Source organism: Streptomyces sp. NPDC031379, assembly GCF_055569615.1.
In genome coordinates this window covers 176,234-233,904 of sequence record NZ_JBVIIT010000011.1, presented here as the reverse complement: position 1 = coordinate 233,904, position 57,671 = coordinate 176,234, and the positions used below count along the sequence as shown (strand labels likewise).

Sequence of the window (57,671 nt, the reverse complement as noted above, 5' to 3'; positions counted from 1 at the left end):
CCTGGGGGACGCCGTACTCCCGGCCGACGCCGTGCTCCTCGGCCGGGGCGTCGCCGCCGTGCCGCTGGGAGGGGACGCGCCTGTCGTAGCCCGCGGAAGCGACATGCCCGTCGTAGCCCGCGGCAGGGACCTGGCCGCCGTACCCCTGTGCGGGGACCTGGCCGGCGTACGTCTCACCCGCACCCGCGTACGCGTGCGCGACCGGAGCCTGTGTGGACACGGCGGGTCGCTGGGCCGGTGTGCCGCACCCCGGGCAGGCCAGAGCGCCGTTGAGGTGCCGTTGGCACGGGTGGCAGTAGTCCATGACGCGGGAAGACTAAGGTCCGCGCGGGTCACGTTCCTAGCCACCCTTGTGAAGGTTTCGTAGGGGAGCGAAAGAATTCTCGAAAGCCGTGCCGAAACCGTTACCTGTTCGCCCCATTGACACCCCCGCCACCCCGTCCTTACTGTCACGCCAACATTTCGAACGTGTGACGAAATCTCGAACAGCTGAGAGGCAACTGCCGTGCGCATCACCGGAATCAGCACGCACGTGGTCGGCACGCCGTGGCGCAACCTGACCTACGTCCAGGTGCACACCGACGAGGGGATCACGGGAGTCGGCGAGACCCGGATGCTCGGGCACACCGACGCGCTGATCGGCTATCTGCGGGAAGCCGAGGCCAACCACATTCTCGGATCCGACCCGTTCGCTGTCGAGGACCTCGTGCGCCGCATGAAGTACGGCGACTACGGCCGCGCCGGCGAGATCGTCATGTCCGGCATCGCGGTCGTCGAGATGGCGTGCTGGGACATCAAGGGCAAGGCCCTCGGCGTGCCGGTCTGGCAGCTGCTCGGCGGCAAGGTCACCGACAGGGTGAAGGCCTACGCCAACGGGTGGTACACGACCGAGCGAACCCCGGAGGCCTACCACAAGGCCGCCCAGGGGGTCGTCGAGCGCGGCTACAAGGCACTGAAGATCGACCCGTTCGGCACCGGGCACTTCGAACTCGACCACCAGCAGACCCTGTACGCCGTCTCGCTGATCGAGGCCGTGCGCGACGCGATCGGCCCGGACGCCGAGCTGATGCTGGAGATGCACGGCCGGTTCTCGCCCTCGACCGCCGTACGGCTCGCCCGCGAGCTGGCGCCCTTCAAGCCCGCCTGGCTGGAGGAGCCCTGCCCGCCGGAGAACCTCAAGGCGCTGGAGAAGGTCGCCGCCAAGGTGGACATCCCGGTCGCCACCGGTGAGCGCATCCACGACCGGATCGAGTTCCGCGAGCTGTTCGAGAGCCAGGCCGTGGACATCATCCAGCCCGACGTCGGCCACATCGGCGGTATCTGGGAGACGCGGAAGCTGGCCGCGACCGCCGAGACCCACTACATGCTCGTCGCGCCGCACAACGTGGGCGGGTCGGTGCTGACCGCCGCCTCCCTCCAGGTCGGCTTCACCTCCCCGAACTTCAAGATCCTCGAGCACTTCAACGACTTCGCGGACGCGGAGATCAAGAAGGTGGTCAAGGGGGCTCCCGAGGTCGTCGACGGGTACTTCCACCTGTCCGACGCGCCGGGTCTCGGTGTCGAGCTGGACGTCGAGGCGGCGGCCGAGTTCCCGCAGCAGCAGGCCCGTTTCGACCTGTGGGCCGAGGGCTGGGAGCAGCGCAAGCCGAAGGCCGGCAAGTGAGTTCCCAGGTTCTGGTCGAGGCGCCGGGCGCGCACCGGATCGAGGCGCACACGCCTCGCGAACCCGGTCCCGGCGAGGCACTGGTGGCCGTGCACGCGGTCGGCATCTGCGGCAGCGACCGCGAGGTGTACCAGGGCAACCGGCCCGAGGGGTACGTGCGTTACCCGCTCACGCCCGGCCACGAGTGGTCGGGGACGGTCACGGCCGTCGGGGCCGGGGTGCCCGGGACGCTCGTCGGGCGCAAGGTCGTCGGCGAGGGCTTCCGCAACTGCCAGGTCTGCGACCGCTGCCACGCGGGCGAGACCACGTTGTGCACGGACGGCTACGAGGAGACCGGCTTCACCCAGCCGGGCGCCATGGCCGCCACGCTCACCCTGCCCGCGCGGCTGCTGCACGTCCTGGCGGACGACGCCGATCTCACCGCCGCCGCGCTGCTGGAGCCGGCCGCGTGCATCGCGGCCGCGGCGCTCAAGGCGGGCGCGCGGCCGGGAGAGCGGGTCGCGGTGGTCGGCACGGGCACGCTCGGGATGTTCGCCGTGCAGTTCCTGAAGGCCGTCTCCCCGGTGGAGCTGCTGGTGGTGGGCACGCGCACCGACCGGGAGGCGCTGTCCCGGCGATTCGGGGCGACCGACTTCCGCACCAGGGACCAGGAGCTGCCCGACGACTTCGACGTGGTGATCGAGACGGCCGGGTCCGCGTCCGCCGCGCGCACCGCCGCCTCGCTGCTCAGGCGCGGCGGACGCCTGGTCCTGACCGGCATCCCGGCGCCGGGCGCGGACGGGCTCGACCCGACCGACCTCGTCGTACGGCAGCTGGAGGTGCACACCGTCTTCGGGGCACCGCCGGACGCCTGGGCGCACACCGTGCAGGTGTTCGGCGCCGGGCTGCTGGACCCGCTGCCGCTGGTCACGCACGAGCTGCCGCTGGCCGAGTTCTCGCAGGCCATCGAACTGGTCGGGGCCGGCGACCCGAAGGTGGGCAAGGTGCTGCTGCGCCCCTAGCCGTACGCCGGTCGGGCGTGACCTGACGGCGCCCTGACCGGCGTACCACCACGGCACTTTTTTCGCGGTGCCACCCAGGCCGTCTTCCGCCCCGAGTGGCGAACCTCGTCCGATATCTCGAACACTCAGACTCCAAGGACAGCTTGTGACCGACGCTTCCGCCCCGGCAGTCCGCAGGCCCGGCGAGCAGGTGCTCGCCGCACTCGGCCTGGGCGCCCCCGCCCTCGACCCCGCCGACACCTCCGCCCACAGCTTCCCGGGCGGCGGCCGCTGGCGCACCGAGATCCCGTCGTGCGAGGGTCCCGAAGCGCTGGCGGTCGTGCTCAAGGAGGCCTCCCGCCTCGATGTGCCGATCCACCGGATCAGCCAGGGCAGCGGCGTGTGGATGCTCACCGACGCCGAGATCACCGAGATGGTCGAGGCCACCGCCGCCCGCGACATCGAGCTGTGCCTGTTCACCGGCCCGCGCGGCACCTGGGACATCGGTGGCTCGGTGCGGTCCGACTCGCGGGGGGCCGGACTGCGCGCACGGGGCCACGACGCGGTGGCGGGCTGTGTCGAAGACGCCGTCCGGGCGACCGAGCTGGGCGTCAAGTGCCTGCTGGTGGCCGACGAGGGCGTGCTGTGGACCCTGCACCGGGCCCGCGAGACCGGGATCATCCCGGCCGACACCACGCTCAAGGTCTCGGCGCTGATCGGCCCCGTCAACCCGGCCTCGTACGCGGTCTACGAGCGGCTCGGCGCCGACTCGGTCAACGTGCCCAGTGATCTGACGCTGGATCACCTCACGGAGATCCGCCGGGTGTCCGGCGCGCCCATGGACATGTACATCGAGGCCCCCGACGACCTCGGCGGCTATGTGCGGATGTACGAGGTCGCCGAGCTGATCCGGCGCGGCGCACCGCTCTACCTGAAGTTCGGGCTGTCCAAGGCGCCCGGCATCTACCCGTGGGGCACCCATCTGCGGGACGTGACCCTGGACACCGCCCGGGAGCGGGTGCGGCGCGGCCGGCTCGCCCTGGACCTGCTCGCCCGGCACGGCGCGGACGGCGACATGGCGCCGCTCGGCTCCCGGCTGCCCGGCCCGCTCAGCCGCTTCCCCAGCAACGCGTGACCCCTCTCAACGACGAGAAGACCAAGGACTGATCACCATGCGCAACCGCAGAGCCGCACTCGCCGCGATAGCCGGAGCCGCCTCGCTCGCCCTGACCCTGACCGCCTGCGGGCAGAGCGGCGAGGGCGGCAGCAAGGAGAAGCCGGGCGACGTCAAGGGCGCCACCATCGGCATCGCGATGCCGACCAAGTCCTCCGAGCGCTGGATCTCCGACGGCAAGAACGTCGTCAAGGACCTGGAGGCCAAGGGTTACAAGACGAAGCTGGTCTACGGCGAGGACGACCCCGAGCAGCAGGTCTCGCAGATCGAGAACCTGATCACGCAGGGCGTCAAGGGCCTGATCATCGCGGCCATCGACAACAAGTCCCTGAACAGCGTGCTCCAGCAGGCCGCGGACGCCGACATCCCGGTCATCTCCTACGACCGGCTGATCCTCGGCTCGAAGAACGTCGACTACTACGCCTCGTTCGACAACGAGAAGGTCGGCAAGCTCCAGGGCCAGTACATCGTGGACAAGCTCGGGCTGGGCAAGGGCAAGTCGGGCCCGTTCAACATCGAGCTGTTCGCCGGCTCCAACGACGACAACAACACCCGGTACTTCTTCAACGGCGCGATGAGCGTGCTGAAGCCGTACATGGACAAGAAGCAGCTCGTCGTCCGGTCCGGCCAGACCGCGCTCAACAAGGTCACCACCCTGCGCTGGGACGGCGCCACCGCCCAGCGGCGCATGGACGACATCCTCACCTCCTCGTACAAGAGCGAGCGGGTCGACGCCGTCCTCTCGCCGTACGACGGCATCTCCATCGGCATCCTGTCCGCGCTGAAGTCGGACGGCTACGGCTCCGGCAGCAAGCCGCTGCCGGTCATCACCGGCCAGGACGCCGAGCTGGCCTCCGTGAAGTCGATCATCAGCGGTCAGCAGACGCAGACCGTCTACAAGGACCTCCGCAAGCTGGCCGAGGTCGCCTCGACGATGGTCGACGACGTGCTGAAGGGCAAGAAGCCCGAGGTCAACGACAGCAAGTCGTACGACAACGGCTCCAAGGTCGTCCCCGCCTACCTGCTCCAGCCGGTCAGCGTCGACAGGACCAACTACGAGGACGTGCTCGTCAAGGGCGGTTACTACACGGCCGACCAGCTCAAGTAGTCCGCCGACCGTCCGACCCCACACTGATTGGAAGGCACGACCATGGCGGGACCCGTCCTGGAAATGCGCTCGATCGTCAAGACCTTTCCCGGTGTCAAAGCGCTCTCGGACGTCACACTGGCGGTGCGTCAGGGCGAGGTCCACGCCATCTGCGGCGAGAACGGCGCCGGCAAGTCCACCCTGATGAAGGTGCTCTCCGGCGTCCATCCGCATGGCAGCTACGAGGGCGAGATCCTCTTCGAGGGAGAGGTCTGCCGCTTCAAGGACATCCGGGCGAGCGAGCACCACGGCATCGTCATCATCCACCAGGAGCTGGCGCTGGTGCCGTACCTCTCCCTCGCGGAGAACATCTTCCTCGGCAACGAGCACGCCACGCGCGGGTTCATCAACTGGAACGACACCCTCAGGCATGCCGCCGAACTGCTGCGCCGGGTCGGCCTGACCGATCACCCGGAGACCCGCGTCGCCGACATCGGCGTGGGCAAGCAGCAGCTCGTGGAGATCGCGAAGGCGCTGTCGAAGAAGGTGAAGCTGCTCATCCTGGACGAGCCGACGGCGGCGCTGAACGACGAGGACAGCGGCAAACTCCTCGACCTGATCCTGGAGCTGAAGAAGCAGGGCATCACCTCGATCATCATCTCCCACAAGCTGGGCGAGATCCGCCGGGTCGCCGATTCGGTGACGATCATCCGCGACGGGCGCTCCATCGAGACGCTCGACGTGAAGGCCGCGGAGACGACCGAGGACCGGATCATCAGCGGCATGGTCGGCCGCGACCTCGACCACCGCTTCCCCGAGCGCACCCCGCACCAGGCGCAGGAGGGCGCGGCCCCGGCCCTGGAGATCCGTGGCTGGAGCGTGCACCACCCGATCGACCAGCAGCGCAAGGTGGTCGACGACGTGTCGCTCAAGGTGCGGCGCGGGGAGATCGTCGGCATCGCGGGCCTCATGGGCGCCGGCCGCACCGAACTCGCCATGAGCGTCTTCGGACGGTCCTACGGCCGGTACGCGGGCGGCACGGTCCTCAAGGACGGCACGGAGATCCGTACGAAGTCCGTCGCCGAGGCGATCGGGCACGGCATCGCCTATGTCACCGAGGACCGCAAGCACTACGGCCTCAATCTCATCGACACCATCAACCGCAACATCTCGCTGACCTCCCTCGGCAAGGTGGCCCGGCGCGGTGTGGTCGACGAGCACGAGGAGCGGCAGGTCGCCGAGCGGTTCCGCACGTCGATGAACATCAAGGCGCCGACCGTCTTCGAGCCGGTGGGCAAGCTCTCCGGCGGCAACCAGCAGAAGGTCGTCCTCAGCAAGTGGATCTTCGCGGGTCCGGACGTGCTGATTCTGGACGAGCCGACGCGCGGTATCGACGTCGGCGCCAAGTTCGAGATCTACACGGTCATCGACCAGCTGGCGGCCGAGGGCAAGGCGGTCGTCTTCATCTCCTCCGAGCTGCCGGAGCTGCTCGGCATGTGCGACCGCATCTACACGATGGCCGCCGGGCGGCTGACCGGCGAGTTCTCACGGGCCGAGGCATCACAGGAATCGCTGATGCGCCAGATGACGAAGGACAAAGAGGTAACCCGATGAGCACGGACGTGACCGCCAAGACCCCGGCCCCGGCGCCGCCCGGGAAGAGCGGCGACCAGGCCGTCGGCGGCCTGCTGCAGTTGATGCTGAACGGCCTGCGCAACAACATGCGGCAGTACGGCATGCTGATCGCGCTCGGCCTGATCGTGGTCCTGTTCTCGGTGTGGACCGACGGCGACCTGCTGCTGCCGCGCAACGTCTCCAACCTGGTGCTGCAGAACAGCCACATCCTGATCCTCGCGATCGGCATGATGCTGGTCATCATCGCGGGCCACATCGACCTGTCGGTCGGCTCGCTGACCGCGTTCATCGGCGCGTTCGCGGCGGTCCTGACCGTGGAGCACGGTGTGGCCTGGCCGGTCGCCCTGGTGCTGTGCCTGCTGGTGGGCGCGGTGGCCGGCGCGGTACAGGGATTCATGATCGCCTACTTCGGCATCCCCTCGTTCATCGTCACCCTCGCCGGGATGCTGATCTTCCGCGGTCTGACCGAGATCTTCCTGGAGGGCCAGACCCTCGGCCCGTTCCCGGGGGGACTGGAGAAGATGGGCAACGGCTTCCTGCCGGAGGCCGGTCCGAACACCAACTACCACAACATCACCCTGCTGCTGGGCATCGCCCTGATCGTCTTCACGGTCGTGCAGGAGTTCCGCGACAGGAAGCGCCAGCAGGAGTTCTCCCTCGAGGTGCTGCCGCGCAACATCTTCCTGCTCAAGCTCGTCGCCATCAGCGCCGCGATCCTCGTCGTCACGATGCTGCTCGCCAGCTACAAGGGCGCCCCGATCGTGCTGATCATCCTCGGCGCCCTGGTGGTCGGCTACGGCTACGTGATGCGCAACGCCGTCTTCGGCCGTCACATCTACGCGATCGGCGGCAACCTGCCGGCTGCGAAGCTGTCCGGCGTCAAGGACAAGAAGGTCACCTTCTACGTCTTCCTGAACATGGGCGTGCTCGCGGCCCTGGCGGGTCTGGTGGTCGCCGGCCGGCTGAACGCGGCCTCGCCGAAGGCGGGCCTCAACTTCGAACTCGAGGCCATCGCCTCGTCGTTCATCGGCGGTGCGTCGATGAGCGGCGGTGTCGGCACCGTCCTCGGCGCCATCATCGGCGGTCTCGTCCTCGGCGTGCTGAACAACGGCATGAACCTCCTCAGCGTCGGCACCGACTGGCAGCAGGTCATCAAGGGCATCGCCCTGCTGGTGGCGGTCGGGTTCGACGTGTGGAACAAGCGCAAGTCCGGTTCGTAAGTCAGCCCGGGCCCCGCCGGAGAGCCGGCGGGGCCCCTCCGTCACGGGAGCCGCACCCATGGAACTGAACAGACGCACGGTCATCGCAGGAGCAGCCGCGGCGAGCCTCGCCGCCACCACCCTCGGCACGACAGCGACATCAGCCACCGCCGCGGCGGGCGCCCGGGCCGGCACCGGTTCGGGGGCCAGGAAGCCGGTGAGGGAACCCTTCGGCGAACTCGCCGACGGCACCCGCATCCACCGCTGGTCCCTGGAGAACGGCGGCACCCGCCTGAAGGTCCTCTCCTACGGCGGCATCGTCCAGACCCTGGAGATCCCCGACCGCCACGGCCGCCACGCCAACGTCGTCGCGGGCTTCGGCGACATCGACGACTACGTGGCTGCCAGCCCGTACTTCGGCGCGTTGATCGGCCGCTACGGCAACCGCATCGGCAACGGGCGGTTCACCCTCGACGGCACGAGCCACCAACTGTCCGTCAACGACGGCGTCAACAGCCTGCACGGCGGCGCCAAGGGCTTCGACAAGCACGTGTGGGACGTGGAGCCGTTCGCCGAGGGCTCCGACGTCGGCCTGTGCCTGTACTACACGAGCGTCGACGGCGAGATGGGCTACCCGGGCACCCTCCGGACGAAGGTGACGTACACCCTCGACCGGCACGGCGCGTGGCGCATCGACTACGAGGCGACCACCGACAAGGCGACCGTCGTCAACCTCACCAGCCACGTCTACTGGAACCTGGCCGGCGAGGGCAGCGGCACGATCGAGGACCACGAACTCAGGATCGCCGCCTCCCGCTACACCCCGACCGACTCGGGCCTGATCCCCACCGGCGAGCTGGCCCCGGTCGCGGGCACGCCCTTCGACTTCCGCCGCGCCAAGCCGATCGGCCGGGACATCCGGGCCGGTCACGAGCAGCAGGTGCGGGCCAAGGGGTACGACCACAACTGGGTCCTGGACAAGGGCGGCACGGCCAGGCCCGAGCACATCGCGACCCTGCGCGACCCCCGCTCCGGCCGCACCCTCGAGATCGCCACCGACCAGCCGGGGCTGCAGTTCTACTCCGGCAACTTCCTCGACGGCACCCTCACCGGCACCGGGGGCCGCACCTACCGCCAGGGCGACGCGCTCTGCCTGGAGACGCAGCACTTCCCGGACTCGCCCAACCACGCCGATTTCCCCTCGACCGTGCTCCGGCCCGGCCAGACGTACCGGACGACGACGATCCACACGTTCGGGGCGTGAAGCGGCTCACACCGGCGGTGAGTTGAACGCCACTGCCGTCCCTTCCGTATCCAAGGGCGGCCCGTGCTCCCCCGCACGGGCCACCCTGAACGGAGGTTCCCTTGGCCGGCAACGTCACCTCGTTGTTCCGCGGCACCGCCGCGCACAGCCCTTCGATGGCGGCGCTGACGCGGGAGGGCGGCGACGGGACCGGCCCGGTGGACTTCTGCATCCCGTGCAACCCCTACTTCCCCACTCCGGCCATGTTCGAGGAGATGGCGGTCCGGTTGCGCGAGATCGTCACGTACTACCCCAGCAGCGCCGACACCATCACGGCGGAGCTGTGCGGCCTGCTGCAACTGCCGCCGCAGTGCGTGGCGATGGGCAACGGCTCCACCGAACTGATCACCTGGATCGACCACCTGCTGGTCCGCGAGTCCCTCGCCGTCCCCGTCCCCACCTTCGGCCGCTGGACCGACCAGCCGATGGAGACGGGCAAGCGGGTCGACATGTTCCCGCTCCAGGAGGCGAACGGCTTCGCCCTGGACCTGGCCCAGTACGCCGAGTTCATCCGGGCCCGGGGCACGCGGGTCGCGGTGATCTGCAACCCCAACAACCCCGACGGCGGCTACCTGCGCAAGCAGTCGGTGGTGCAGTTCATGGACGCCATGGCCGACCTCGACCTGGTGATCGTGGACGAGTCCTTCCTGGAGTTCGCCGACGCGGAGGCCGAACCGAGCGTCGTCCAGGAGGCCATGCTCCGTCCCAACGTGATCGTGCTCCGCAGCCTCGGCAAGAACTTCGGGCTGCACGGCATACGCTTCGGCTACCTGGTCGCCAACCCGGCGCTGGCGGGCAAGGTCCGCGCCATGCTGCCCAAGTGGAACCTCAACTCCTTCGCCGAGCACGTGGTGTTCATGCTGAAGGAGCACGGTGCCGAGTACGCGCAGAGCCTGCAGCAGGTCCGCCGTGACCGGCTGGAGATGGCCAGCCACCTCTCCGCGCTGCCCGGGCTCACGGTCTACCCCTCCCAGGGCAACTTCCTCTTCATCCGCCTCCCCGTCGGTGCCGAGGGCACGGTGGTCCGGGACCGGATGCTCACCGAGCACCGCATCCTGGTGCGCGAGTGCGGCAACAAGATCGGTTCCTCCAGTCGCTTCCTGAGACTCGTGGTGCGCCCCCAGGTCGACGTGCGTCGCCTGGTGTCCGGCCTGGAACAGGTGCTCTACGGGACCAGGAGGGGAGCCGCCGTACCCGAGCTGGGCACCGGGACCAGCTACAGCTCGGGTACGGCGGCCGTGGACCGGCTGATGAGCGAGACCAACGGGTCCGGTATGCAGGGGCTTGCCGCACAGGCCACCGCCGCTGCCGCTCCCGCCCCGGCCGCCGGCACCGGCATGCCGCTCCCCGCCGCCGTGCATCCCGGCGCCGGGATGCCGATGCCGGCGGCAGCCCAGCCGGCCCCCGTGCCGGCACCGGCCCCGATGCCCGCCCCGATGCCGGCAGCGATGCAGGTACCGATGCAGGCTCCGGTGCCCGCCCAGCAGCCGATGGCACCGGCACCCGCACCACAGCCGGTACCTCAGCAGCCGGCGCCCGCTCCCCTCCCCGCACCGGTGCCGGCTCCCGCGGCCGCCGTCGCGCCCACCCCGCCCGGCGTCCCGGCCCGCGGTGGCCTCACCGCGGCGCAGGTACGCGGCATGACGGCTCCGGCGCCCGCCACGGGCCTGCCCCCCGCCACGGGCCTGACCCCGGCCCCGGCAACGGGCTGGCCCAACGCGCAGAGCTGGCCCAACGCGGCGGGAATGGGACAGGCGGGCTAGCGGGGCCCCGTGGGCGGGATACGCGGACGCGCTGCACACACCGGCTCCGCTGTCTCAACCGCGCCTTGACGCACCGTCACTTTGCCGGACTGACAGGCTGCCGACAGGAACCGCCCCTACGGTGCCGTGCTCATGACAGAAACCTCAGATGCCCGCTCGATCGGGCGCCGTACCCTACTGATCGCCACCGGCACCACGGCCGCGGCGCTGGCCGTGGGAGCCGCGACCGCGCCACAGGCGCCGGCGGCCCCGCGCACGTCCGCCGCCGCGGCGGCCGTCTGCACCCTCACGAAGGAGATGACCGAGGGCCCCTACTACCTCGACGGAGCGCTCGTCCGCTCCGACGTCACCGAAGGCAAGGCAGGCATCCCCCTCAAGCTCGCCCTGACCGTCGTGGACTCGGCCTGCGCACCCCTGAGCAACGCTCTGGTGGAGATATGGCACGCCGACGCGCTCGGTGAGTACTCCGGCTACGTCGGCAACAACGGCCACAGCGAGCCGCACGACGGCACCTTCCTGCGCGGCGGCGTCCTCACCGACTCCCGCGGGACCGCCGGCATCACGACCGTCTACCCGGGCTGGTACCGGGGCCGCTGCGTGCACCTCCACGTGAAGGTCCACACGGACGTCACCCTGACCCCGGACGGCTCCTTCACCGGCGGCTCCACCCTCCACACCGGTCAGCTCTTCTTCGGCGAGACCGTCACGGCGGCGGTGGGCAGGCTCTCCCCGTACTCCACGAACAAGGTCACCCGCACCACCCTCTCCCAGGACTCCGTCTACGACGGCGGAGGCGCCGGTTCGGGTCTCCTCACCCTCACCGCCCTGGGCGGCTCCCCCGCGTCCGGCTACACCGGCACCCTCACCCTGGGCGTCGACGACCGACCCGACCGCGAAGAGGCGGGCGGCCCACAGCGCGTGGGCCGCCCGCCTGCGGCAGCGCCGCCGGAACGCGGTGCTAGGTCCGCGGGCACTCCTTCCATGCCAGGTGGTACACCGTGCTGATGTCCCCGTCCGTCGAGTCCATCGTCATGAAGCTGACCTTGCCCGGGGCCGACGTCCCGGCGTTCACCCTCAGTTCGGTGTTGATGTTGAAGTTGCGCAGGACCCCGCAGGGCGCCCAGACCAGCTGCGCCCAGTCCGTGCTGTCGGTGGCCTGCCAGTCGTCGTTGTAGGCGCCGCTGAAGGGGTGACTTCTGGGCACGGTGTTCGACGAGCCCTGGAAGTAGTACGAGGCCTTCTGCGTGGCGGACGCGCCGGGCTGGAGCGAGAGGAAGCCCCGGTAGTCCGCGCTGGCGACCGCGTAGGTGAAGCCCTGCGGTACGTGGACCACCAGATTGAGCTGGCAGTTCTTGCGGAAGGCCGTGGGGTCGGAGTTGCCGCCGGCCTGGGCCAGGTAGGCGCTGTACGTCACGGTGAAGGCCGTGTTGTCCGGGGACACGGCCACGGCGGCCGTACCCGCGGGACAGCCCGAGCCGTTCACCGTCGCCACATCGATGACGATCTTGTCCGGGGGCGGGTCGTCGAACACGGGCGACGAGGACTGAGCGGGTAGCGCGGTGGTGAGAAGAGCGGCGACGGCGCCGCTCAGGAGGAGCCCACCAGCCATGGTTTCTCCCTGTTGTCGAGTGGGGGGTGCGCCTCCGGTCCACCCGTTCACTTTTGAAGAAACTGTGCGCTATCTGTGAAGGAGGAAGGGAGGCGTGGGTAGCGTAGGGAGCCCCGCCCGGGCCGGGGAGAGTGAACTTCGGCCATTCACTTCGGGGTTTTCACTCCCCGTCCCCCGGCACCGCCCGGTCGCCGCGAAGCGCCTCCAGCATCGCCGTCGCGGTGGCGGTCGGGTCGTAGCCCTCGGCGACACCGGGCACCAGGACGATGTCGCCGTCGATGTGACGCGCGCGCAGCGGTGCGATCTCCTGGTACGCGTCCGAGTCCCACCAAGCCCGTGCCCGGTCGATCGACGGGAAGCCGATCACCACGACGTGTCCGGGCCAGGTGCCCTCCTTCACCTCGTGCGCGGCGCCGTGCACGAGGAACCGGCCGCCGTACGGCTCGAAGGTCGCGGTGATGCGCGCCATGTACTCGGCGATCTCCGGGTGCGGGGCGGCTTCCTGCAAATGGGCTATCGCGTAGGCGGTCATGGCATCCTTCCTGCCGCGGTCGGCTTGTGATGTCCACGATCCTGCCGCGGGCCCGGGCCGGGGTCGATGACCTGACAGGTAAGTGCCGCCGCACCGGCCGCAGACGCTAGGGGTTCTCCCAGGCCGCCGGTTCCGACGCCAGCGCCCGGACCGGCTCGGGCAGCGCGTCCGCCGCGAGGTCGGCGAGGGTGACGCCCTCCAGGATCCGGCGCACATTGGCGCGCAGGGCGATCCACAGGGGCAGCAGGGGCCGGGCGGTGCCGGTGTAGGCGAGGCCGGTCGGGCGTTCACCGCGTACGGAGACGATGGGGCCGTCGACCGCGCGGATCACGTCCGCGACCGTGATCGCCGCCGCGTCCCGGGCCAGCCGGTAGCCGCCGCCCCCGCCACGCCGGCTGTCGACGATCCCCGCACGGCGGAGGTCGCCCAGGATCCCTTCCAGGAACTTGTGGGGGATGTCCTGAACGGCGGCGACCTCCTCCGCCTTCACCGGGCCGTCACCCTGCCGTACGGCCAGCTCCAGAACCGCCCGTACCGCGTAATCCGCCCGTGCCGAGATCCTCATGTGTCCATTGTGGGGCGTACCTCCGTGGAGAATGACCGGACCCGCGCCCCGTAAGATCGCCCGGGAGGATCCACCTTGGCGCTCAGCAGACGTACCTTCAGTGCCCTGGCCGGCTCGAGTGCGCTCGGGCTCGCCCTGGGCGGCAGTGGCGGCCCCGGCGCGCCCTCGGCGTACGCGGCACGCAGTGTGCCGACCGGTCCCGCACCCGCCCCGCCGAGCGCCGACGGCCGGCGGCACACCATCGGGTACGACCGGTACTCCCTGCTCGTCGACGGCAGACGCCTGGTCGTGTGGTCCGGCGAGCTGCACCCCTTCCGGCTGCCGAGCCCCTCCCTGTGGCGGGACGTGCTGCAGAAGATGCGGGCCCACGGCTACAACACCGTCAGCATCTACGTGGCGTGGAACTACCACTCCCCCGCCCCGGGCCGGTACGACTTCACGGGCGTCCGGGACCTCGACCTCTTCCTGCGCACGGCCGCCGAGACGGGGCTGTACGTCATCCTGCGGCCCGGTCCCTACATCAACGCGGAGGTCGACGGCGGTGGCTTCCCGGGCTGGCTGACGGCGGCGAAGGGCACGGCGCGCACCGACGACCCGGCCTACCTGTCCTCGGTGGACGAGTGGCTGTCGCAGGTCAACCGGATCGCGCGGGGGCACCTCTTCACCCGGGGCACCGGCACGGTCCTGCTCTACCAGATCGAGAACGAGTACGACTCCCACGTCACCGAGGACACCGGCCGAAACTACATGTCCCACCTGTACCGGAAGGTGCGGGCGGACGGCATCGACGTCCCTCTGTTCCACAACGACAAGGGGCGCAACGGCCACTGGATCCCCGGCTCGTTCGACACGGGCGGGGAGAAGGGCGGCTGGCTGTACGGGTTCGACGGGTATCCGTCGCCCGCCCAGACGCCGCCGGACTGGGGTCACTACGGGCCGGGCGGGCTCAAGGGCGGTGCCACCGCCTCGCCGAACACGCCCGGCTTCGTGCCCGAGTTCGGAGGCGGCTGGTTCGACCCCTGGGGCGGGGCCTGGTTCGACGGCAAGGGATACGCCGAGTCACGACGCACCCGGGACGCGGCCTACGAGCGCCGCTTCTACCTGACCAACCTCGCCAACGGGCTCACCCTGCACAACGTGTACATGACTTTCGGCGGGACCTCGTGGGGCTGGCTGCCCGCGCCGGTCGTCTACACGTCGTACGACTACGGCGCCGCGATCGACGAGGGCCGGAACGTCACGGACAAGATCGCGCCGATGCACCAGCTCGGCCATCTGCTGCAACGGGTACCGGACTTCGCCAGGCTGGACCGGGCGGCGGAGGTGCGGGCCGAGGGCCTGAAGGTGTACCACCTGGCCAACCCGGACACCGGCGCCCAGGTGTACATCGCCCGCAACGACGGCACGCAGCCCGTCACCACCGACCTGCCCACCGACGCCGGCGACCTGCGGATCACCGTGCCCGGCAAGGATGCCAGGCTGCTGACCACCGGGCTCTCGCTGGGCAGCCGGACACTGAAGTACTCCACCGCCGAGCCCGTGCTGCGCCTGACGACGGGCCGGCGCGACATCGCCCTGTTCTCGGGCCGGCACGGCGAGATGGCGGACCTGGTACTGAAGTGCCCGGCCGAGCCGAGCGTCCAGCGGCTGAGCCAGGAGGCCGCCTGGGTGTACGACCGGAACGAACTGCATGTGAACACGCCGCTCGGCGAGGGCGGGCTGACACGGGTACTGGTGCAGAAGGGCGAGAGCGAGACCCCGCTGCTGCTGCTCTTCGCCGACGACGCCACCGCCGTCCGCCTGTTCCCGTACGACACCCCGTCCGGGACCCTGCTGGTGTACGGCCCGAAGCTGCTGCGCCATGCCGAACTGCGCGATGCGCAGGTCCACTTGAGCGGTGACGTCACCGAGGCGACGGACCTGGAGGTGTGGGGCCCGCGCGGGATCGACACCCTGGTGTGGAACGGGCGCACCCTGCCCACCCGTGTCACCCCCTCCGGCAGCCTGACGGCCACCGGCCCGCTGCCCGCGGTCCCCGAGGTGCGGCTGCCCGGGCTGGGCGGCTGGCGGATGCGCAGGGAGAACCCGGAGGTGAGCCCGAGCTTCGACGACTCGTCGTGGAAGCTCGCCGACGCCACGTCGTCGTACAGCACGACGCCGGTGCCGGACGGCGGGCCGGTGCTGTTCGCCGACGACTACGGCTTCCACTACGGGGACGTCTGGTACCGGGGCTCCTTCACCGACTCCAGGGGGCTGGAGGAGATCTCGCTCGCCTACAGCACCGGCACCCAGGGCCTGCTGATGGCGTGGCTGGACGGCGAACCGCTGGGCACGCACCGGATGCCGGTGCCGGACAAGACCACCACCATCCGCAAGGGCAGCTGGGCGGACACGGCCGTCCTCCCGGTCCGCGAGCAGCTGCGCTCCCCCGGCCGGCACGTGCTGTCGGTGCTCGTCCGGCGTATGCAGCACGACCAGGACGGCAAGGCGCTCGACACCCACAAGGTGGCCCGCGGACTGACCGCCGCCTCCTTCAAGGGGGCGTCCCCGGACATCACGTGGCGCATCCAGGGCGAGGCGGCCGCGGATCCGGTGCGCGGGCCCATGAACAACGGCGGTCTGTACGGGGAGCGGGCGGGCTGGCATCTGCCCGGCTTCCCGGACCGGGGCTGGGAGGCGGTGACCTTCCCGCGGGCCGCGCGGTACCAGGGCGTCACCTGGTACCGGACCACGTTCCGGCTGTCGGTGCCGGGCGACGTCGACGCCTCGGTGGGCCTGACCCTGGAGGACGATCCCTACCGGGCCTACCGGGCGCAGATCTTCCTCAACGGCTGGAACATGGGCCAGTACATCAACAACGTCGGCCCCCAGCACACCTTCGTGCTGCCGAACGGCATCCTGCGCACCCGGGGCACCAACACCCTCGCGCTGGCGGTCCTCTCGGAGTTCACCACGCTGTCCGGGCCCGGCCGGGTGAGCCTGACGCTGCTGGGCACGGCGGCCGGAGGGGTACCGGTGACCCCGGTCCCCTCCCCCGGCCACTGAGCCCCGCTAGGCGAGCCGGATCACGTTCCAGGACAGCGGCTCCAGTACGGCGGTGAGGGTGCCGTCCGTCAGGGCGGTGCCCTCGACGGTGTGCGGGGTGACCCGCTCGGGGTCGTCGAGGGTGTTGCGGGCGTCGGGGTCGGCGTCCGCGAGGGCGCTGTGTTCGGTGACGGTCGTCAGGCCGAGGCCGTTCAGGGTGACTTCGAGCGGCAGCGGTCCGCCGCGGTCGCGGTTGACCGCGAACACGGTGACCGTGCCGTCGGCCGCGCGGACGGCGGTGGCGTGCAGCAGGTCCGTCCGGCCGTACTTCCTCGTCTCGTACGTCGGCGAGTCCACCCGGACGTCGAGGACCTGGCCCCGGCCGTACCGGGAGGCCTGGGCGAACGGGAAGAAGGTCGTCTGCCGCCAGGCCGGGCCGCCCGGCTCGGTCATGATCGGCGCGATCACGTTGACCAGCTGGGCGAGACAGGCGACCGTGACCCGGTCGGCGTGCCGCAGCAGCGCGATGAGGAGCGAGCCGAGGACGACGGCGTCCGTGACGCTGTAGCTGTCCTCCAGCAGGCGGGGTGCCTCCGGCCAGTCGGACGGGTCGATGGTCTTCGCGTACTCCTCCCACCTGGAGAGGTACCAGACGTTCCACTCGTCGAAGGAGAGGTTGATCCTCTTCTTCGACTTCAGCTTCGCGCCGACGTGGTCGGCCGTCGCTACCACGTTCTCGATGAAGGACTCCATGTCGAGGGCCGAGGCGAGGAAGGAGTCCACGTCGCCGTCGGTGGGCTCGTAGTAGGCGTGCAGGGAGATGTGGTCGACCAGGTCGTACGCCTCTTGCAGGACGGTCGCCTCCCATTCGGCGAAGGTGGGCATGGCCTGGCTGGAGGAGCCGCAGGCGACCAGTTCGACGGCGGGGTCGATCTGGCGCATGGCCCGGGCGGTCTCGGCGGCGACCCGGCCGTACTCCCGTGCGGTCTTGTGGCCGGTCTGCCAGGGGCCGTCCATCTCGTTGCCCAGGCACCAGAGCCTGATGCCGAAGGGCTCCTTGTCACCGTGGGCCGCGCGCAGGTCGGACAGGGCGGTGCCGGAGGGGTGGTTGGCGTACTCCTGGAGTTCGAGCGCCTCGGCGACGCCTCGTGTGCCGAGGTTGACGGCCATCATGGGCTCGGCCTGGGGGCCGACCTTCTTCAGGAAGGCGATGTACTCGGAGAGGCCGAAGCGGTTCGTCTCGGTGGAGTGCCAGGCGGGGTCCAGGCGGCGGGGGCGGTCCTCGGCGGGGCCGACGGAGTCCTCCCATCTGTATCCCGAGACGAAGTTGCCGCCCGGGTAGCGGATGACGGTGACGCCGAGTTCCCTGACGAGGTCCAGGACGTCGGTGCGCAGGCCTTCGGCGTCCGCCGTGGGGTGGTCCGGTTCGTGGATGCCGGTGTAGACGCAGCGGCCGAGGTGTTCCACGAAGGAGCCGAAGAGGCGGGGGCTGACCTCGCCGACGGTGAAGGCGGGGTCCAGGGTGAAGCGGGCGGGGTGCATGGGCGCCTTTCGGGAGAGGTGACGGGTGAAGACGCTCCGTCGTCTACCGGCCGGCCAGGCCCGTGTGGGCCGTGCCCCGCACGATCTGGCTCTGGAAGAAGACGAAGACGATGATCAGCGGCAGGCCCGCGATCAGGCCGCCGCGTCGAGAAGTTGCCTGCGATTCAGGCCAGGGTGTCCCATACCTTGCCCCCACCGTTCGAGATGAGCCGTGCCATACGTTCGGAATATCGAATGACGCCCGCACCTTCGAACGGGACCGTAGATTCGAAGCGCTTCCGCGTCAATGGGTCGCACACAGCCCACAGATGGTTTTCCATGCAACTACGGTCATCGGATCGCATGACGCGGACACGGCCAGCGCGTACGCTCGGACCGGCCGCACACCGGCGGCGGGAAGGGAGACCGATGAGCTTCGGGGGCGCGCGAGAACGGACAGCACGCCTGGCCGCACGACTGCGGCGCTCCCGTCCGGGCCCGGCGATGCGCTCCCTGGCCGGCGACCTCGCCGCCGCCGTCCACGCCCGGCCCGCAACGCCCGAGGGGGTACGCGAGTTGAGCCGGGCGCTCTGCGAGGAGATGAGCGCACTGCGCGGCGGGCGGCCGGTGGAGCTGCGCTTCGAACGGTTCCCGGACGAGATCGAGGTCACCGGACTCTGGATGGAGTTCGCCGACTTCGATCTGGTCATCGTGGAGGAACGGGCCGAGGCCCTGCAGCAGTTGGTCATCCTCGGCCATGAGTTGTGGCATCTGCACTCCGGGCACCGGCATCAGCACCTGGCCGGGGCCGCGGCGGCCCGCGCGTTCGCCGAGCGGCCCGGCTGGCGGGACATGGCGCTCACGGTGGCCGCCCGCAACGGCTCCCGGGAGGCCGACGAGGCCGAGGCCGACGACTTCGGGCACCGCCTGGCCACCCTGTTCCGTTCCCATGTGACCGGATCGGGCGACGCCCCGCCGGGCCCCGTACAGCGCACCCTCGGCTACCGCGGGCGGGGAGGAGCCGCGCGGTGACCCGACTGGCCCTCGACCCCTCCGCGCTCTTAGCCGAGTTCTACATCTCCTTCTGGGTCCCCACCGCGGTGCTCACCGCCGCTCTGATGATCAAGCTGCCCACGATCATCCGGCTGTGGCGGGACCCGCTGCTGCGCGCCGTCGGCGGACTGCTGCTGCTCGCCTGCGCGGTGTTCGTGTTCTGTACGCCGTCCACGATCGTCCGGATGAACCGGCTGACCGGCGTGCCCAACTTCGCGGCGCCCTGGTGCTATTCGCTCATCACCGCGATGTCCGCCGCCTGCCTGCTGCTGATCATCACCTGGCGCAACGGCCTGTCCGACCGCTCGGTGACCACCCGGCACGCGCCGCGGCGGGTGGTCGCGGTGTACTGCGGGGTGATCGTCGCGCTGTGGGTGCTCTTCCTGCTCGCCGACGCGCCCGTGGAGCGCGTCCGGGACCTGGACACGTACTACGCGAACACGCCCTTCATGCGCGAGGAGATCCTGCTCTACCTCGGCGCACACGGCGTGGCCTGCCTGTACACCTTCCGGCTCATCCGGAACTGGGCCCGCACCGAGGTCCTGGACGCCTGGCTGCGCTGGGGGCTGAGGCTGCTGGGCGGGGGGTACGCGCTGAACCTGGTCTACGACGGGGCCAAGCTGGCCGCCGTCTTCGCGCGCTGGTGCGGGCGGGACCTGGACTGGCTGAGCACGAACCTGGCTCCGCCGGTCGCCTCGCTGTCCGCGATCCTGGTCGCGGCCGGCTTCATCCTGCCGCACGCCGGCCAGTATCTGCACGACCGGCGGCGGATCCGGCTGGCCCGCCGCGAACTGGGGCCGCTGTACCGGCTGATGCAGCACGCGAGCGGGGAGGGAGTGCCGTTCGCGCTGCGGGCCACGGCGGAGCTGCGGCTGACCCGGCGTGAGACATTCATCCGGGACGTGCTGCTGACGCTGGCCCGGCACATCGACGCGGGCCTCGGCACACGCTCGTACGACGCCGCGCTCGCCCTCGGCCATCCACCGGAGCGGGCTCGGGCGCTGGCCGCGGCGGTGGGCATCCTGGACGCGGTCGAGAGCGCCGGGAACGGGGCCGCCCCGGGGCCGGCGGCCGACCCCGACTTCACGGACCTCCTCGGGGAGATCGCCGCGATCTCCCGCGCCCTGCGCAGCCGTGCGGACATCGCCGAGGTGCGGACCCGGGCGGCGCTGGGGGAGGGCAGGGCCGCGGGGGTGGTGTAGGAAGGCGGCAGCCCCGCGAGCGCGGTCGCAACCCCTTACTCCCCTTACTCCCCTTACTCCGCTCAGCCCGTGAACGCCGGCTGGGGCAGGCCCTTCCCCACGTCGGGGATCACCAGCAGCGACCCGGACAGGGGATGCGGCGCCGGCAGTCCCACGCGGGCCGTCGTCACGTACAGGTCGGTCAGACCGGCGCCGCCGAACGCGCAGGCCGTCGTACGCGGCGCCGGCAAGGCGATCACCCGGTCCAGCTCGCCGTCGGGCGTGTAGCGGCGCACCGCTCCCCCGTCCCACAGCGCCACCCACACGCACCCGTCCGCGTCGACCGTGAGCCCGTCCGGGAAGCCCGCACCCTCCTCGATCTCCGTCAGCGGACGGCGGTTGCGCACGCCCTCGGCGTCGTGGTCGAAGACGTCCACGCGGCGCGTCGGGGTGTCGACGTAGTACATCAGGCGGCCGTCCGGACTCCAGCCGGTGCCGTTGCTGACCGTGACGTCGGGCAGGACCGTCCGCACGGCGCCGTCGCCGGTCAGCCGGGACAGCGTGCCGCCGCCCGTCGCCTCGTCGTACCGCATCGTGCCCGCCCACAGCGAGCCGTCCGGGGCCACCGCGGCGTCGTTCGCGCGGCGGCCCGCGACCGGCTCGTGGTGCAGCCAGCGGAAGGTGTCGTCGGGGTCCAGCAGGCCGACCCCGTCCCGGAGGTTGAGGACCAGGCCGCCGCCCGCGCGCGGCTTGACCGCGCCGACGTGCTGCTCGGTCGTGCGCACCGTTCGCCGGCCCGTCGCGGGGTCGTAGGTGTGGACGCGCATGCCCAGGATGTCGAGCCAGATCAGCCGGCCGGACGCCGGGTCCCAGGTCGGGCCCTCGCCCAGCGTCGCCTCGGCCCGTACCGCGACCTCGTACGCCGTCACACCGCGCTCCGGTGGCCCAGCCGCTCCGACAGCTCGGCGGCGCCCTTCGCGGCGAGCTGCTCCAGCTCGGCCCGGCGCTCGTCGCTCCAGCGGATCATGGGCACGGAGATGGACAGCGCGGCGACGACCTGGCCGGTGCGGTCGCGGACCGGCGCGGCCACGCAGGAGACGTCCGGGTTGGACTCGCGGTTCTCCACCGCGATGCCCCGCTGCCGGATCTCCGCAAGGGCCTCGCGCAGCACGGCCGGATCGGTGATGCTGTTCGGGGTCATCCCGGACAGCCCGGCGCCGTCCGGGATGCGCGCGCCCAGCTCCTGCTCGGGCAGCGAGGCCAGCAGCATCTTGCCGACGGAGGTGCAGTGGGCGGGGAGCCGGCGGCCGGCCGCCGAGACCATGCGCACGGCGTGCGTGGAGTCGACCTTGGCGATGTAGATGACGTCGGTGCCCTCGAGGATGGCCACGTGCACCGTCTCGTCACACGTCTCGGCGACCGAGCGGGCGACCTGCTGGCCCTCGGCCGCGAGGTCGAGCTGCTCGGCGTAGCGGCTGCCGAGCTGGTACGGGCGTACGCCGAGCCGGTAGCGTCCGGGCTGTCCGGGCACCTGCACGATGTACGACCGTGCGGCGAGCGTGGTGACCAGCTCGTGCACGGTGGTGCGCGGCAGCTGCAGCCTGCGCACGATGTCGGGGGCGGAGAGCGTCCCGTCCCCGTCGAGGAACAGCTCAAGAATGTCGAGAGCCCGGGTCACGGCAGGCACGAGGCGTCCCACGTCCGGCCCCCTCCCTTGGGTCTAAGCGCCTGTGTTCGAGATTTCAACAGGCGATCGGCATGACGAACACAGGCTAGTCATGGAGGGTTGCGCGGGCAATGGCCGGGAACGAGCCGGGCACCATGGGGGCCATGGATCTCGACTTCCAGCTGGTGCTGCTGCGCCGGCTCGCCGACCTCACTCCCGACCTGGCCGAGGACGCCCGGCGACGGCTCGGCGCGTCGGCCGCGGCCATGCGGGAGGCCAACAAGCGCTGGCAGGCGATGGTGCGTTCGCCGAGGTCCCGGTCCGCCGCCGCCCGGTACCGCTCGGTCCTCGGCGAACCGGAGTCCGTCGTCCGGCGCCGCCTGGGCGACGTCGAGTGCGAGGCCCGGCGGTGGGCCCTGCCGCTCTGGCCCGACCTGCGCTTCGAGGTGCTGGTCTCCCCCGACGGCGCGGTCTGGAACGAGTGGCTGGTGCGTGCGCCGGGCGCCCCGGCTCCGGCCCTGCGCACCCTGGAGGACCTCACCCCGTGGTGCTGCACGGTGGACGAGGTCGCCCGCGCCTTCGCCCCGGCCCGCCCGCTGGAGGGCACGGCCCCCACCAGGTGGGGGCTCGCCTTCGGCGCGCCGGACCGGGACGGCGAACGGCACGGGGTGGTCGCCGAGTTCACCTGGGGGCTGCTGCAGCGGACGGAGGTCCGCGGCTGAGCCCGCTCAGTCGTCGAAGCCCGTGGCCCTGGTCCGCTTCTCCCACGCGGTGACGTCGTCGCGGACCTGGTCGAGGTGGGCCAGCACGGCGCTCACCCCGTCGTCGCCGAGCGGCAGCCGCAGCGGGGTGCGCTCCGCCTCCAGCGCGGCCAGGATCAGGGCCGCCGCCTTGGCCGGGTCACCGGGCTGGGTGCCGTCGCCGCCGGCGACGAGTCCGCGGGTGGCGCTCACCTTGGCGTACACCTCGCTGTCCGTGCTGACGCCGGCCCGGCCGGCCTCCATCAGCGAGGTCCGGAACCCGCCCGGCTCCACGATCAGCACCTTGATCCCGAACTCGGCCACCTCGTCCGCGAGCGCCTCGGAGATGCCTTCCAGCGCGAACTTGGTCCCGCTGTACGCCCCGAAGCCCGCGAAGGACATCTGCCCGCCCATGCTGCTCAGCTGGACGATCGCACCCGAGCGCCGCTCCCGCATGTGCGGCAGCACCGCCCGCACGAGCGCCGTCGGCCCGAAGACGTGCAGGTCGAACAGGTCCCTCAGCTCCTGCTCCGTGGTCTCCTCGACCGCGCCCACGTGCGTGCGGCCCGCGTTGTTGACCAGCACGTCGATCCGCCCGTGCCGGGCCAGCACATCCCGTACGGCCGCGTCGATCGCGCCCGTGTCGGTCACGTCCAGGCGCAGCCCCTCCACCTGGTCGGGGTGGGCCGCCACCAGGTCGTCCAGGGCCTCGGGGCGCCGGGCCGCGCCGATCACCACGTCGCCGGCGGCCACGGCCGCCTCGGTGATCGCCCGCCCGAAGCCGCTGCTCGCACCGGTCACCAGCCATACCTTGTTCATGGCAACTCCCCGTATTCCATAGGTGTTTGTGCTCACCAGGACTTCCTGACACGACCTATCCTGCCGCCGGGTCCCGTTGCCCGTCCAAGATCCGCGGTGATAACCAACGGATATGACGAGTGACGTCCATGCACGGGATCTGCGGTACTTCGTCGCGGTCGCCGAGGAACTGCACTTCACCCGGGCCGCCGAGCGGCTGTACGTCTCCCAGCCCGCGCTCAGCAAGCAGATCCGGGCGCTGGAGCGGCAGCTGGGGACGGAGCTGTTCCGGCGGGATCAGCACGGGGTGGCGGTGACGGCGGCCGGTGAGGCGCTGCTGCCGCACGCCCGGAAGGTGCTGGCCGCGTGGGAGGCGGGCGCGGCGGCGGTGGAGGCGGCCAAGGCGGCACAGCGCAGCACGCTCGTGGTCGGCATGAGCACCAGTCCGGGCCGGGGTGGCCTGCTGCCCGCCATCCGCTCCCGCTTCACCGCCGCGCATCCGGAGGTCACCGTCCGGCTGCGCCAGCTGAGCTGGGACGACCCGACCGCGGGCCTGGCGGACGGCGACACGGACATCGCCTTCGTCTGGCTGCCGCTGCCCGACGAGGAGCGCTACGCCTGGACGGTGGTCGCCGAGGAACCGCGTCTGCTCGCCCTGCCCGAGACGCATCCGCTCGCCGCCCGCCCCGAGATCGACTTCGCGGACCTGCTGGACGAGCCGTTCCTGGCCCTGCCGGAGAGCGCGGGCGTGCTGCGCGGCCACTGGCTGGCCGTGGACGCCCGGGGCGGCCGGCCGCCCCGGATCGGCGCGGAGATCGCGGGCGCGGAGGAGACGTACGAGGCGCTGGTCGCGGGCCTCGGGGTCTGCCTGGTCGCCGTGGGCAACGCCCCGCTGATCAGCCTGGGCGGTGTCACCACCCGCCCGGTGCGGGGCATCGGACCCAGCCGGTACGTGCTGGCCTGGCGCCGCGAGGACGGGGAGCGCCCGCTGGTCCGGGCGTACGCCGAGGCGTGCCGGGCCACGGTCGGGGTGCGCTAGAGCCTGACCTACGCGAGGGGCGCCTGGCGTTCGGCGGCCCGGCCGAGGCTGTCCTCGATGCGGGTCAGGAGGCGGATCACGGTCTGCTGCTCCTCCTCATCCAGGCCGGCGGCGGCGCTGTCCTCGAGTTCCGCCCAGATCTGCTCGACCTCCTTACGCAGGGCGTGGCTGGCAGCCGTGGGTTCGATGATGGTGGCGCGCCGGTCGGTGTCACTCGGCCGCCGGCGGACGAATCCCGCGTGCTCGAGCCGCTTGACCGTGCGGGTCATGGTGGCCGCGTCCGAGCCGAGCAGGCGCACGAGGTCGGTCTGGCGCTGCGGGCCGAGATCCCACAGCTGCATCATGACGAGTTCCTGCCCGGGGTGCAGTCCCACGCGGCGCAGGAGCTGGCCGGCGAGCATCCGGTGCAGCCGGGCCACGCGGAAGATCGCGTGGTTCATGGCCCCCGCCTGGACGGAGGGCGGCATCGGGGGCCGGGCCGTGTCCGCAGCGGGGCCCACGGGCGGTGCGGCACCGGATTCCTTCGACACGTCCCACTCTCCTCGCACTGTTCACTGCCCGGACAGGGACACCCTACCGCCCTCCCCCGTACCGCACTCCGCAGAAGCAGACAGCGGCATGACTGCGGGCGTGAGTGACGCACGTCACCCATGCCGGGGAATCGGTCATGGGATTTACTTGTTCGGACAGGCAATGGCGTCGGCCGGCGTCACACAGCTGAACCGAACAGGAACCCGATCATGACCACCGCCTTCGCCCCCTACGACCTCGGCGGCATCCGCCTCGCCAACCGCATCGTGATGGCGCCCATGACCCGCAGCCGCGCCTACGGCCCCGGCCAGAGCCCCACCGACCTGATGGCCACCTACTACGCCCAGCGGGCCGGCGCCGGGCTCATCGTCACCGAGGGCACCCAGCCGTCGGCGATCGGCCAGGGCTACCCCGACACCCCCGGCATCCACTCCGCCGAGCAGATCGCCGCCTGGCGCAGGGTCACCGATGCCGTGCACGCCGAGGGCGGCACGATCTTCCTGCAGCTGATGCACACCGGCCGGGTCGGTCACCCGAGCCTGATGGGCCTCACTCCGGTCGGCCCCTCCCCGGTCACGGCCGCGGGCCAGGTCTACACGTCCGAGGGGCCGCAGGACTTCGTCACGCCGCACGAGCTGACCGAGGCGGAGATCGCGCAGACCGTCGCCGACTTCGCCGCGGCGGCGCGCAACGCCGTCGAGGCGGGCTTCGACGGGGTGGAGCTGCACGGCGCCAACGGCTACCTGATCCACCAGTTCCTCGCGCCGAACTCCAACCGGCGCACCGACGCCTGGGGCGGCAGCCCCGAGCGGCGGATCCGCTTCGCCGTCGAGACCGCGCGGGCCGTCGCCGCCGCCATCGGCGGGGACAGGGTCGGCTTCCGGATCTCGCCCGGCAACCCCTACAACGACATCGACGAGAGCGACCGGGCGGACGCGGAGGCCACCTACACCGCCCTCGTGGACGCGCTCGCCCCGCTCGGCCTGGCCTATCTGCACCAGATGGAGGCCCCCGGGATCCGCGACCTGACCGTCCGGCTGCGCAAGGCATGGCCGAGCGCCTTCGTCCTCAACCCCTTCACCGGCACGGAGCCCACCGGCCCCGACGCGCTGACGCTCCTCGAGGACGGCACCGCCGACCTGATCGCCTACGGCGCTCTCTTCCTCGCCAACCCCGACCTGCCCGCCCGCCTCGCCGCCGGCGCCCCCTTCAACGCCCCTGACCGCGCAGGCTTCTTCGGCGGCGACCACCGCGGCTACACCGACTACCCCGCCCTCGTCTGACCCGCCCTCGTCCGACCCGCCCTCCGGTCCGGGTGCCGGCCGCACCGGCACCCGGACCCCGCTAGTCGCCTCCGGCCGCCGCCAGGATCGCCTCCGTCACGCGGGGCAGGGAGTCCGGGTGGAGCCACAGGAACAGGTTCGGCTCGACCAGCTCCAGCTCCATCAGGCGGGGTTCGCCGTCCTCACCGTCGACGAGGTCCACGCGCGCGTACAGCAGCCCGGACCCGCCGGGCACCGCCGCCAACGCCTTCTCGGCCACGGCGAGTTCCGCGTCCGTGGGCCGCCAGGGCGTCAGGTCGGGGTGGGCCACCTTGTCGGCGTCGTAGGGAGTGCCGGGCGCGAGGACGGCGCCCTTGCGGCTGGCGTGCAGCAGCCGGCCGCCGAAGAACTGCAGCGCCCGCTCCCCGCTGACGTCGATGCCCCGCACATACGGCTGCACCATCGCGGTGAAGCCCTCCGCGTGCATCCGCGCGAGCTGCCGCAGTGCCGTGTCGTGCTCGGCGGGCGTGTAGCGGGCGGCGAACCGGGCGCCCGCGCCCGAGGTCGGCTTGACGACGTACTCGTGGTCGGCGGGCAGGTCGGCCGGCTCACCCGGGGGCAGATACCGCGTGGGGACGGTGGGCACGCCGGCCGCCGCCAGTTCGCCCAGGTACCGCTTGTCGGTGTTCCAGCGCACCACCGGGGCCGGATTGGCGAGCCGGGTCAGCGCACCGACCCGCTCCACCCAGGCCGTGAACTCCCCGGCCCGCCAGCTGTAGTCCCAGGTGGAACGGATGACGACGAGGTCGTAGCCGCCCCAGTCCGCCTCCGGGTCGTCCCAGTGCCGGGACTCCGCCTCGGCGCCCGCGTCCGTGAGCGCCCGCACCAGCACCGGCAGGTCGCGGTCGTGGCTGGGCGCGGCCCCGGGGTCGTAGGTCGCGAGGGCGATGCGGGGCACGGCTGCCTCCCTGTCGTACGACGGTTCGATCACCGGTGAGGCTAACAACCGGCACCGGAACCGGGACAGGGCATTTGACCTTCCCCTTCGGGGAGGCCCCAGCATCGGTGGCGGACGAGGAGGAGCGCGGGATGGACATCGAGTTCCTGACGATCGGGGCGTTCGCCAAGGCCAGCCGGCTGTCCCCGAAGGCGCTGCGGCTGTACGACGAGCTGGAGCTGCTGCGGCCCGCCCGGGTCGACCCCGGCACCGGCTACCGGTACTACACGCGCACGCAGCTGCGGCAGGCCCGGCTCGTGGCCTGGCTGCGCCGGCTGGACATGCCGCTCGCGCAGATCCGTGCGGTGAGCGCCCTGGACGCGGCGGACGCCGCGCGGGCGATCCGGGCGTACTGGGCGCGCGTCGAGGCGGAGACCGCCGTACGGCGGGACCTGGCCGCGTTCCTCGTCGACCAGCTGACCGTCGAGTCGAGAAGGGACCACACCATCATGCTGGAACTGCGCCATTGCGCCCGCTCCGACCGGGGGCAGGTCCGCCCGGCCAACCAGGACACCGTGTACGCGGGCCGCCGGCTGCTCGCCGTGGCCGACGGGTTCGGCCCGGCGGGCGCGCCCGCGAGCAGCGCCGCGGTGGAGGCCCTGAGGTACCTGGACGAGAGCGAGGACATCGCCGGGGACGGCGTGCTGCACGCGCTGGAGGACGCCGTGCGCTCCGCGGGCGCGGCCGTACAGGATCTCTCGGGCGGTGACCAGAAGGTCGGCACCACGCTGACGGCGCTGCTGTGGACGGGGGCGCGGCTGGCCCTGGTGCACATCGGGGACTCGCGGGCGTATCTGCTGCGGGACGGGGAGCTGCTGCGGATGACCCGGGACCACCGGGTGGAGATGCGGTCGCTCATGCTGCTCAAGGCGCTGGCCGGCGGGATGGACCCGGTGCCGGACCTGCGGCTGCAGGAGGCCCGGGAGGGGGACCGGTACCTGCTGTGCTCCGACGGGCTCACCGAGGTCGTGGACGACGAGCGGATAAGGGAGTTGCTGACCGCGGAACCGGCCCCGGAGGGTGCGGTGCGGGTGCTGGTGGACGCGGCGAACGCGGTGGGCGGTCCCGACAACGTGAGCTGCGTCGTCGCCGACGTCGTCCTGCCCGCCTCCCCACCGGTGTCCGTGGGCTGAGAAGCGGCCCGAGGGGGCGCGGTGCGCCGGCGGGAAGGCCCGCGCCCCGCCCCCGGCCCCGAGCGCGGTCGTCGGCACAGGGCTCCTGGTGTAGGAAGGGTGCTGTCGTCCCCGACGGCCGGCCGTGCGCCGGCAGCAAGGAGTGCGCCCCGTGTCCTCCCTCTTCCCCGCCCTGGCGGACGGTCCGGGTGACCGGCTCGCCCTGCGGTTCGGCGAACGGTCGTTGACGTACGGCGCGCTCGCCGGGGCCGCCGGTGCGCTGGCCGCGCGGCTGCGGGGCGCCGGCCGGGTCGCCGTGTGGGCGACCGCGGAGCTGGAGACCGCCGTCGCCGTGACGGGCACGCTGCTCGCCGGGGCGGCCGCGGTGCCGCTGAACCCCAAGTCGGGCGAGAAGGAGCTGGCGCACATCCTCGGTGACAGCGCGCCGTCCCTCGTCCTCGCCGCGCCCGGCGCCGAACTCCCGCCCGTGCTCGGCGGATTGCGGCGGCTGGACGTGGACGTCCGCGCCACCGGCGCCGCCGCCGAGGAGCAGGCCGCCGAGGGGGACCCCGCGCTGATCGTCTACACCTCCGGCACCACCGGCCCGCCCAAGGGCGCGGTGCTCCCGCGACGGGCGCTCGCCACGACCCTGGACGCCCTCGCCGACGCCTGGCGGTGGACCGGCGAGGACGTACTGGTGCACGGCCTGCCGCTGTTCCATGTGCACGGGCTCGTCCTGGGCACCCTGGGCCCGCTGCGGCGCGGCGGCTCGGTGCGGCACCTGGGGCGGTTCAGCCCCGAGGGGGTGGCACGTGAGCTGAACGGCGGCGCGACCATGCTGTTCGGGGTGCCGACGATGTACCACCGCATCGCCGAGGCGCTGCCGCACGACCCGGAACTGGCCAAGGCACTCGGCTCGGCCCGGCTGCTGGTCTCGGGCTCGGCCGCGCTGCCGGTGCACGACCACGAGCGGATCCTGGCCGCGACCGGACGGCGCGTGATCGAGCGCTACGGCATGACCGAGACGCTGATGAACACGAGTGTGCGGGCCGACGGAGAGGCCCGGGCCGGCACGGTCGGGGTGCCGCTGCCGGGCGTGGAACTGCGGCTGGTGGAGGAGGACGGCACGGCGATCGCCGCGTACGACGGGGAGAGCGTCGGCGAGATCCAGGTGCGCGGCCCGAACCTGTTCACCGAGTACCTGAACCGGCCCGACGCCACGGCCGCCGCGTTCACCGGGGACGGCTGGTTCCGCACGGGGGACATGGCGGTGCGCGAACCCGACGGGTACGTCCGTATCGTCGGGCGCAAGGCCACCGACCTGATCAAGAGCGGCGGATACAAGATCGGGGCGGGTGAGATCGAGAACGCGCTGCTGGAGCACCCGGGGGTGCGCGAGGCGGCGGTCACCGGGGAGCCGGACGAGGACCTGGGCGAGCGGATCGTGGCCTGGATCGTGCCGGCGGACACCCAGGCGCCGCCCGCCGCCGAGGAGTTGGCGGACCATGTCGCACGGCGGCTGGCCCCGCACAAGCGGCCGCGCGTCGTGCGCTACCTGGACGCGCTGCCCCGCAACGACATGGGGAAGATCATGAAGCGGGCCCTGGCCGATGCCTGAACGACGCTCGGCACGGGAGATACTGGCGCTCCTCACGGACCCCGGGAGCTTCACGGAGATCCCCTGCGCCCCGAGAAGTGCGGCGCCGGACGGGCCGCTCGGCTGGCAGGGCTACGACGCCTCGCGCGCCCGAGCCGCCGAGCGCACCGGCGAGGAGGAGTCGGTCGTCTGCGGCAGCGCGAGCGTCGACGGCAGCCGGGCCGTGCTGATCGCCTTCGAGTTCGGCTTCCTGGGCGGCTCGCTGGGCGAGCGCACCGGCGACCGGCTGGTGGCGGCGTACACGTACGCCCGGGAACACCGGCTGCCGGTCGTGCCGTTGATCGCGACCGGGGGCAGCCGGATGCAGGAGGGCATGCTCGCGCTGACCCAGCTCCAGCGCGTGGCCCGGCAGTCCGCGCTCACCAGGCGGGCCGGTCTGCCGCAGATCGCGGTCCTGCGGGACCCGACGACGGGCGGCGGCTGGGCCACGCTCGGCGCGGGCGCGGACGTCGTCCTGGCCCTGCCCGGCGCCCAGGTGGGTTTCGCCGGCTCCCGGGTCCGGCCACCGGACGCCGACCCGGCCGCCTACACGGCGGAGGCCCAGCTGGCGGCGGGATCGGCGGACGCGGTGGTGCCCGCGGCAGAACTGAGGACACTCCTGGGCACCTGGCTCCGCCTGCTGTCCCGCGGCACGGCTGGACCGGCCGAGCCCGCTCCCGTGCCGGCCGCTCTCGGTGGTGCCGGTCTGCCCGTCACCGGCTGGGACGCCGTGCGGCGCGCGCGCTCCCCGAAGCGGCCCCGTGCCCAGGCCTGTCTGGACGCCTATTTCGCGTACCGCGTCGGGCTGAGCGGTGACCGGTGCGGCGGCAGCGACCCCGACGGCATGCTGTGCGGGTTCGGTGAGCGGGACGGCCGTACCGTGGCCTACGCGGCGCAGACCGGTACGGCGACCCGGCCGGCCGGATACCGCACCGCGGCCCGGCTGATCGGGCTGGCGGACCGCCTCGGCATCCCCGTGCTGACGGTGGTGGACACCCCGGGTGCCGCGAACGACGCGGAGGCGGAGCGGCAGGGCGCCGGGGCGGCGATCGCCGAGGTGTTCGAGGCGGTGGCCGCCGCCCGGGTCCCGGTCACCACGCTCGTCGTCGGCGAGGGCGGTTCCGGCGGGGCGCTGGCGCTGGCCGCGCCCGGCAACACCTGGGTCACGCCGGACAGCTACTTCTCGGTGATCGCCCCGGAACTCGCGGCGGCCATCCTCAAACGCCCGCCGGGCGAGGTGGAGGCGACCGCAGGACAGCTGCGGATCCGGCCGCAGGACCTGGTCGAGCTGGGAGTGGTCCGGGGCATCGCCGGCCCCGCGGACCACCCCCAGCCGCAGGTCAGTCCACCGCCACCGCCCGGATGATCTCCTGGGTCACCGAGCCTCCCTCGTCGTCGTGGGCCGAGGCCCGCAGCGAGACGGAGGTCGCGGTGCGCGGCACGCTCAGCGTGCCGCGCCAGGAGGCGTTCCCGCCCTTCAGCGGGACGGACCGCCAGGTGGCGCCGTCGTCGTAGGACACCTCCAGCCTGCCGCCGCCGAGGGTGCCGGTCCCCGTGGCGTCCGCCACGTACGCGGCGCCGAGCCCGATGGGGATCCGCCGTCCGCCGCGCACCGCGCCGGTGAGGTCGGTGTCGACGTCGTAGGCGAGGTTGATCAGCGGCAGGTAGGTCCAGTGGTCCTCGGGGGTGGCCGCCGAGCGGAAGGTCCACTCGGTGTGGCCCTTGCCGGCCGCCTTCCAGCGGCCGGCAGCGAGGGCGGTGTCGGTGACGACCTTGTAGGTGTGCTCGTCGGCGGGCGCGTCCCAGACGTAGGCGGCGGAGCCGGTCCGCTCGTCGACCAGCGTGCCGTCCAGGTGGACGGCGGTGGTCTGGCTCATGCCGCTGTCCTCGCTCCACACGTCGCCGAAGCCGGTGTGGTCGGGCCCGGAGTCGCCCCAGCCGGGGGTGTTCAACTGGATCTGGTTCCCGGCGCGTTGCTGGCCCCAGCCGAGCCCGGTGCCCAGCCACGGGTGCCACACCGGCCGGAACCAGTTCAGCGCCGGCCGGGTGCCGCCGTCGTAGCGGACCAGCCCGCTGCGTTCCTCCAGCGCGCCGTCGCCGGCCGTGACGGACTCGTGCCACAGCTGGCCGGGTCCGGTGGAGACGTAGTCGGTGCGCTCGGCGGGCAGTCGGACGCGCTCCTGGAAGCCGAGGCCGACCGGGAAGGCGTCGGTGATCGAGTAGCGGAACTCGCCGCCGTCGAGGGGCTGGGCGGCGTGGAACTTGACGTGCACGGCGGCCAGTTCGCGCTGGGAGGGCGCGAAGGTGAGGCGCCGGTCGGGGATCGCTCCCCGGTGGCCCTCGGAGAGGTCGTACACGTACGGCGAGTTCGCGGTGCCGGTCATGTCGACCCGGCCGGCCGCCCGCAGGCGTGCCGCGTCCGCCGTGTTCACCGTGGCGATCTGCAGGGGCCGGTCGGCGTTGTCGTCCGTGCCCCACCAGGCCATCAGCCGGCCGGGCTGGTCGTCCGTGACGAACAGCGCCCTGGCGCCCGCGTCCTGGGCGGCCTGGGCGAGCGCGGCCGGGTCGGCGCCGTCGGCGAGACGGGCGAGCACCGCCTTGCCGGACACCCCGGTGACGGGACCGTCACCGACGTCCACGAGCGGCAGCCGGGTGCGGCCCTCGAGCAGGGTGCCGCCCGCCTGGACGGTCGCCTCGCCGATGCCCTCGACCTCGAGCATCGGCTCGGCCAGCCGCCACACGGTCCGGTACTCGAAGTCGCCCTGGCTCACCTGCCCGGTGGGGGCGGCGAAGACGCTGTCGTAGGTGAGGGGCACCTGGACCGCGCCGAACAGGTCGGCGCCGTTCGCCTTCCGGTCGTACTCCATCAGGAGCTGGTGGGTCTCGGTGCGCCGGTCCACGTCCGCGCTGATCTCGCGCAGCTTCCGGCCGTCCAGGGTGACGTCCCGGTCCCGGTCGAGGGTGATCTCGGGGGCGGCGAGGAAACCGAGGCCGAGGGAGTCGGCGCCGTGGCTGCCGCGCACGTCGAGGAAGGAGGTGAGCGCGTAGGTGCCGGGCTTCAGGCGCAGCTTCAGGGTGCCGGAGTCGCCGACGTGCGCCGGCTGGGGGTCCTCGCCCGCGACGAGCCGCTGCACGGCGAGGTCGGCTGCGGCGGGCGTACCGTCGCGGTCCCTGACGTGCACGGTGAGCGTGTACCGCTCCTCCTCCTTGACCAGCCCGAACACGGTGTGCGCGACCGTGTCTCCGGCCGGGTCGGTGGCCACGATCTGCCCGCTGGTCGCGCCGACCGGCGCCTTGGCCCCGTCACCGGTGACGGTGGTGGTGGCGGTGCCGTGGGCGGGGACCGTCAGGGAGGTGTCGGCGAGGGCGGCGACGCCGTCCGGGGCACCCCGCACGGACAGCTTCAGCTCGGCCGGCTCGTCGGCGGAGTTGGTGTAGGTGAGGGTCCGGGTGACGGGCTTGTCCGCGTCGTACGGCCAGCTGTGGAAGCCGAGGTCGGCGCTGCCGGTGGCGGTGACCCGCGCGTGCACCGCGTCCGGGACGCTGACCCGTCCCGCGCCCGACGTGTAGGCGGAGGCATCCAGTTGGCGGGAGCTGGACAGCAACGCGTCCTTCAGTCGGGCGCCGGTCCAGTCGGGGTGTTCCTCGGCGAGCAGGGCCGCCACTCCGGCGACGTGCGGGGTCGCCATGGACGTACCGCTCATGGAGGTGTAGTAGCCGCTGCCGGAGACGAGCTGGGAGCGGGCGGCGAGGATGTCGACGCCGGGGGCCGACACGTCGGGCTTGAGGGCGTTGTCGCCGTAGCGGGGGCCGGCGCTGGTGAAGTAGGCCGCCTGGTCGTCGGCGTCCACCGCGCCCACGGTGAGGGCGGAGTCGGCGGCGGCGGGCGAGCCGATGGAGGAGGGGGCACCGGTGTTTCCGGCGGCGACGACGAAGAGCGCGCCGGTCTCCCGGGAGAGGGTGTCCACCGCCTGGGCCATCGGGTCGGTGCCGTCACTGGGTTCGGTGGAGCCCAGGCTCATGGAGACGATCCTGGCGCGCACGTCCCGTGCCGCCCACTCCATCCCGGCGATGATCTGCGACTCGCTGCCCGAGCCCTGGTCGCTGAGCACCTTGCCGACGGCGAGCGTGGCGCCCGGTGCCACGCCCTTCTCCTTGCCGTCGGAGGCGGTTCCGCCGCCACCGACCGTGGAGGTGACGTGGGTGCCGTGGCCGTTGCGGTCGGCGACCTCCTGCCCCTCGATGAAGCTCTTCGTCTCGCTCACCCGGTCCTTCAGATCGGGGTGACCCAGGTCGACGCCGGTGTCGAGGACGGCGACCGTGACGCCCTTGCCGGTGAGTCCCGCGTCCCAGGCCGTGGGGGTGCCGATCTGGGCGTTGCTCTGGGCCAGGTCGGCCTTCACCCGGCCGTCCAGCCACACCTTGTCGATGCCGCCCGTCCGGGTGAAGGAGCGCCAGAAGGTGCGCCCCTTGTCCGCCGCCAGGGCCGCCCCACGCAGGCTGGGCAGGCTGCGGGTCCGCTCGGCGCCGGCCGGGGTCGCGGCCCGTGCGTTCCTGCCGTACGTCACGATCAGGGGCAGCGCGTCGGCCTCGGCGTCGGTGAGCCCCTGCCGGATCAGGCCGCTCACGTCGAACAGCCGCCGGTCCAGGGTCCCGGCCCGCAGGTACGGCAGCGCCTCGTCCGGTACGACGGTGAGGCCGCCGTCGCTCTGCTGTGTCCGCACGGCGCCGGTGGCCCCGTCAGGTCGCCGCACGGTGACCGTCCTCCGGCCCTGCCCGAGGTCGGTGACGGTCACCTCGTCGCCGGTGACGAGGGTGACGGTGGTGGGGCCGGGGGTGGCGCCTTCGCTGATGTGCGGGGCCGAAGTCCGCTCCCGCGCGACGGCCGGCCCGGCCGGCAGCAGGGCGCTCACCAGCCCCGCCGCCAGCAGGGCCGTACCGCGTCTGCCTGCTCCTCGTCCTCTGCTCATCCACGCCTCTTCTCGTGTGGGTCGAGTGGGTCGCGTGCTGCGAAGAGTGTCAGGCAGTCTTTGTGACAGGGGTGTTGACCGGAGGTGGCGGGTTGGCGCAGTGGCGGGTTCTCGCCAACCCGGGTGCGGGTCGCGCCACCCGCCCGGGGCGATGTGACACATGAAGCACCGTCCGTAACATAGGAGTTGGTCACGGGTCACGTACGACGGGGAGCGAGCGTCGCCATGGACGGATTGGTGGAGTTCAAGACCGAGGACGGCGCGCTCGTCGTGGTGGAGAACGTCGGAACCAGATCCGGCGCCCGCCTGGTCTCGCGAGGTGACGGACCCGCTCAGGCGGCGCGCACCTTCGAGGGAGCGCTGGAGGGCGTACGGGCCGCGGCCTCGGCCGCGCTGCGGGTCTTCCGGGACGGCAGCCTGCGCCCCGACGCGGTCGAGATCGAGTTCGGTGTGCGGCTGTCCGCGGAGGCCGGAGCCGTCATCGCGAAGGGATCGACGGAGGGCCATCTGGTCGTCAAGCTCAGCTGGTCCCCCGGCGGGTCGCCGGCGCAGGCCGAGCCGGGCCGGCCGGAACCGGGGCAGACCGCGCCGGAACCGGGGCAGACCGTGCCGGAACCGGGGCAGACCGCGCCGGAACCGGGGCAGACCGTGCCGGCGCCGGGGCGGACCGCGCCGGAACCGGACTCCGCCGACCGGTGATGAGCAGTGCTGCCTGGCACGCCCGGATCGCCTGCGGCGACGAGGTGGGGGCCGGGTTCCTGGTCGCCGGCCGCCGGGTGCTCACCTGTGCCCACGTCGTCAGGCGGAGCGACCGGGCTGCGGTGACCGTCACCTTCCCGCACGCCCGGGAGCTGGGCGAGCTGTCCGCGTCGGTCGTCGCCCATGGCGGCTGGGCGGGCCACCCCACCGACCCCGGGGACGTCGCCGTACTCGAGCTGGACCGTGCCGTCCCCCTCGTCCCGGCCGGCTTCGCACCGCCCGACGCCGCGTACACCGAGCCGTACCCGAAACTGATCGCCTACGGCTTCCCCGAGGGCTACGACGAGGGGACGCTCGCCGAGTACCAGGCCGTCTCGGGCCAGTTGATCGCCGGTGAGTGGCTGGAGCTGGTGGCGTGGTACGGGCACGGGCAGCCGCTCGTGGCCGGATTCAGCGGGGCGGCGGCGACCCTGCCGGACGGCAGGGTGGTCGGCATGGTCACGGCGGCCTCGGACCTGCCGGACGTGCGCAAGGGCCGGATGCTGCCCCTGGACGTCATGGCCCGGTACTGGCCGGAGCTGGGGGAACTGGTGCCCACCCCCGGCCACCGGGCCGACGTCCGCCGGAGGCTGTACACGCTGCTGCGGCGGGCCGCGGACGCCGACCGGGTGTGCGATCCGAACCGGCTGTACGTGGACGCGGTGGGCGTCTTCGGGCCGCCCCTGCCTCCGGGCGGCTTCGCCTCGCTGCCGGCGGCGGCCGCGTACGTGCAGTGGGAGGTCCCGGACCCGGAGGCGGTGGACCGCTTCGCCGACCGGCTCGGGGAGCTGCTCGGGGAGACCTGGGCGGAAAGCCCGGCAGGAACCCCGGCGGAGATCCCGGCGGAAGTCCGGGCAGGAACCCCGGCGGCCCCGACGCCGCCGGCGGCATCCGTGTCCTCCGTGGCATCCGTGCCCTCCCCCTGGTCTCCGGTGGTCGTCGAGATCGACCACAGTGGCGCCGGTCCCGACCAGGTGTCCGTGGAGGTCTCCGCGTACCGCGACGGACAGCGCCGGCCGGTGGGCGCGCGCAGGCTGCCGCGAACCGGTGTGCGGGCCTACGTCCAGAGCCGCATCGACGAGGCCGTCGCCCATCTCGCCCCGGACGCCGACGAGCTGGTGACGTTCGTGCTGCCGCGCGAGTGGCTCAACGAAGCGGTGGCGCACTGGGAGTGCAGCGCCGAGGACAGCACGCCCCTCGGTTGCGCCTATCCGCTCGTGGTGACCGACCGCGCGCGCCACCACAGTGGCCGGCTGCGCCACCAGTTGCGCAAGAAGTGGCAGAAGCTGGACTCCGGGCACCGAGTCGAGGTCCACCGCGTCGAGTGCGGCACCCAGGAGCGGCCGCCCAGTCTGCGCAAGCGGCTGTGGGACGGTGACGCCGGACTGGCGGGCTTCGCGACCCCGCCGACGGCGGCACGACAGCACTTCGAGGTCGGCCTCACCGTGCCCGTCCCGGTCCTGCTCTGGTCCCGGACCGGCTGCCCCGGCCCCGGGCACGAGGAGACGTGCTGCTCCGGAAGCGCGTTCCTCGACCAGCTCGCCGCCTCGATCGCCGAGGTCCCCCTCGCCGAACTCCCGCGTCACATCCTGTCGTTGCGGCTGACCGCGGACGCCGCCGACGAGCCGGACCTGCACTGGGCGAGAGACCTGCAGCTGCTCTGGGACGATCCGCGCTGCTTCCCCGAGACCACCGCGAGCCTGCACTCCCCCGTCGCCTGACCGACCGCACCGGCCCTGCCGCCCGACCGACCGCACCGACCCCGCCGCCCGACCGACCGCACGACCGACCGCCCCCCACGGAGAAGAAGAGCCCATGCCCCTGTGGCCCGTCTACACCGGTACGAACGAGCCGCACGACGGCATCGCGAAGCTGCCCCCGCCGCCGCCCTGGCGGGCCTTCGACGGCGGGCCGGTGCTCGAGGCACCGGACGCGGCCGCCGACGTCGCCGCCGTCTCTCCCGACCGCATGCACCGCGCCGAGACCTACCAGGCCACGGAGCAGACGGTCGAGCTGGTCAACGCGGCCCTGTACCTGCGCCGTCCGCTGCTGGTCACCGGTCCACCGGGCACCGGCAAGTCCTCCCTCGCGTACGCGGTCGCCCGCGAGCTGCGGCTCGGCCCGGTCCTGCGCTGGAACATCACCAGCCGCAGCGCGCTCCACGACGGCCTCTACCAGTACGACCCGCTCTCGCGGCTGTACGCGGCCCGGCAGGAGGCCGCCCGGCCGGGGAGGGCGGAGGGGACCGCCGGCGGGGCGGGCATCGAGCACCATCTGCGCCTGGGCCCGCTCGGCACCGCCCTCCTGCCGTACGCCCGTCCCCGTGCGCTGCTGATCGACGAGATCGACAAGAGCGATCTCGACCTGCCCAACGATCTGCTGAACGTGCTGGAGGAGGGCCAGTACGAGATCCCCGAGCTGGTGCGCGCCTCCCGGCTCACGCCGGACGGCATCGCCGAGGTGCTGGTCGACGGCACCGACGAGCGGGTCCCGGTGGCCCGCGGCCGGGTCCGCTGCCGGGCCTTCCCGTTCGTGGTCCTCACCAGCAACGGCGAGCGCGAGTTCCCGCCCGCGTTCCTGCGCCGCTGTGTCACGCTCCATCTGCGGCAGCCGGACGACCGGCACCTCGCCGAGATCGTCCGCGCCCACCTGGGAGAACCCGACCCGTACGCGCAGACCCTGATCGAGCGCTTCCTGTCCCGGGCGGGCGCCGGTGACCTGGCCACCGACCAGCTCCTCAACGCGATCTACCTGGCCCGCTCCGCCGACCTGGACACCGCGTCCCTCGACCGGCTGGCCGAACAGCTCATGCCGTACCTGGGGCAGAGCGCGCAGTCCGATGTCTTCTGAGGCCCCCCGCTCCGGGGATCCCCTGGTCCGCCTGGCGGACGTCCTGGCCCAGGCGGCCCACGGGGTGCGCCCGACCCCGCTGGAGCTGGCCGAACTGCTCTGGCTGGCACGGCAGATGAGCCCCGGCGACGACGCCGGCGACACCACCGGGCACGCCGTCCCGGAGCGGGAACCACCGGCCCCGCCCGCGCAACCGCCGCCGCCCCGGCCGGCCCCGGCGGAGGACCGGGAGCCGGAGCCCGCCCCTGCCCGCGAACCCCGGGCCACCGAGCCGCCCTCCCGCGTCCCGCTGCATCTGCCCTCCCCCCGCCCCGCCCCGGCGGCCGCGGACCGGCCCCACACCACCCTCCTGGCCCCCGCGCCCCCGATGCTGCGCCACCCGCTCGCGCTGCAACGCTCGCTGCGTCCGCTGGGGCGCCGTGTCGACGCGCCCGTGGGCCACGAGCTGGACGAGCGGGCGACCGCCGACCGCATCGCCCGCCTGGGTGCCGACCCCCAGTGGTGGCTGCCGGTGATGCGTCCCGCGCGGGAACGCTGGCTGCGCCTGAACCTGGTGTACGACGCCGGCCCCACCATGCCGGTCTGGCGCCCGCTGATCCACGAACTGCACACGGCCCTGGCCCAGTCGGGCGCCTTCCGCACGGTCGCCCTGTACCGTGCCGCGGCCGACGGCACGGTGCGCGGCTCCGGCGCCTACGCCCCCGGCGACGGGCGTACCGTCACCCTCCTGGTCAGCGACTGCATGGGCCCGCAGTGGCGGGAGGGCCCCGCCGGCACCCGCTGGTACGCCACCCTGCACCGCTGGGCCCGCCGGATGCCCCTGGCCGTCGTACAGCCGCTCCCGGAACACCTGTGGCGGGACACGGCCCTGCCCGCCACCCCGGGCCGGCTGTCGGCCCCGTACCCCGCGGCACCCACGGCGACGCTCGAGTTCACCCCGTACGAGCAGCCGGAGCAGCACGAGCGGCACGAGTCCGTCCTGGCCGGCGGTACCGTGCCCCTGCCCGTGCTGGAGCCGGAGCCGCGCTGGCTGGCGCACTGGGCCGCACTGCTCACGACGCCCGGAGGCGCCGCGTTCCCGGCCGCGGCCGCCGGGTTGGGCCGGCCGCTGCCGGCGGACGCCGAGGACCGCACGGACGTCGGCCGGCTGTCCGCCGAGGAGCTGGTCCTGCGGTTCCGCGCGACCGCCTCCCCCGAGGCGTTCCGGCTGGCCGGGCATCTGGCGGTGGGGCGCCCGGACCTGCCGGTCATGCGGCTGGTCCAGGCCGCCGTGGAACCCGATCCGCGCCCCCGGCACCTGGCCGAGGTCATCCTCAGCGGCATGCTCACCACCGTCCCGGGCGGCCCTCCCGGCTCCTACGCCTTCCGGGACGGCGTACGGGAGCTGCTGCTGCTCGGCCTGCCCCGCACCGCCCGCAACCGCACCACCGAACTGCTCGATCACATCGGCGAGTTCATCGACCGCCGAGCGGGACGGGCACCGGGCGAGTTCCGGGCGTCGGTCCCTTCCGCGCGGGGCACCGGAACGGCCGCGGAGGACGATCCGTTCGCCACGGTCAGCGAGGACAGCGCGCGACGGCTCTCGGCGAGCGGCGCCGACCGGCTCAGCCGCCCGCCCCGGCACCGCGAGCGCACCCTCGGCTTCTCCCTCCTCGGTCCGCTGCGCGTCACCCGGGACGGCGCGCCGCTCACCGTCACCGACGCCGCCGAGCAGGCCCTGCTGTGCATGCTGCTGCTCCGCGAGGGCGAGTCCGCCACCCGCGAGGAGCTGGCCGCCGGGGTCTGGGGCTCCCCCGGGCGCCCCGGCTCACCCGACCAGCTGGACGGGCACCTCGCCCACCTGCGCAGCCTTCTCGGGCCGGAGGTCCTGACCGCCGAGGACGGCCACGCCCTGCGCCTCGGCCAGGCCTGCGACCCCGACGACGTCGACGTCTTCCGCTTCCGCCGGCTGGCCGGCGAGGCCGAGCGGGCCCGCGCCGCCGGGGATCCGGCACGCGCACGGGAACGGGCGGCGCAGGCACTGGAGTTGTGGCGGGGCGAGCCCCTGGACGGTGTTCCGGGACCGGCCGCTCGTGACTCCCGGGCCGCGCTCGGCGCCCTCCGCCGCACGCTCGGCGCGTATCTCGCCGACGCCGCAATCCCCGTCGACCGCCCCGAGATCCGCTTCACGGCCGACGAACTCACCGGCCGTCCCGAAGCCCGCATCACCCTCGAGGCCGCCGTGCACGAGATCCTTGCGCGCGGCGCTCTCACCCCCCGCCAGTACGCGGTGGAGGTCCGCCCGGACGGCTATCTCGTGCGCACCGAGCCCGGCGTCTACCTGCTGCCCGTCCTGGTCGCCGTGCTGCGCGAACTCCCCCACGCCCTGCACCGGCTGACCGATCCGCCCCGTCTGCGGGTGACGTTCGGGCAGCCACCCGCCCGGCCGCCGGAGGCGGCCGCGGACGTCCTGGTCGTGGTGCCACCGGAGTTGTACGACGACTTCACCGCCAGTTCCGCCGCCCAGGGCTCCCGGCGTTTCCGGCCGCTCTACCGCGACGACGGCCCCGACGTCCCGCCGGTCGCCTGGTACTGCGCCCTCGTACCGGCGTCCCCCGAGACGGCGGAACCCGATCTGGTCCAGGGCCCCTTCATCACCCACGACCTGCGCGAGCTGGGCATCCCCACGCCGGGCCGCACGGCCGTCGTCCACACGCGGCCCGACGGCCCGCTGACGGTGCTCGACCCGATCCGGCCGTACGGCACGCGTCCGCCCCGCCCGGAGACGTACTACTCGGTCGACCTCACCCCGCACCAGGCCCGTCACACGGTGACCCTGCCGAGTTCCGGCTCGGGCGCGTTCACCGCCGCGGTGGAGCTGTCCTGGCACGTCGACGATCCGGTCGCCTTCGTCCGCGGTGAGACCACCGGCATCGCCAGGCTGCTGCTGGAGCAGCTGCGCGGCGCGGCCGCCCGCGTCACCCGCCGGCATCCGCCGCGCCGGGCGGCCGCGGCCGAGCGGCAGGTGAACGCGGCGGTACGCACCTGGCCGGTGCCGGGGCTGTCGGTGTCGTACACCGTGCGGCTGGCCCCGGAGGGCAGGCCCCTGCCGGTGCCGGAGCGGCAGGCCCCGTCGGGCCGCCGGCTGGCGGCCCTGCTCGGCGACGCGGAGACCGTGCTGATCGGCTTCGACGGTCCTCTCGCCCGGCTGTTCTCGGCGCAGACGGCACGGGAGGCCGCTCTCGACCTGCTGTCCCTGGTGGCCGAGCACCGTCCTGTGGAGGACGCGCTGACGGGCCGTGCGCTGCCCGTCTCCGGCGCCGCCGGCCGGGAGGCGTTCACGCATCCGCTGGACCTGCTGCGCGCCTTCGACCACGATCGGCTCGGCCCCGTGCTGGGGGCGCGCCTCGACGACCTCGAACTGCGTGCCGTTCCCGACGCGCCCACCACGCACCGCTCCCTCGCGCTGGTGCGCGCCCTGCACGCGTCCGGCCGGCCGGTCAGCGTGGTGACCGACGTGTGCGCCGAGGCCGTGCACCGCTACCTGGACCCCTACCGGCTGCCCCTCGCGGGCATCCACGGCCGCCGCGGCGACCTCACCCTGCTGATGCCCCACCCCGACCGCCCGCTGCGCGCCTTGAGCGCCGTCGGAGCACCGGCCCACGCCGGCGTCCTGATCAGTTCCTCGGTCGCCGAACTCACCGCCGCCCAGCAGCTCGGCCTCCGCTTCGTCGGTTACGCCCCGACCGCCGCCGGGCGCCGGCGCCTGCGCGAGGAGGGCAGCGAGGTCACCGTCTCGTCCCTGGAGCCCCTGCTGGAGGCCGCCCGCTCCCTCTGACGCGGACGACACACCGGAAGAGATCGGAAATACCCCCGTTCAGCGGCGCCCCGCCCGGCCCCCTCCAGAAGGCGACCGTCCCCGCGCGGCCCGCAGGATGCAGGGACAAGGCCCGTCGACCGGCCGGGCGCCCCAGGCCCCGCGCACTCGGGAGGTTCCGCCGTGACCGTCAGTCTGGAGCAGTTGCGCCGCTGCCACTTCGCCGTCGACCTGGGTGCGGCGCGTACCCGGGTGTATGTGAAGGGTGCCGGTCTCGTCGTGGACCAGCCCTCGGTCGCGGCCGTGAACACCCGTACCGGCGCGCTCATCGCGGTGGGCGAGCTGGCGGCGGAGATGACGGGGAAGACACCGGGCTACATCAGGGTCGTGCGGCCCGTCTCCGGTGGCACGGTGGTCGACATCGAGATGGCCCAGCGCATGCTGCGGCATCTGCTCGGCGACAAGGTGCGCCGTGCCCTGCGCCGCAAGCCCCGGCTGCGTGCGGCGGCCTGCACCCCGCACGACGCCGATCCGCTGGCCCGGCGGGCGACGATCGAGACGCTGGTCGGGCTGGGGGCGCGCCGGGTCGAGCTGGTGGACACGCTGATCGCGGCCGCGGTGGGCTGCGGGCTGCCCGTCGAGCGCCCCGAGGCCACCATGATCATGGTGTGCGGGGCGGCGGCCACCCAGGTGGCGGTGCTCTCGCTCGGGTCCATCGTCACCGCCGCGCGGATGCCGGTGGGCGGGGAGGCCGTGGACCACGCGATCGTGCAGCACCTGCGGCACGAGCACGAGCTGATGCTGCCCATCCAGGCGGTACGGCCGCTGCAGCTGGCGCTCTCCGGCAACGGGCTCACCCCGCACGGACCGCTCTCGACGGAGATCCACGGGCTGGACGTGTCCACGGGGCTCGCCCGCAGCGTGCGGATCGACACCGCCGCCGTGCGCAATGCCATCCAGACCCCGCTGACGGGGGTCCTGGACGGGATCGGCAGGGTGCTGCGCGACTGCCCGCCCGATCTGGTGGCCGACCTCGCCGACCGCGGGCTCGTGATGGTCGGCGGTTCCGCGCTGCTGCCCGGGTTCGACCAGATGCTGCGGCAGGCCACCGGGATGCCGGTGCACATCGCCGAACGGCCCGGCATCTGCGCGGCCCAGGGCCTGGGCGCCATGCTGGAGGGCCGGATCGAACCGCTGACGCTGAACCCGCTGGCCGCCTGAGCCGCACCGCGAACCGGTGCAGGCCGCCGAAGCAGGCGAAGCGGAACCCCGCGGCGGCGAGGGCATCCGGGACGAGCGGCTAACGCCGGCGCCGGCCCGCGCCACACGTCATCTCACCGCGCCCGCCCGCCGCGGGGTTCACGCCGGGGGCCGGGTCACGGTGTCAGGTAGCAGCGGATCGTCGTTCCGGTCGGTCCGGTGTGTATGCGGACCAGGTCCGACACCAGGTTGACCAGCAGCAGGCCGCGGCCGCCGCGCTGGTCGCGGGAGGCGGGCCGGCGGCCGGCCAGCGGATCGGTGAGGCGGCCCTTGTCGCGGACCTCGCACAGGACGTGTCCGTTCTCCGGCCACACCGTGAGCACGCCCGTGCCACCGCCGTGGAGGACGCTGTTGGTGGTCAGCTCGGCGGTGATCAGCGCCAGGTTCTCCAGGGCCAGACCGGCCAGACCCAGCCGGGCGCCGTGGTCGGTCGCCACGTGCCGCACGACGGAGAGCGCGTCCTCGCCGAAGGTGACCGAGAGGACGTCCGGCAGGGCGTCGGGGGCGGGCGGCAGCGGTTCGTTGTAGCGGGCGACCACGCCCTCGGGGTCGTAGGCCCCGCTGAGCCGTTCCCCCGCGCCGGCCGCGACGACGACCGGGTGGGTGGCGTGGGCGTCGGCGAGCACCCGCTCGTCCAGCCGGGCGGTGTCGTACGGGCACAGGATGCTGACCTCGCGGCCCTGGAACGCGGCGTTGATCAGTGCCTCGTGCTGGGCGCAGGCCGGGTACTCGGCCGGACTGCGGCCCGCCCAGACCGGCTCGCCGATGATCCGCACCCGTCGGCCGGGCGGTCGGCTGTCGGCGAAGGCCCGCAGCACGCCGGGGATGATCCGGCCGGGGTTGCGGCCCGCCTCCCGCATGTCCAGGAACCGTACCGTGTCGCCGTCGGCGCCCAGCTCGTCCTGGAGGAGCCGCAGGTTCTCGCCGGGAACGGCGACCGCGACGGGTTCGCCCGCCGCGAGACCCTCCCGCACGAAGGGGACGGTGCCGGCCAGGTACTCCTGCGGGTCCGCGTAGAAGAGCGCCGGGTGGACGAAGGGTTCGGCCGTTGTGGTCATGGCGTCGACACCTCGATCGCCGGGAGGCCGGGCCACAGAAGCTCCAGTACGCGCGGCAGCCCGGGCGGCGGGCGGTCCAGCACCAGGCGCCGCTGCCCGCCGAGGCGCCGGGCGGCGTGCGCGAGCGCGCCGGCGCCCGCGACGTCGACGAAGGTCAGCGCGGAAAGTTCCAAGTAGTACACGTCCTCGCCCTCGCGAACGGCCCGCTCCAGCGCACGCTCCCAGATGCCGTGGGTGGGCAGGCTCACCTCGCCCGCGGCCCGGATCCCGGTCCGCCCGGTCAGCGGGTGCACGTCGAGCCGCGGCACGGCGGGCAACGGCACGGCAGCCCGTCGGGGCCGCACCGGCTCGGGTCCGCTCACGCCTACTCCCAGCTGCACAGGATCACGGGTGCCCAGTATGCGCCCCGGCTCTCCCGCCCGGCGCACGATCCGGGCCGAGCGGGGCGCAGCCCGGAACACAAGGGGCAGGCGGCGGGTGCGGGAACCCGAGGACCGGACAGGACGAAAGAGATGATCTCAGCGGCACGCGCACCGCACAGGTGTCCTTCATGGACACGGCAGGTCTGGCGTTCCTGGACCTGCTGAGCGCGTACGGCGGCCGGCACGGCGTACCGGTCTCGGCCACCGGCTGGCGGGGGCAGCCTCGCCGCGTCCTGGAACTGCTGGGGATGGACCCCGTGGACCCGCTCGGCGCCGCACTGCCCACCGGTTCAGCCGCCCACGCGTGCACGTCGGACCAGGCGTGGGACATCCTGCGGGAGGCCTCCCAGCGGACCCACACCAAGCTGCGGCAGGTGTCGGCGGCGGTCAGTACGGCAGGATGCGCCCCGAGGGGGTCCTGCGGTCGATCTCCTGCCCGCGCGGGGCGGCTGGGCGCCGGCTGACACGCACCCGGATCCGACGGTCCATGACGCCCTCCCTCTGCCGTTACGGCCCGGCGGTGGACGCCGGTAGGGGGTGCGTGCCCAGGACGCGGCCCGTTCAAGCACGAACGAGGTCAAGTAGTCGTTCGAACGGGGAGGTTGACGGGGAGACGGCGACGGCCGCCGTCTCCCCGGCCGGTACGGTCCCGGCGCGGTGCCCGCCTGCGCTACGCGAGGGTCAGGCGGACGGGGAGTTCCTGGTGGCCGTTGCTGATCAGGGAGGCCACCGGCCGCAGTTCCCCGGCCGGAACCGCGAGGGACAGGTCGGGGAAACGGCCGAAGAGCTGCCGGAGGGCCTCGGCGACCTCCAGCCGGGCCAAGGGGGCGCCGAGGCAGAAGTGCACACCGTGGCCGAAGGCCAGGTGTTCCTTGAGGGTGCGGGTGACGTCGAAGGTGTCGGCGCTGTCGCCGTGCCAGTCCGGGTGGCGGTTGGCGGCGGCGTACGAGGCGAGGATGGCCTCGCCCCGGGCGATGGTCTGTCCGCCGGGCAGCTCGATGTCGGTGACCGCGTAGCGCAGCGGCAGGTGCTTGACGGCGGGTTCGTGCCGCAGCGTCTCCTCCACGACGTCGTCCCAGCCGGCCTTGCCGGTGCGGACCAGGTCGAGCTGGTCGGGGGAGGTCAGCAGGGCGACGATGGCCTGGTCGATGACGTTGACCGTGGTCTCGTACCCGGCGCTGATCATCAGCAGGAGCGTGTCGCGGAGTTCCTCGCCGGTGAAGCCGGTGCCGTCCGACTCCTCGTCACGGGCCGCGATGAGCAGGGACGTCATGTCGTCGCCCGGCGCGGCGGTCTTCGTGGCGATCAGCTCGTCGAGGACGCCGTAGAGGCGGAGGGTGTTGGCCTGGGACTGCTCCGGGGTGAGCGTGGTGTCGAAGACGCCGTCCACGAGCTGCCGGAAGCCGGCCCGCCGGTCCTGCGGTACGCCCATCAGGTGGCCGATCACGGTGATGGGCAGCGGGTAGGCCAGGTGCTCGCGCAGGTCCACGACCTGCCCGGCGGGCCGCGCGGCGAGGGCGTCGATCAGTTCGGTGACCATGGCCTCGACGGCCGTGCGCAGTTCGGCGATGCGCCGGGCGCTGAACGCGGGGGCGACCATCCGCCGCAGCCTGCGGTGGTCGGCGCCGTAGGCGGTGAACATGTTCTTCACCGCGATCCACAGGGCGAGCGGCCACGTCGTGGCCGTCTGCGCGAAGTCCGGCCAGTGCGCGCGTGCGTCCTTGGACACGGAGGGACTGGTCAGCAGTTGCTTGAGCAGGGCGGGGTCGGTGACGGCCCAGGCCTGGACGCCGAGGACGTCCACGCGCGCGGCCGGGCCCCGGTCGCGCAGGGTCCGGTGCTCCAGGTGCGCGGCGGCACCGGTCGGGTCGAGGACGAGCGGGGGGTGCTGGGACATGGCCGGACTCCTTCAGACGACAGCGGGGAAGCGGACGGGCAGGGCTTCCAGGGCGCGGGAGAACGGGCCGGGCCGCCACACCAGTTCGGTCTCGGGGCAGGCCAGGTCGATCTCGGGAAGCGCGTCCAGGAGGCAGGTGATGGCGGTCTCGGCGATCAGGTAGGCGTGGGTCCTGGCCGGGCAGGCGTGCGGTCCGATGCTCCAGGACAGATGGGCGCGGTTGCCGGTGAGTTCGGCGGCGGTGACGCCGGCGGTGACGGCCGGATCGTTGTTGCAGCCGGTCATGGAGATGACGACGGGCTGGTGTGCGGGGAGCAGCACGCCCTCGATGTCGATCGGGTACGGCGGGTAGGTGATGCAGTAGTTGGCCAGCGGCGGGTCGGTGTAGAGCACGGTGTCGAGGGCGTCCCGGACGGGCTGGCCGGCGTGCAGGCCCGCGGAGAACTGCTCGTCAGTGAGGATCCTGAGGACGGTGTTGCTGATCAGGTTCGTCAACGGCTCGATGCCCGCGCCGTACAGCGTGACGAGCTGGTGCAGCATCTCGATGTCGTCCAGGCGGGCGGAGTGGGCGATCAGCCGTGAGGTGATGTCGTCCCCGGGCTGCTGCCGCCGCAGGGCGACGAGTTCGGCGACGGCCAGGCCGAGGATCTCGTTGCCCTCGGCGGCGGTCTCGGCCTCCGCCTCGAAGATCTTGGCCATGCCGTCGGCGATGCGCCGGCCGATCTCGTCCGGGCAGCCCAGCAGCGCGCTCAGGACACGGAAGGCGATGGGCCACGAGTACTGGATGAGCAGGTCGGCGTGGCCCAGGGTGCGGAAGTCGCCGATGGCCGCGGAGGCGACCTTCTCCACCAGGGCGCGCAGCTCGTGCTGGTCGACCCCCTGCAGGCTCGCGGTGTTGGCCGCCCGGTAGCGGGTGTGTTCGGCGCCGGCCGAGCGCAGCGCGTTGGGACGCCATTCCATCATCGGCCGGACCGGGCAGGTCTCGGGTATCGCCTCCTGCCAGATCCGCGGGTCGGCGGGGAAGTGCAGCGGGTCGTTGAGGATGCGCCGGGCCTGCTGGAAGCCGATGACCAGGGTCGCGGGGACGCCGGGGGCGAGGTCCACGGGGACCAGCGGTCCGAAGAGGCGGCGCATGCGCTCGTACGCCGCGTGGGGATCGTCGGCGAACTCGGCGTCGTAGAGCGCGATGCGCGTCGGGGGGCTCGCGGTGCCGGGGCCGGGGGTGGTCATGAACGGGGCTCCACAAGAGAGGCGGGGGCGTGACGGGAGGTCAGGAACTCGATGAGGGTGATGAGCGCGTACACGCAGGAGCGGCGGTCACGCGCGTCGCATTCGGTCAGCGGTGTGTCGGGATCCAGCGCGAGCGCCTGCCGGATCTCGTGCAGGGGGTAACTGGGCGCCTCGGGAAAGACGTTGATGACGACGGCGTACGGTGTCTGCTGTTCCTCGAGCAGGCCCAGCACCTCGTGGCAGCCGTCGAGGTCCCGGGTGTCGACCAGGACCAGGGCGCCCAGCGCGCCTTCGGTGAGTCCTTCCCACAGGGGACGGAACCGGGTCTGGCCCGGAGTGCCGAACAGGTAGAGCACCAGGCGGTCGCCGAGCAGATGGATGCGGCCGAAGTCCATGGCGACCGTCGTGGTCGTCTTGTGCGGTGTGCCGCGCAGATCGTCCACACCGACGCTCGCCTCGGTGATCGGCTCCTCCATGCGCAGCGGTGCCACTTCGGAGACGCTGCCGACGAAGGTGGTCTTGCCGACCCCGAACGCCCCGGCGACGACGATCTTCGCCGACCGGGCGACGGCGGGGGCCAGGTAGTGGGGGGCGGGCTGGTCAGACCAGTTCGCGGAGTCCACGCAGCACCTCCTGTAGCAGGTCGAGTCCGGGGCGGCCCTCCTGGACGGGGGCCGGGCTGGCCAGATGGCCGCTGTCCATCAGCGCGGAGACGATGATCCGCACGGTGGAGGGCGGCAGTTCCAGTGCGGCGGCGATGTCCGCCACGGCCAGACCGCCGCGCCCGCCGGCGAACAGCCGCATCACCCTGCGGGCGTCCGGCCCCAGCACCTCGGTGGGGCCGGACGCGGCGATGAGCACGGTCTCCAGGCGGACGTCCCGGCTGGGCCGGTTGCGTCCGCCGGTGCGCACGTAGGGCCTGATCAGGTCCGGGTCGTGCCGCGGACCCGTCACGTCGCGGTCCCGCCGTCCGCGGTGGGGCGCCGGTCGCCGACTTCCAGCTCGTGGCCGAGCCGGGTCGCCAGCCGCACCATGTGGTGGGTGATCAGGCCGACATCGGCCTCGGGGCCGGTGGTGACCACCGAGAGCATGGAGTTCCTCGCCGCCGCGGTCGTCAGCCCGATGCGGCCCTGGGACTCGATCAGCAGCTGGCACATTCCCTTGCCGCCGACGTGCTCGTCCCACGCCTTGCCGGCGGCGCGCAGTGACGCGGTCACGGCGGCGAGTTTCTCCGCGTCCTCCTGGCCGATCGTCTCCGTGCGGGCCTGCAGGAGGCCGTCGCTGCTCATCAGCACCGCGTACTCGACGCCCTCGACGGTGCCGAGTTCCTGGTCGAGCAGCCACCCCAGGCTGTTGCTGTGCGTGTCGCGCATGGTCAGTGTCCTTCGGTAAGTCCGTTGTTTTCCTGGGTCTGGCGTCCCTGACGGGTGCCCGCCGCCCAGGCGGCGGCGACGCTCGGCCGGCCCGGCACGAGCGGTGCCTCGGGCGGTGGCGGGGGCGTACTGCGGGCCCGGGCCGGGCGTTGCCGGACGGTCAGGCCGCTCGCGGTGGTCGCCGCCGGCTCCGGGACGGCGGCTTCCCGGGGAGCCGGCAGGGCGGCGGGCTCGGGCGCGGTGACGGGGGCGGGCGCGGTGACGCGGGCGGGCACGGTGGCGGTGGCAGAGGCGGGGGCGGGCGTACCGGCGGCGGGGAAGACCAGGAGGTTCTTCGGCAGCACCAGTACGGCGCGGGTGCCCTGGTAGATGTTCGGCGCGGTCAGCTCGACCCGGAAGCCGTAGTTCTCGGCGAGGAGCGAGGCGACGCGCAGGCCCGTCTGCGGGTGGGCGCCGAGCTGGGTGATCTCGTCGCGCTGCTTGCCGGACATGATGTCGCTGGCCCACAGCAGCCGCTCGTCGTCCATCCGCAGACCGGCGTCGTCGACGGTCAGGAAGCAGGCGTGGTGGCCTTCCTCCACGGAGACGTGGACCCGCGCGGCCGGCGGGGAGTACCGCAGGGCGTTGTCCAGCAGCAGTGCCAGGGTGTGGACGACGGCCTCGACCGCCCGGCTCTGCACCGCGACGGTGTCCAGCTCGTGGTGCTCCACCCGCTGGTAGCCCTCGATACGGCCCATCGCCGCGCGGATCACATCGGTCAGGGAGGTCCGGGGCCAGCGCCGGGAGAGCCGGTCGCCGGCCAGCACCGCGTAGCCCTGCGCGGTGAGCAGCATCTGCTGCGCGATGTGGTCGATGTGCACCAGGGTGGCGTACGCCTCGTCGTCCTGGTGGGAGCGCACGCCCTGGCTGATCTCCCGGCTCAGCCGGGACGCCCGCGCCACCACGCTGGAGGCGAAGCTGCGCACGGCCGCCCGGGTGGCCTCCTGCGACTCCCGGCGTGCCTTCGCGATCTCCTGGTCGGCCGCGGACCGGATTCCGGCGACGTGCTCCTCGGCCGCGGCCTGCGTGGTCTCCCGCACCCGCGTCACGGTGGCGGTCACCTGACCGGTGAGGTCGCGGAGCCGGTCGGCGAGGGCCGTGCGGGTCAGCGGCGGGGGCAGGGCGAGGGCGCCGCCACGACGCTCGCCGGGCAGGGCGGCGGTGCCCAGCGCGGGCACGTCGGCGGCCAGTTGCCCGAGGGCGTACTCCGCGGCACGCAGTTGCTGGGTGAGCTGCTCCGCCCGGCCCTGGAACTCGTCGGCCCTGCTTCGCTCGCGTCGGTACGAGCGGTGGAAGTGCCAGGTGGTCCCGGCGGCCGCCGCGGCGACCGCGGTACTGACGGCCAGTATCAGATCGGTCATCAAGTCCTCTCCAAGGTGTCCGGCTCGCGAACCGGTCGGCGCTGGACATCACGACCGGACGAGGTGGTGCCACCGGCTGCCGCGACGACATCGTTCTGGATGCGGGCATGACAGGCAAAAAGCCGGAAACCTCGCGCACCCGCCGCCTCACGGGTGGACCTGGGGGGTGACGCGGCGAGGCTCTGACCGGCGGTGACAAAGGGGGAGGTGGACACAGCGGGTGTGCCGGCCGCGACCCCGGTGGACACCACGGCGCGGGTACGTCCGAGGTGAGCGGGCCTGCCGGCTAAGGCAGGGAGGGCGGCGGGCACAGTGTCCTCCGGGTACGCGGTCCTGCGTCACGTCCGCGACGCCCGGTGGCCGTTTCCGGTCTCGCCCGAGCTTAACGGCAAACCAGCAGTGTGTTCGACGCTCTGGGCCCGGAACCTGTGAAAGATCGATGACGGACCGTACCGACGGGGCCCGGCCCGGACCGTTCCAGGGTCTGTGCCCCGAACTGGCATGGTATGGAGGGTAGTTGCCGAAACGGCCCTCGCGGTCGACGGCCCCGCCCGGGTGTCGCGGAGGGCCCCGTCAGCCCCGGCGGCTGCGCCTGGCCGTGCCCGCGGCGAGCCAGCGGGCGACGTGCCGCGGGTCGGCGGCCATGCCCGTGCCACGCAGTTCGCGGTGGACCGCACGGGGCAGCTCGGGGCGCCGCAGCAGCGGGCCGGCGGCGGGGTCGCGGGTGGCGAGGGCGAGGACGAGGCCCGTCCATGACTCGGGCGCTTCCGGGTCGTCGGCCAGGAGGCGGGCGTAGGCGTCCGGGGCGGCGGGGTCCCCGGTGACGAGGGCGCGGTCGGCGGCGGACGGCTCGGGCCGGGCGCCGTCGAGCGGTCCGGCCAGACGCTGCCGGATCAGGCCGGTGCGGGCGTGGGACCAGGAAGCGGCGAGGTCCGGGACGACGGAGGAGTCGGCGATGCGGTAGTCGGCCGCGGTACCGGCGGCAAAGGCCCTGGCCAAGGCACGGACGTCGTCCGGAGCGGGGCTCAGATGCCGGATCCGCCAGCCGGTGCGGTGGTCGGTGGCGGCGAATTCGGCGAGGGCGGCGATGTCCGGTCGTACCCGGCCGTCCGCCCACAGGGAGGTCAGCCGCGTGGACATGCCCCGCAGAAAGCGGCGCCCGTGCGCGGTCAGCCCGGGGTCGGCACCGAAGACGCGGAGGGCGTCCTGGGTCTGCCGCCTGCGTAAGGCGAACTCGAACTCGGCGAGCGGCCGTTCGGCCCGCGGCGCCTCGTCCAGGTACCGGCTCCAGAAGTCGGTGATGCCGAGGAACGCGTACACGCCCTGGAGGAGTCCGCTGAGCGGACGGGGGTCGTCCCGCCAGGGGGCGTAGTGCCGTTCGGCCCCGCTGTCCCGTTCCAGCGTCAGCAGATGGAGCAGTGCGCCCAGTTTGGTGTGCTGGAACTCATGGACCAGGGTGACCGCCAGGGTGACCGGATCCGGCGGCAGGGAAGTGAGCACACCGCCGAAGGCGTCGCCGGAGGAGGCACTGAGGACCACCCCGCTCGGCGCCCGTTCCACGGCCGTGACCGTGCGCAGTCCCTCGGCGACGGCTGCGGCCATGCCCGGGTCGATCTCCGTCAGCAGGCTCATCGCACGGCCGAACCGCTCCTGCCAGCGCGCGAGTTCCTCCTCGCCGAGGCGCTGCGGGGGCAGTGGTTCGCTCAGGTCCCGATAGGGGTCGATGTCGTCGAGCCGGACGGCCACCGGCCGCCCCGCCACGTCCGCCCGCAGGGTGCGGACCGCCTGCCACCCCGGCGCGTCGCGGTCGGACGCCCCGGGCGGTTCCGGCGGACCCACGCAGGCACCGTACGGATCGACCCTGAGCCGGCCCGCCTCCACCACGACGTCCGCGGTCCCCCAGTGCGGGCGGCCCCGTAAGCGGGCCAGCCCGAGGGTGGGGAACATCGCCGTGCCGTCCCGCAACGGCACGACGGTGCGCAACGGCAGCCCCGCCCGCAGCGCGGCGACGCAGCACACCGCGTACAGATGGCCGAGGTCGGTCCACAGCGGCCCCTCGCCCCAGGCCGTGTGGGTCAGCCGCCGCAGGCTGTGCCCCAGCCAGATGCCGATCGGCGGATGCAGCAGCAGCTCCCGGAAGTCCTCCGGGGCGTGCTTCTGGGCCGCCGTCAGCGTCTCCCACGCGCTGTCCACGGGGGGCAGCGGGCCCAGGGCGCCGGGGGTCGCGGCGATGGCGTCGAGCAGGGCGCGCAGCAGCAGAAGCCGCCTGCTGTACTCGGTCGTCCGCAGGAAACGGATCGTCTCGGGGCCGCCCCGGCCCGTGGCCAGGTCGTGGAAGTACGCCGAGGGGATGAGGTGGTGCGCGGCACGAGCGGGGCCGGAACGTCCGTCGGTCTGCACAGGTCTCCTCCCCGGGGAACCGTCAGTCGGCCCGTCCCGGTTGCGGGGTCCCTTCGCCACCGGAGAAGTTGACTCGCGGCCGCTCGACCTGCCGCAGCAGCCTGCTCAGTGAGCGCGCGTAGACATCCGGGTTCTGCCACCGAAGGGCGGAGAGTGGGATGTCGCTGAGATCGACCAGTTCGGACCCCATGAATTCCGCGGACGTTTGCATGCGACATCCCCCTGAGAGCGCCCTACATCCCGATGACTTCATGATGACGCATGCCGGAAGAGTTCGGGAAGACCGTGATCAGCCGGTCAGGCGCCCGGTTCCGGAAGCAGCCAGCGGGCCGCCCAGTCCTTCAGCTCGCGCTGCTCCAGCGAGCCCGGTTCGATCATGGCGACCGCCTCGACCAGGGCGGCCAGCCCGCCAGGATGACGGCGGCAGGTGCGGACGATGCTGATGATGTCGGGCCGCGGCGCCCCCAGCCGGGGGATGGCGCCGGACAGGTCGGGCGGCAGCATGCCGAGCACGAGCTGGCGCTGGTCCCGGTCCGTCATGCCGGGCCATCCCGCCAGCAGGTCGACGAGTTCGCTCAGGGCCGTGTCCGGCACCGGTTCCTCCCGGCGCCGGGCAGCGGGGAAGGTCAGGTGGCGTACGTCGCTGGTCCAGGACCGGTACCAGAGCGAGGTGGGTCGCTGGGCCCCCTCGGTGAACTCTCCGATCACTCTCTCCGCGACCGCGCTCATCTCCGGTGGCCAGCCCGTACCGTCCGCCGCGGCCAGGGCGGCGAGCGTGGCCCGGGAGAACGCCCCGGTCCGCCGCACGGGGTCGTTGGCCGCCCGCTGTCCCGGGCCGGAGGCCAGCAGGACGAACTGTTCCCGGCCCGGCAGCCGGTCGCCGCCCGGGGGGAGTTCGCGGGGCAGCGAGCGGGCGAAACCGAGGTCCTCGACGAAGGTCTGGCAGGAGTCCACGAGCCAGATCTGGCGCCGGAAACCGGGCAGCAGATCGGTGGTGAAGACGTGGAGCCAGGCGTCCAGGTCCAGGTTCCGCTTGTCGTCTTCGGCGGCGTCGGCGTAGAAGAGCCTGCGGTGGCCCTGCGGGTCGGTGACGCCGTGGCCGCCCCAGAACACCCAGAGCAGATCCCCCTCCAGCGGGGGCAGCCGGCGCGTCAGCACCTCCTGCACCGCCTCCCGGCCGGCGGCCCCCGCGGGGACGTCGACATCCGGTCCGCCGGCTTCGGCCGACTGGCCGAGCAGCAGGAAGATGTTGGCCGCGGGCACTCCGCGTCCGCGCAGCCAGGCGGTGAAGCGGCGGGCGTCGGCGGCGGGACCCGGCAGGTCCCAGGAGGGGCCGGCGGCATAGCGTTCGACGCCGACCACGACGGCGTACGTACGGTCCGGGCGGGCGGCGCTCACGGCAGCTCCGCGGCGAGGAGGCGGTACAGCTCCGGGTTGCTCCAGTAGGCGCTGTGGGAGAGCGGGAAGGGCTGCCTGCCGTCCACGGCGATGTCGTGGACCCGGCCGGGGAAGACCCCGGCGCCGACGTAGCTGAGCAGGTCCCGCCGGTCGTACACGTTCAGCCAGCGCGGTACGTGCGCGGGCAGTGGGCTGCCGTGTTCCAGGCTGGGCAGTGCGCCCAGCTCGTACAGGAACGGCGCCTGCGACCCGACGGTGACCAGCAGCTCGACCTCCGGCAGCGGCCGCAGCACCAGCAGGTCGAGCGAGGCGATGCCGCCGAGGCTGTGCGCGAGCAGGACGACCGGCGGTTCGGCCGTGCGTACCGCCTGCGCCACGGCCTCGCGGATCGCGGCGCCCCGGGCCAGGTAGAGCAGCACGTCGCCGGCGGCCGGGTGGGCCGCGTCGGTGAGTGCCGAACGCCGTTTGACCGCCTGGGCGGAGGCCAGTCCGAGTGCCAGCCGGCCGGCCAGCCGCTTGACCCGGCGGGTCACCGGGCCGCGGTGCGTTCCGGGTGCCTCCGCACCGGCGGGAGCCCGGGGCAGCAGCGTGACGATCCTCGCGACCGCCTCGTCGCGTGCGGTGCCGTCGAAGGCCGGAGCCGGTCCCTGCCGCCCCGCCCGCCGGCGCACCGATTCGGCCACGAACGCCCGTGCCAGCGCGTCCGCGTCGTCGCCCGCGGCCGGAGCGCGCAGGAAGCGACGGCAGTCGGGGGCGGTGAGCACGGCGGCCACGGCGGCGGGGAAGTCCTCCGCGATGCCCGCGGCTTCCAGCAGCCCGCGCAGCGGGGCGTCCTCGGTGAGGGACAGGGCCGCCGCGGAGAGAGCCTCGCCGGGCGGCCGCGCGCCCGGCGCCAGTTCGGCCCGGCCGGAGGATTCCGGGGTGAGCAGCCGCAGTTCGAGCAGCGGGTCGAGATAGAGAAGTCCCCAGAACTCGACGTCCGTGTCGAGGTCGTCGTCGCCCGCGTCGGGGGCGCCCGCTTCCGGTATGCCACGCCGGGTCGCGTACCCCGGCACGGAGATACCGTTCGAATGAAGCACCGATCCTGCGTTTCCACCCCAATAGCAGGAATTTATGCGGATTTCAGGCCGCAGCGGCCGGAAGCCTTCCTGTATGCGTTCCAGAGTTTCGCTCAAACCCGGCTCGCGCACTCCGGTGCCGTGTACGAATAAGACCGTCGTCACCGCTGCCCCCCGCCCATGACGGCATATACCAAGTGCACTCAACAATAGGCCGTTCACGCGCGGCGCGGCTACACTCCGTACTGACTGTGCCACAGCAGGCGGCACATGCCGGAAGGGGGCTGCCGGTGAGCACCGACTCCATGGTCACCCACGTCGCCGCCGCTCTCGCGGTGGTGATCGCGGCTTCCTACGCGCTGGGCGCGGCGGCACGCAGACTGGGTCAGCCTCCTGTCATCGGGCAGTTATTCGCCGGCATCGCACTCGGTCCCAGCCTGCTGGGCCTGACACCGGGCCGGGTTTACGAAACCCTCTTCCCGCAGGAGATCCAGCCCATTCTGACCGCCCTGTCACAAGTGGCGCTGGTGTTCTTCCTCTTCGCGGTCGGTTATGAACTCGACCTGCGTCTGCTGCGCGGTCAGGGAGCGGTGACCGCCGTCTCCCTGGGCGGGTTCGCGATTCCCATGCTGATGGGCGCCGCGGTCGTGCTGCTCTTCCCCGGAAGCTTCTCTTCCGCCAACGGCGGGCATCCGGTCAATGCCACATTCATCCTCTATATGGCGGTCGCCCTGTCCATCACGGCGGTGCCCGTGCTGGCCAGCATCATCCGGGACCAGGGGCTGGCCGGCAGCAGGCCGGGCACGATCGCCATGGCCTCCGCCGGTGTCATCGACGCGCTGAGCTGGCCGGTGCTGGCCGTGGCCCTGGTAGGGGGTGCGCAGCAGGGCTCGGCGCAGACCTGGACCGTCAGGGTGGCCCTGCTGGGCGTGTACATGCCGGTGATGATCTTCGTCGTACGGCCGCTGCTGGTGTGGTGGACGCACAGGCCCGGCGCCCTGATGGCCAATCATGTCCCCATCGCCGTCGCCGTGGCGCTCGGCTCGGCCGCTGTCACCAGCGCGCTGGGGCTGCACGTGATCTTCGGCGCGCTGCTGGCCGGGATCATCATGCCCCGCCAGCGCGACGGTGTGCCGGACAACCAGTTGCTGCGCCCGCTCCAGGAGACCGGCGGCCTGCTGCTGCCGGTGTTCTTCACGATCTCCGGGATGGCGGTCAAGCTCGGCGGGCTGCACAGGTCCGACCTGCTGCTCCTGGTGGTGATATGCGCCGCGGCGATCGTGGGCAAGGTGGCCGCCGGCTCGCTGTCGGCCCGTGTCGCCCGCATGCCCTGGCGTGACTCGCTGGTGATCGGCGTCCTGCTCAACACCCGCGGACTGACCGAACTCATCGTCCTCAACGTCGGGTTGCAGGCCGGGGTGATCGGCTCCCGGCTCTACGCGCTGCTGGTCGTGATGGCACTGCTCACCACGGCGGCCACCGGGCCGCTGCTCGGCGTGCTGCGCGCCCGGCCCGAACCCACCGGCCCCCGCTCCGCCGGCGAGAAGGATCCAAAGACCCGGCCCGGACCGGATCCGGGCCAGTCCCCCGCCGCCGACGCCGAACCGGCACCGCAGCCCTAGGGCAGCCGTCCTGGGGGGGGGGGGGGGGGGGGGGGGGGGGGGGGGGGGGGGGGGGGGGGGGGGGGGGGGGGGGGGGGGAGGGGGGGGGGGAGAGGGGGGGGGGGGGGGCTACGGTCGCACGGTATATCC

The 57,671-nt window shown here is 72.9% G+C and carries 47 protein-coding genes and 1 pseudogene (1 of these 48 cut by a window edge); 25 read left to right on the top strand and 23 right to left on the bottom strand.

The genetic code is table 11. The features are described from left to right. On the bottom strand, positions 1-304 hold the 5' portion of the coding sequence (locus ACZ5CW_RS18410) for an SCO2400 family protein (protein ID WP_468602452.1). Its footprint begins 704 nt before the window's first position; only the first 304 of its 1,008 coding nucleotides appear in the window; it begins with the start codon at positions 302-304; the stop codon falls past the left edge of the window. 201 nt (positions 305-505) lie between these two features. Here ACZ5CW_RS18410 and ACZ5CW_RS18405 point away from each other — a divergent pair, with 201 nt between their 5' ends. The 9 genes from ACZ5CW_RS18405 (at position 506) to ACZ5CW_RS18365 (ending at position 11,809) form a co-directional block, all read left to right on the top strand. After that, on the top strand, positions 506-1,663 hold the full coding sequence (locus tag ACZ5CW_RS18405) for a mandelate racemase/muconate lactonizing enzyme family protein (protein WP_468602450.1): 1,158 nt from the start codon (positions 506-508) through the stop codon (positions 1,661-1,663). Continuing rightward, positions 1,660-2,664, top strand: a complete 1,005-nt coding sequence (locus ACZ5CW_RS18400; protein WP_468602448.1) for a zinc-dependent alcohol dehydrogenase — start codon at positions 1,660-1,662, stop codon at positions 2,662-2,664. The genes ACZ5CW_RS18405 and ACZ5CW_RS18400 overlap by 4 nt, the downstream gene beginning before the upstream one ends. Positions 2,665-2,809: 145 nt before the next feature. After that, positions 2,810-3,778 carry a hypothetical protein gene (locus tag ACZ5CW_RS18395; protein WP_468602446.1) on the top strand — a complete coding sequence of 323 codons (969 nt, stop codon included), beginning with the start codon at positions 2,810-2,812 and terminating at the stop codon, positions 3,776-3,778. A gap of 37 nt (positions 3,779-3,815) precedes the next feature. Then, positions 3,816-4,925: a multiple monosaccharide ABC transporter substrate-binding protein gene (gene chvE, locus ACZ5CW_RS18390; RefSeq protein WP_468602444.1), complete on the top strand. Its 1,110-nt coding sequence runs from the start codon at positions 3,816-3,818 to the stop codon at positions 4,923-4,925. Between the two features lie 42 nt (positions 4,926-4,967). Next, positions 4,968-6,518 carry a multiple monosaccharide ABC transporter ATP-binding protein gene (gene mmsA, locus ACZ5CW_RS18385; RefSeq protein WP_468602442.1) on the top strand — a complete coding sequence of 517 codons (1,551 nt, stop codon included), beginning with the start codon at positions 4,968-4,970 and terminating at the stop codon, positions 6,516-6,518. Then, entirely contained in the window at positions 6,515-7,759 is a 1,245-nt protein-coding gene (gene mmsB, locus ACZ5CW_RS18380; RefSeq protein ID WP_468602440.1) for a multiple monosaccharide ABC transporter permease, read from the top strand. Before mmsA ends, mmsB begins: the two co-directional genes overlap by 4 nt. Before the next feature lie 58 nt (positions 7,760-7,817). Further along, positions 7,818-9,002 carry an aldose epimerase family protein gene (locus ACZ5CW_RS18375; RefSeq protein ID WP_468602438.1) on the top strand — a complete coding sequence of 395 codons (1,185 nt, stop codon included), beginning with the start codon at positions 7,818-7,820 and terminating at the stop codon, positions 9,000-9,002. A gap of 101 nt (positions 9,003-9,103) precedes the next feature. Then, on the top strand, positions 9,104-10,804 hold the full coding sequence (locus ACZ5CW_RS18370; protein ID WP_468602436.1) for a pyridoxal phosphate-dependent aminotransferase: 1,701 nt from the start codon (positions 9,104-9,106) through the stop codon (positions 10,802-10,804). A 132-nt stretch (positions 10,805-10,936) separates the two neighbouring features. Beyond that, the gene (locus ACZ5CW_RS18365) at positions 10,937-11,809 is read left to right on the top strand and encodes an intradiol ring-cleavage dioxygenase (protein WP_468602434.1); all 873 of its coding nucleotides are present in this window, start codon (positions 10,937-10,939) and stop codon (positions 11,807-11,809) included. Here the strand turns inward: ACZ5CW_RS18365 and ACZ5CW_RS18360 are convergent. The 3 genes from ACZ5CW_RS18360 to ACZ5CW_RS18350 form a co-directional block, all read right to left on the bottom strand. Further along, positions 11,763-12,413: a DUF4360 domain-containing protein gene (locus ACZ5CW_RS18360; protein WP_468602432.1), complete on the bottom strand. Its 651-nt coding sequence runs from the start codon at positions 12,411-12,413 to the stop codon at positions 11,763-11,765. The genes ACZ5CW_RS18365 and ACZ5CW_RS18360 overlap by 47 nt on opposite strands. 160 nt (positions 12,414-12,573) lie before the next feature. Beyond that, positions 12,574-12,945, bottom strand: coding sequence for a DUF1330 domain-containing protein (locus tag ACZ5CW_RS18355; RefSeq protein ID WP_468602430.1), 372 nt, complete (start codon positions 12,943-12,945; stop codon positions 12,574-12,576). Between the two features lie 106 nt (positions 12,946-13,051). After that, positions 13,052-13,510, bottom strand: coding sequence for an RrF2 family transcriptional regulator (locus tag ACZ5CW_RS18350; RefSeq protein WP_468602428.1), 459 nt, complete (start codon positions 13,508-13,510; stop codon positions 13,052-13,054). A gap of 75 nt (positions 13,511-13,585) precedes the next feature. Between ACZ5CW_RS18350 and ACZ5CW_RS18345 the strand changes: the two genes are divergently transcribed. Beyond that, positions 13,586-16,555, top strand: coding sequence for a glycoside hydrolase family 35 protein (locus ACZ5CW_RS18345; RefSeq protein ID WP_468602426.1), 2,970 nt, complete (start codon positions 13,586-13,588; stop codon positions 16,553-16,555). A gap of 6 nt (positions 16,556-16,561) precedes the next feature. Here the strand turns inward: ACZ5CW_RS18345 and arfA are convergent, their stop codons facing one another. Together arfA and ACZ5CW_RS18335 are read right to left on the bottom strand one after the other, a co-directional pair. Further along, on the bottom strand, positions 16,562-18,076 hold the full coding sequence (gene arfA / locus ACZ5CW_RS18340; protein WP_468602424.1) for an arabinosylfuranosidase ArfA: 1,515 nt from the start codon (positions 18,074-18,076) through the stop codon (positions 16,562-16,564). Positions 18,077-18,119: 43 nt separating this feature from the next. Beyond that, positions 18,120-18,218, bottom strand: a pseudogene (locus tag ACZ5CW_RS18335) (carbohydrate ABC transporter permease); the annotation flags it as partial. Positions 18,219-18,484: 266 nt separating this feature from the next. On the opposite strand from ACZ5CW_RS18335, the gene ACZ5CW_RS18330 reads away from it, so the two are divergent. Both ACZ5CW_RS18330 and ACZ5CW_RS18325 read left to right on the top strand, forming a co-directional pair. Beyond that, positions 18,485-19,087, top strand: a complete 603-nt coding sequence (locus ACZ5CW_RS18330; protein WP_468602422.1) for a toxin-antitoxin system, toxin component family protein — start codon at positions 18,485-18,487, stop codon at positions 19,085-19,087. Next, the gene (locus ACZ5CW_RS18325) at positions 19,084-20,310 is read left to right on the top strand and encodes an MAB_1171c family putative transporter (RefSeq protein ID WP_468602420.1); all 1,227 of its coding nucleotides are present in this window, start codon (positions 19,084-19,086) and stop codon (positions 20,308-20,310) included. Before ACZ5CW_RS18330 ends, ACZ5CW_RS18325 begins: the two co-directional genes overlap by 4 nt. Before the next feature lie 62 nt (positions 20,311-20,372). On the opposite strand, the gene ACZ5CW_RS18320 is transcribed toward ACZ5CW_RS18325, so the two are convergent. Continuing rightward, positions 20,373-21,218: an SMP-30/gluconolactonase/LRE family protein gene (locus tag ACZ5CW_RS18320; RefSeq protein ID WP_468602418.1), complete on the bottom strand. Its 846-nt coding sequence runs from the start codon at positions 21,216-21,218 to the stop codon at positions 20,373-20,375. Next, positions 21,215-21,988, bottom strand: coding sequence for an IclR family transcriptional regulator (locus ACZ5CW_RS18315; RefSeq protein ID WP_468602416.1), 774 nt, complete (start codon positions 21,986-21,988; stop codon positions 21,215-21,217). Before ACZ5CW_RS18315 ends, ACZ5CW_RS18320 begins: the two co-directional genes overlap by 4 nt. A 98-nt stretch (positions 21,989-22,086) precedes the next feature. On the opposite strand from ACZ5CW_RS18315, the gene ACZ5CW_RS18310 reads away from it, so the two are divergent. Beyond that, a complete protein-coding gene (locus tag ACZ5CW_RS18310; RefSeq protein ID WP_468602414.1) occupies positions 22,087-22,677 on the top strand; it encodes a hypothetical protein in 591 nt (196 codons plus the stop codon). A 6-nt stretch (positions 22,678-22,683) separates the two neighbouring features. Here the strand turns inward: ACZ5CW_RS18310 and ACZ5CW_RS18305 are convergent, their stop codons facing one another. Next, positions 22,684-23,514: an oxidoreductase gene (locus tag ACZ5CW_RS18305; RefSeq protein ID WP_468602412.1), complete on the bottom strand. Its 831-nt coding sequence runs from the start codon at positions 23,512-23,514 to the stop codon at positions 22,684-22,686. 112 nt (positions 23,515-23,626) lie between these two features. On the opposite strand from ACZ5CW_RS18305, the gene ACZ5CW_RS18300 reads away from it, so the two are divergent. Then, on the top strand, positions 23,627-24,532 hold the full coding sequence (locus ACZ5CW_RS18300; protein WP_468602410.1) for a LysR family transcriptional regulator: 906 nt from the start codon (positions 23,627-23,629) through the stop codon (positions 24,530-24,532). Between the two features lie 8 nt (positions 24,533-24,540). Here the strand turns inward: ACZ5CW_RS18300 and ACZ5CW_RS18295 are convergent, their stop codons facing one another. Further along, a complete protein-coding gene (locus tag ACZ5CW_RS18295) occupies positions 24,541-24,999 on the bottom strand; it encodes a MarR family winged helix-turn-helix transcriptional regulator (protein WP_468602575.1) in 459 nt (152 codons plus the stop codon). A 273-nt stretch (positions 25,000-25,272) separates the two neighbouring features. Between ACZ5CW_RS18295 and ACZ5CW_RS18290 the strand changes: the two genes are divergently transcribed. Next, positions 25,273-26,346 (top strand): alkene reductase, encoded by a 1,074-nt coding sequence (locus ACZ5CW_RS18290; RefSeq protein WP_468602407.1) that lies wholly within the window; start codon positions 25,273-25,275, stop codon positions 26,344-26,346. A gap of 61 nt (positions 26,347-26,407) precedes the next feature. Here the strand turns inward: ACZ5CW_RS18290 and ACZ5CW_RS18285 are convergent, their stop codons facing one another. Next, the gene (locus ACZ5CW_RS18285) at positions 26,408-27,283 is read right to left on the bottom strand and encodes an ATP-grasp domain-containing protein (protein ID WP_468602405.1); all 876 of its coding nucleotides are present in this window, start codon (positions 27,281-27,283) and stop codon (positions 26,408-26,410) included. 137 nt (positions 27,284-27,420) lie between these two features. Between ACZ5CW_RS18285 and ACZ5CW_RS18280 the strand changes: the two genes are divergently transcribed. The 3 genes from ACZ5CW_RS18280 (at position 27,421) to ACZ5CW_RS18270 (ending at position 31,436) form a co-directional block, all read left to right on the top strand. Continuing rightward, the gene (locus ACZ5CW_RS18280) at positions 27,421-28,455 is read left to right on the top strand and encodes a MerR family transcriptional regulator (protein ID WP_468602573.1); all 1,035 of its coding nucleotides are present in this window, start codon (positions 27,421-27,423) and stop codon (positions 28,453-28,455) included. A 151-nt stretch (positions 28,456-28,606) separates the two neighbouring features. Next, positions 28,607-30,052 (top strand): acyl-CoA synthetase, encoded by a 1,446-nt coding sequence (locus ACZ5CW_RS18275; RefSeq protein ID WP_468602403.1) that lies wholly within the window; start codon positions 28,607-28,609, stop codon positions 30,050-30,052. After that, entirely contained in the window at positions 30,045-31,436 is a 1,392-nt protein-coding gene (locus ACZ5CW_RS18270) for a carboxyl transferase domain-containing protein (protein WP_468602401.1), read from the top strand. Before ACZ5CW_RS18275 ends, ACZ5CW_RS18270 begins: the two co-directional genes overlap by 8 nt. On the opposite strand, the gene ACZ5CW_RS18265 is transcribed toward ACZ5CW_RS18270, so the two are convergent. Then, a complete protein-coding gene (locus ACZ5CW_RS18265) occupies positions 31,411-35,040 on the bottom strand; it encodes a S8 family serine peptidase (RefSeq protein ID WP_468602399.1) in 3,630 nt (1,209 codons plus the stop codon). The genes ACZ5CW_RS18270 and ACZ5CW_RS18265 overlap by 26 nt on opposite strands. Before the next feature lie 225 nt (positions 35,041-35,265). On the opposite strand from ACZ5CW_RS18265, the gene ACZ5CW_RS18260 reads away from it, so the two are divergent. The 5 genes from ACZ5CW_RS18260 (at position 35,266) to ACZ5CW_RS18240 (ending at position 43,645) form a co-directional block, all read left to right on the top strand. Then, a complete protein-coding gene (locus ACZ5CW_RS18260) occupies positions 35,266-35,739 on the top strand; it encodes a CU044_2847 family protein (RefSeq protein WP_468602397.1) in 474 nt (157 codons plus the stop codon). Then, a complete protein-coding gene (locus ACZ5CW_RS18255) occupies positions 35,739-37,499 on the top strand; it encodes a VMAP-C domain-containing protein (protein WP_468602395.1) in 1,761 nt (586 codons plus the stop codon). The genes ACZ5CW_RS18260 and ACZ5CW_RS18255 overlap by 1 nt, the downstream gene beginning before the upstream one ends. 94 nt (positions 37,500-37,593) lie before the next feature. Next, on the top strand, positions 37,594-38,628 hold the full coding sequence (locus ACZ5CW_RS18250; protein WP_468602393.1) for an AAA family ATPase: 1,035 nt from the start codon (positions 37,594-37,596) through the stop codon (positions 38,626-38,628). Continuing rightward, a complete protein-coding gene (locus ACZ5CW_RS18245) occupies positions 38,618-42,445 on the top strand; it encodes an SAV_2336 N-terminal domain-related protein (RefSeq protein ID WP_468602391.1) in 3,828 nt (1,275 codons plus the stop codon). The genes ACZ5CW_RS18250 and ACZ5CW_RS18245 overlap by 11 nt, the downstream gene beginning before the upstream one ends. Before the next feature lie 162 nt (positions 42,446-42,607). Further along, complete coding sequence (locus ACZ5CW_RS18240) at positions 42,608-43,645, top strand: rod shape-determining protein (RefSeq protein WP_468602389.1); 1,038 nt, start codon at positions 42,608-42,610, stop codon at positions 43,643-43,645. A gap of 155 nt (positions 43,646-43,800) precedes the next feature. On the opposite strand, the gene ACZ5CW_RS18235 is transcribed toward ACZ5CW_RS18240, so the two are convergent. Then, positions 43,801-44,742 (bottom strand): anti-sigma factor RsbA family regulatory protein, encoded by a 942-nt coding sequence (locus tag ACZ5CW_RS18235; protein WP_468602387.1) that lies wholly within the window; start codon positions 44,740-44,742, stop codon positions 43,801-43,803. Further along, positions 44,739-45,104, bottom strand: a complete 366-nt coding sequence (locus ACZ5CW_RS18230; protein ID WP_468602385.1) for an STAS domain-containing protein — start codon at positions 45,102-45,104, stop codon at positions 44,739-44,741. Before ACZ5CW_RS18230 ends, ACZ5CW_RS18235 begins: the two co-directional genes overlap by 4 nt. A 188-nt stretch (positions 45,105-45,292) precedes the next feature. Here ACZ5CW_RS18230 and ACZ5CW_RS18225 point away from each other — a divergent pair, with 188 nt between their 5' ends. Then, positions 45,293-45,628, top strand: a complete 336-nt coding sequence (locus ACZ5CW_RS18225) for an ANTAR domain-containing protein (protein WP_468602383.1) — start codon at positions 45,293-45,295, stop codon at positions 45,626-45,628. A gap of 206 nt (positions 45,629-45,834) precedes the next feature. On the opposite strand, the gene ACZ5CW_RS18220 is transcribed toward ACZ5CW_RS18225, so the two are convergent. The 9 genes from ACZ5CW_RS18220 to ACZ5CW_RS18180 all read right to left on the bottom strand — a co-directional run bounded on the left by ACZ5CW_RS18220 (position 45,835) and on the right by ACZ5CW_RS18180 (position 55,917). Then, positions 45,835-47,061, bottom strand: coding sequence for a cytochrome P450 family protein (locus ACZ5CW_RS18220; protein WP_468602381.1), 1,227 nt, complete (start codon positions 47,059-47,061; stop codon positions 45,835-45,837). A 12-nt stretch (positions 47,062-47,073) separates the two neighbouring features. Continuing rightward, entirely contained in the window at positions 47,074-48,291 is a 1,218-nt protein-coding gene (locus tag ACZ5CW_RS18215; RefSeq protein WP_468602379.1) for a cytochrome P450, read from the bottom strand. Further along, a complete protein-coding gene (locus ACZ5CW_RS18210; RefSeq protein WP_468602377.1) occupies positions 48,288-48,914 on the bottom strand; it encodes a GTP-binding protein in 627 nt (208 codons plus the stop codon). The genes ACZ5CW_RS18215 and ACZ5CW_RS18210 overlap by 4 nt, the downstream gene beginning before the upstream one ends. Beyond that, complete coding sequence (locus ACZ5CW_RS18205; RefSeq protein ID WP_468602375.1) at positions 48,892-49,245, bottom strand: DUF742 domain-containing protein; 354 nt, start codon at positions 49,243-49,245, stop codon at positions 48,892-48,894. Before ACZ5CW_RS18205 ends, ACZ5CW_RS18210 begins: the two co-directional genes overlap by 23 nt. Then, on the bottom strand, positions 49,242-49,664 hold the full coding sequence (locus tag ACZ5CW_RS18200; protein ID WP_468602373.1) for a roadblock/LC7 domain-containing protein: 423 nt from the start codon (positions 49,662-49,664) through the stop codon (positions 49,242-49,244). Before ACZ5CW_RS18200 ends, ACZ5CW_RS18205 begins: the two co-directional genes overlap by 4 nt. A 2-nt stretch (positions 49,665-49,666) precedes the next feature. Continuing rightward, positions 49,667-51,064, bottom strand: coding sequence for an ATP-binding protein (locus tag ACZ5CW_RS18195; protein WP_468602370.1), 1,398 nt, complete (start codon positions 51,062-51,064; stop codon positions 49,667-49,669). Between the two features lie 573 nt (positions 51,065-51,637). After that, positions 51,638-53,464, bottom strand: coding sequence for an HEXXH motif domain-containing protein (locus tag ACZ5CW_RS18190; protein ID WP_468602368.1), 1,827 nt, complete (start codon positions 53,462-53,464; stop codon positions 51,638-51,640). Positions 53,465-53,761: 297 nt separating this feature from the next. After that, complete coding sequence (locus tag ACZ5CW_RS18185) at positions 53,762-54,862, bottom strand: effector-associated domain 2-containing protein (RefSeq protein WP_468602366.1); 1,101 nt, start codon at positions 54,860-54,862, stop codon at positions 53,762-53,764. Further along, positions 54,859-55,917, bottom strand: coding sequence for an RBBP9/YdeN family alpha/beta hydrolase (locus ACZ5CW_RS18180; protein ID WP_468602364.1), 1,059 nt, complete (start codon positions 55,915-55,917; stop codon positions 54,859-54,861). The genes ACZ5CW_RS18185 and ACZ5CW_RS18180 overlap by 4 nt, the downstream gene beginning before the upstream one ends. A gap of 293 nt (positions 55,918-56,210) precedes the next feature. Between ACZ5CW_RS18180 and ACZ5CW_RS18175 the strand changes: the two genes are divergently transcribed. Next, the gene (locus ACZ5CW_RS18175; RefSeq protein ID WP_468602362.1) at positions 56,211-57,542 is read left to right on the top strand and encodes a cation:proton antiporter; all 1,332 of its coding nucleotides are present in this window, start codon (positions 56,211-56,213) and stop codon (positions 57,540-57,542) included. Positions 57,543-57,671: the final 129 nt, after the last annotated feature.

Coding starts and splice junctions, on each gene's coding strand:
- chvE (WP_468602444.1), top strand. CDS start 3,816: ATGCGCAACCGCAGAGCCGCACTCGCCGCGATAGCCGGAGCCGCCTCG.
- mmsA (WP_468602442.1), top strand. CDS start 4,968: ATGGCGGGACCCGTCCTGGAAATGCGCTCGATCGTCAAGACCTTTCCC.
- mmsB (WP_468602440.1), top strand. CDS start 6,515: ATGAGCACGGACGTGACCGCCAAGACCCCGGCCCCGGCGCCGCCCGGG.
- ACZ5CW_RS18375 (WP_468602438.1), top strand. CDS start 7,818: ATGGAACTGAACAGACGCACGGTCATCGCAGGAGCAGCCGCGGCGAGC.
- ACZ5CW_RS18365 (WP_468602434.1), top strand. CDS start 10,937: ATGACAGAAACCTCAGATGCCCGCTCGATCGGGCGCCGTACCCTACTG.
- ACZ5CW_RS18360 (WP_468602432.1), bottom strand. CDS start 12,413: ATGGCTGGTGGGCTCCTCCTGAGCGGCGCCGTCGCCGCTCTTCTCACC.
- ACZ5CW_RS18355 (WP_468602430.1), bottom strand. CDS start 12,945: ATGACCGCCTACGCGATAGCCCATTTGCAGGAAGCCGCCCCGCACCCG.
- ACZ5CW_RS18350 (WP_468602428.1), bottom strand. CDS start 13,510: ATGAGGATCTCGGCACGGGCGGATTACGCGGTACGGGCGGTTCTGGAG.
- arfA (WP_468602424.1), bottom strand. CDS start 18,076: ATGCACCCCGCCCGCTTCACCCTGGACCCCGCCTTCACCGTCGGCGAG.
- ACZ5CW_RS18330 (WP_468602422.1), top strand. CDS start 18,485: ATGAGCTTCGGGGGCGCGCGAGAACGGACAGCACGCCTGGCCGCACGA.
- ACZ5CW_RS18310 (WP_468602414.1), top strand. CDS start 22,087: ATGGCCGGGAACGAGCCGGGCACCATGGGGGCCATGGATCTCGACTTC.
- ACZ5CW_RS18305 (WP_468602412.1), bottom strand. CDS start 23,514: ATGAACAAGGTATGGCTGGTGACCGGTGCGAGCAGCGGCTTCGGGCGG.
- ACZ5CW_RS18300 (WP_468602410.1), top strand. CDS start 23,627: ATGACGAGTGACGTCCATGCACGGGATCTGCGGTACTTCGTCGCGGTC.
- ACZ5CW_RS18295 (WP_468602575.1), bottom strand. CDS start 24,999: ATGCCGCCCTCCGTCCAGGCGGGGGCCATGAACCACGCGATCTTCCGC.
- ACZ5CW_RS18290 (WP_468602407.1), top strand. CDS start 25,273: ATGACCACCGCCTTCGCCCCCTACGACCTCGGCGGCATCCGCCTCGCC.
- ACZ5CW_RS18270 (WP_468602401.1), top strand. CDS start 30,045: ATGCCTGAACGACGCTCGGCACGGGAGATACTGGCGCTCCTCACGGAC.
- ACZ5CW_RS18265 (WP_468602399.1), bottom strand. CDS start 35,040: ATGAGCAGAGGACGAGGAGCAGGCAGACGCGGTACGGCCCTGCTGGCG.
- ACZ5CW_RS18260 (WP_468602397.1), top strand. CDS start 35,266: ATGGACGGATTGGTGGAGTTCAAGACCGAGGACGGCGCGCTCGTCGTG.
- ACZ5CW_RS18255 (WP_468602395.1), top strand. CDS start 35,739: ATGAGCAGTGCTGCCTGGCACGCCCGGATCGCCTGCGGCGACGAGGTG.
- ACZ5CW_RS18250 (WP_468602393.1), top strand. CDS start 37,594: ATGCCCCTGTGGCCCGTCTACACCGGTACGAACGAGCCGCACGACGGC.
- ACZ5CW_RS18245 (WP_468602391.1), top strand. CDS start 38,618: ATGTCTTCTGAGGCCCCCCGCTCCGGGGATCCCCTGGTCCGCCTGGCG.
- ACZ5CW_RS18235 (WP_468602387.1), bottom strand. CDS start 44,742: ATGACCACAACGGCCGAACCCTTCGTCCACCCGGCGCTCTTCTACGCG.
- ACZ5CW_RS18225 (WP_468602383.1), top strand. CDS start 45,293: ATGGACACGGCAGGTCTGGCGTTCCTGGACCTGCTGAGCGCGTACGGC.
- ACZ5CW_RS18220 (WP_468602381.1), bottom strand. CDS start 47,061: ATGTCCCAGCACCCCCCGCTCGTCCTCGACCCGACCGGTGCCGCCGCG.
- ACZ5CW_RS18215 (WP_468602379.1), bottom strand. CDS start 48,291: ATGACCACCCCCGGCCCCGGCACCGCGAGCCCCCCGACGCGCATCGCG.
- ACZ5CW_RS18200 (WP_468602373.1), bottom strand. CDS start 49,664: ATGCGCGACACGCACAGCAACAGCCTGGGGTGGCTGCTCGACCAGGAA.
- ACZ5CW_RS18195 (WP_468602370.1), bottom strand. CDS start 51,064: ATGACCGATCTGATACTGGCCGTCAGTACCGCGGTCGCCGCGGCGGCC.